This window comes from Algoriphagus pacificus, from assembly GCF_017254845.1.
GTDB classification, from domain to species: domain Bacteria; phylum Bacteroidota; class Bacteroidia; order Cytophagales; family Cyclobacteriaceae; genus Algoriphagus; species Algoriphagus pacificus.
Window position 1 is genome coordinate 115,343 of record NZ_JAFKCU010000006.1, and the last position, 57,671, is coordinate 173,013.

50 protein-coding genes and 1 tRNA gene (1 of these 51 cut by a window edge) are annotated in these 57,671 nt (G+C 38.0%); 32 read left to right on the forward strand and 19 right to left on the reverse strand.

The genetic code is table 11. From position 1 onward, the window contains the following. The 6 genes from J0A69_RS19270 to J0A69_RS19295 all read right to left on the reverse strand — a co-directional run. A protein-coding gene (locus J0A69_RS19270; protein WP_206588258.1) for a UDP-glucose dehydrogenase family protein crosses the window boundary here: on the reverse strand, nucleotides 1-1,054 show its 5' portion. Its footprint begins 266 nt before the window's first position; the window shows 1,054 of its 1,320 coding nt (coding positions 1-1,054); the start codon lies at nucleotides 1,052-1,054; its stop codon lies beyond the left edge, outside the window. A 19-nt stretch (nucleotides 1,055-1,073) separates the two neighbouring features. Next, nucleotides 1,074-3,668, reverse strand: coding sequence for an SLBB domain-containing protein (locus J0A69_RS19275; RefSeq protein ID WP_449500908.1), 2,595 nt, complete (start codon nucleotides 3,666-3,668; stop codon nucleotides 1,074-1,076). A 165-nt stretch (nucleotides 3,669-3,833) separates the two neighbouring features. Then, a complete protein-coding gene (locus J0A69_RS19280) occupies nucleotides 3,834-4,352 on the reverse strand; it encodes a DeoR family transcriptional regulator (protein ID WP_206588260.1) in 519 nt (172 codons plus the stop codon). Between the two features lie 113 nt (nucleotides 4,353-4,465). Further along, on the reverse strand, nucleotides 4,466-4,837 hold the full coding sequence (locus J0A69_RS19285; protein WP_206588261.1) for a hypothetical protein: 372 nt from the start codon (nucleotides 4,835-4,837) through the stop codon (nucleotides 4,466-4,468). 5 nt (nucleotides 4,838-4,842) lie between these two features. After that, the gene (locus tag J0A69_RS19290; RefSeq protein ID WP_206588262.1) at nucleotides 4,843-7,257 is read right to left on the reverse strand and encodes a penicillin acylase family protein; all 2,415 of its coding nucleotides are present in this window, start codon (nucleotides 7,255-7,257) and stop codon (nucleotides 4,843-4,845) included. A 185-nt stretch (nucleotides 7,258-7,442) separates the two neighbouring features. Then, nucleotides 7,443-8,012, reverse strand: a complete 570-nt coding sequence (locus J0A69_RS19295) for a DUF2911 domain-containing protein (RefSeq protein ID WP_206588263.1) — start codon at nucleotides 8,010-8,012, stop codon at nucleotides 7,443-7,445. 244 nt (nucleotides 8,013-8,256) lie between these two features. Here J0A69_RS19295 and J0A69_RS19300 point away from each other — a divergent pair, with 244 nt between their 5' ends. Then, nucleotides 8,257-9,300 carry an endonuclease/exonuclease/phosphatase family protein gene (locus J0A69_RS19300; RefSeq protein WP_206588264.1) on the forward strand — a complete coding sequence of 348 codons (1,044 nt, stop codon included), beginning with the start codon at nucleotides 8,257-8,259 and terminating at the stop codon, nucleotides 9,298-9,300. Here J0A69_RS19300 and J0A69_RS19305 read toward each other — a convergent pair. Next, nucleotides 9,289-11,520 (reverse strand): efflux RND transporter permease subunit, encoded by a 2,232-nt coding sequence (locus tag J0A69_RS19305; protein ID WP_236033021.1) that lies wholly within the window; start codon nucleotides 11,518-11,520, stop codon nucleotides 9,289-9,291. The genes J0A69_RS19300 and J0A69_RS19305 overlap by 12 nt on opposite strands. A gap of 169 nt (nucleotides 11,521-11,689) precedes the next feature. Here J0A69_RS19305 and J0A69_RS19310 point away from each other — a divergent pair, with 169 nt between their 5' ends. After that, nucleotides 11,690-12,484, forward strand: coding sequence for a thymidylate synthase (locus J0A69_RS19310; protein WP_206588266.1), 795 nt, complete (start codon nucleotides 11,690-11,692; stop codon nucleotides 12,482-12,484). 36 nt (nucleotides 12,485-12,520) lie between these two features. Here J0A69_RS19310 and J0A69_RS19315 read toward each other — a convergent pair whose 3' ends face one another. From J0A69_RS19315 to J0A69_RS19325, 3 genes are all read right to left on the reverse strand, one after another. Then, nucleotides 12,521-15,334 (reverse strand): S9 family peptidase, encoded by a 2,814-nt coding sequence (locus J0A69_RS19315; RefSeq protein WP_206588267.1) that lies wholly within the window; start codon nucleotides 15,332-15,334, stop codon nucleotides 12,521-12,523. A gap of 9 nt (nucleotides 15,335-15,343) precedes the next feature. Then, nucleotides 15,344-17,260 (reverse strand): M14 family metallopeptidase, encoded by a 1,917-nt coding sequence (locus J0A69_RS19320; protein WP_206588268.1) that lies wholly within the window; start codon nucleotides 17,258-17,260, stop codon nucleotides 15,344-15,346. Between the two features lie 87 nt (nucleotides 17,261-17,347). Further along, a complete protein-coding gene (locus J0A69_RS19325; protein WP_206588269.1) occupies nucleotides 17,348-17,884 on the reverse strand; it encodes a hypothetical protein in 537 nt (178 codons plus the stop codon). A gap of 374 nt (nucleotides 17,885-18,258) precedes the next feature. On the opposite strand from J0A69_RS19325, the gene J0A69_RS19330 reads away from it, so the two are divergent. The 10 genes from J0A69_RS19330 to J0A69_RS19375 all read left to right on the forward strand — a co-directional run bounded on the left by J0A69_RS19330 (nucleotide 18,259) and on the right by J0A69_RS19375 (nucleotide 26,895). Then, nucleotides 18,259-18,732, forward strand: a complete 474-nt coding sequence (locus tag J0A69_RS19330) for an Lrp/AsnC ligand binding domain-containing protein (protein WP_074224734.1) — start codon at nucleotides 18,259-18,261, stop codon at nucleotides 18,730-18,732. A gap of 241 nt (nucleotides 18,733-18,973) precedes the next feature. Further along, a complete protein-coding gene (gene sufB / locus J0A69_RS19335) occupies nucleotides 18,974-20,419 on the forward strand; it encodes a Fe-S cluster assembly protein SufB (protein WP_206588270.1) in 1,446 nt (481 codons plus the stop codon). Nucleotides 20,420-20,464: 45 nt separating this feature from the next. Next, on the forward strand, nucleotides 20,465-21,229 hold the full coding sequence (gene sufC / locus J0A69_RS19340) for a Fe-S cluster assembly ATPase SufC (RefSeq protein ID WP_206588271.1): 765 nt from the start codon (nucleotides 20,465-20,467) through the stop codon (nucleotides 21,227-21,229). Nucleotides 21,230-21,251: 22 nt separating this feature from the next. Then, on the forward strand, nucleotides 21,252-22,520 hold the full coding sequence (gene sufD, locus J0A69_RS19345; protein WP_206588272.1) for a Fe-S cluster assembly protein SufD: 1,269 nt from the start codon (nucleotides 21,252-21,254) through the stop codon (nucleotides 22,518-22,520). A 6-nt stretch (nucleotides 22,521-22,526) separates the two neighbouring features. Beyond that, nucleotides 22,527-23,750 carry a cysteine desulfurase gene (locus J0A69_RS19350; protein WP_206588273.1) on the forward strand — a complete coding sequence of 408 codons (1,224 nt, stop codon included), beginning with the start codon at nucleotides 22,527-22,529 and terminating at the stop codon, nucleotides 23,748-23,750. Then, nucleotides 23,747-24,178: a SufE family protein gene (locus J0A69_RS19355; protein WP_206588274.1), complete on the forward strand. Its 432-nt coding sequence runs from the start codon at nucleotides 23,747-23,749 to the stop codon at nucleotides 24,176-24,178. Before J0A69_RS19350 ends, J0A69_RS19355 begins: the two co-directional genes overlap by 4 nt. A gap of 2 nt (nucleotides 24,179-24,180) precedes the next feature. Beyond that, a complete protein-coding gene (locus tag J0A69_RS19360; protein WP_205638228.1) occupies nucleotides 24,181-24,519 on the forward strand; it encodes a DUF59 domain-containing protein in 339 nt (112 codons plus the stop codon). Nucleotides 24,520-24,545: 26 nt separating this feature from the next. Continuing rightward, nucleotides 24,546-24,968 (forward strand): BrxA/BrxB family bacilliredoxin, encoded by a 423-nt coding sequence (locus J0A69_RS19365; protein WP_206588275.1) that lies wholly within the window; start codon nucleotides 24,546-24,548, stop codon nucleotides 24,966-24,968. Nucleotides 24,969-25,211: 243 nt separating this feature from the next. Next, entirely contained in the window at nucleotides 25,212-26,498 is a 1,287-nt protein-coding gene (locus J0A69_RS19370) for a citrate synthase (RefSeq protein ID WP_206588276.1), read from the forward strand. A 121-nt stretch (nucleotides 26,499-26,619) separates the two neighbouring features. Further along, nucleotides 26,620-26,895 (forward strand): acyl-CoA-binding protein, encoded by a 276-nt coding sequence (locus tag J0A69_RS19375; RefSeq protein WP_206588277.1) that lies wholly within the window; start codon nucleotides 26,620-26,622, stop codon nucleotides 26,893-26,895. 26 nt (nucleotides 26,896-26,921) lie between these two features. Here J0A69_RS19375 and J0A69_RS19380 read toward each other — a convergent pair whose 3' ends face one another. Both J0A69_RS19380 and J0A69_RS19385 read right to left on the reverse strand, forming a co-directional pair. Continuing rightward, nucleotides 26,922-27,914: a bile acid:sodium symporter family protein gene (locus tag J0A69_RS19380; protein ID WP_206588278.1), complete on the reverse strand. Its 993-nt coding sequence runs from the start codon at nucleotides 27,912-27,914 to the stop codon at nucleotides 26,922-26,924. After that, on the reverse strand, nucleotides 27,911-28,660 hold the full coding sequence (locus J0A69_RS19385) for a TrmH family RNA methyltransferase (RefSeq protein ID WP_206588279.1): 750 nt from the start codon (nucleotides 28,658-28,660) through the stop codon (nucleotides 27,911-27,913). Before J0A69_RS19385 ends, J0A69_RS19380 begins: the two co-directional genes overlap by 4 nt. 19 nt (nucleotides 28,661-28,679) lie before the next feature. On the opposite strand from J0A69_RS19385, the gene tamL reads away from it, so the two are divergent. From tamL to J0A69_RS19450, 13 genes are all read left to right on the forward strand, one after another. After that, nucleotides 28,680-31,094, forward strand: coding sequence for a translocation and assembly module lipoprotein TamL (gene tamL, locus J0A69_RS19390; RefSeq protein WP_236033023.1), 2,415 nt, complete (start codon nucleotides 28,680-28,682; stop codon nucleotides 31,092-31,094). 10 nt (nucleotides 31,095-31,104) lie between these two features. Continuing rightward, nucleotides 31,105-32,016: an oxygen-dependent coproporphyrinogen oxidase gene (gene hemF / locus J0A69_RS19395; RefSeq protein WP_206588280.1), complete on the forward strand. Its 912-nt coding sequence runs from the start codon at nucleotides 31,105-31,107 to the stop codon at nucleotides 32,014-32,016. Continuing rightward, nucleotides 32,013-32,588, forward strand: a complete 576-nt coding sequence (locus tag J0A69_RS19400; protein WP_206588281.1) for a phosphatase PAP2 family protein — start codon at nucleotides 32,013-32,015, stop codon at nucleotides 32,586-32,588. Before hemF ends, J0A69_RS19400 begins: the two co-directional genes overlap by 4 nt. A gap of 469 nt (nucleotides 32,589-33,057) precedes the next feature. Continuing rightward, on the forward strand, nucleotides 33,058-34,221 hold the full coding sequence (locus J0A69_RS19405; RefSeq protein ID WP_206588282.1) for a hypothetical protein: 1,164 nt from the start codon (nucleotides 33,058-33,060) through the stop codon (nucleotides 34,219-34,221). Nucleotides 34,222-34,225: 4 nt separating this feature from the next. Continuing rightward, nucleotides 34,226-36,547, forward strand: a complete 2,322-nt coding sequence (locus J0A69_RS19410; protein WP_206588283.1) for an OmpA family protein — start codon at nucleotides 34,226-34,228, stop codon at nucleotides 36,545-36,547. 38 nt (nucleotides 36,548-36,585) lie between these two features. After that, a complete protein-coding gene (locus tag J0A69_RS19415; protein WP_206588284.1) occupies nucleotides 36,586-37,248 on the forward strand; it encodes an outer membrane beta-barrel protein in 663 nt (220 codons plus the stop codon). 101 nt (nucleotides 37,249-37,349) lie between these two features. Further along, nucleotides 37,350-38,588, forward strand: a complete 1,239-nt coding sequence (locus tag J0A69_RS19420) for an OprO/OprP family phosphate-selective porin (protein WP_206588285.1) — start codon at nucleotides 37,350-37,352, stop codon at nucleotides 38,586-38,588. After that, the gene (locus J0A69_RS19425; RefSeq protein WP_206588286.1) at nucleotides 38,588-39,787 is read left to right on the forward strand and encodes a BamA/TamA family outer membrane protein; all 1,200 of its coding nucleotides are present in this window, start codon (nucleotides 38,588-38,590) and stop codon (nucleotides 39,785-39,787) included. Before J0A69_RS19420 ends, J0A69_RS19425 begins: the two co-directional genes overlap by 1 nt. Before the next feature lie 136 nt (nucleotides 39,788-39,923). Then, on the forward strand, nucleotides 39,924-40,400 hold the full coding sequence (locus J0A69_RS19430) for a hypothetical protein (protein WP_206588287.1): 477 nt from the start codon (nucleotides 39,924-39,926) through the stop codon (nucleotides 40,398-40,400). 12 nt (nucleotides 40,401-40,412) lie between these two features. Then, on the forward strand, nucleotides 40,413-41,060 hold the full coding sequence (locus tag J0A69_RS19435) for a DUF4136 domain-containing protein (protein WP_206588288.1): 648 nt from the start codon (nucleotides 40,413-40,415) through the stop codon (nucleotides 41,058-41,060). Between the two features lie 2 nt (nucleotides 41,061-41,062). After that, nucleotides 41,063-41,653: an outer membrane beta-barrel protein gene (locus tag J0A69_RS19440; RefSeq protein WP_206588289.1), complete on the forward strand. Its 591-nt coding sequence runs from the start codon at nucleotides 41,063-41,065 to the stop codon at nucleotides 41,651-41,653. Between the two features lie 151 nt (nucleotides 41,654-41,804). After that, nucleotides 41,805-42,347 carry a DUF4136 domain-containing protein gene (locus tag J0A69_RS19445; protein ID WP_206588290.1) on the forward strand — a complete coding sequence of 181 codons (543 nt, stop codon included), beginning with the start codon at nucleotides 41,805-41,807 and terminating at the stop codon, nucleotides 42,345-42,347. A gap of 22 nt (nucleotides 42,348-42,369) precedes the next feature. Beyond that, nucleotides 42,370-43,011: a hypothetical protein gene (locus J0A69_RS19450; protein WP_206588291.1), complete on the forward strand. Its 642-nt coding sequence runs from the start codon at nucleotides 42,370-42,372 to the stop codon at nucleotides 43,009-43,011. 66 nt (nucleotides 43,012-43,077) lie between these two features. On the opposite strand, the gene J0A69_RS19455 is transcribed toward J0A69_RS19450, so the two are convergent. Further along, complete coding sequence (locus J0A69_RS19455; RefSeq protein ID WP_206588292.1) at nucleotides 43,078-45,612, reverse strand: phosphoenolpyruvate carboxylase; 2,535 nt, start codon at nucleotides 45,610-45,612, stop codon at nucleotides 43,078-43,080. 171 nt (nucleotides 45,613-45,783) lie between these two features. Between J0A69_RS19455 and J0A69_RS19460 the strand changes: the two genes are divergently transcribed. Continuing rightward, nucleotides 45,784-46,923, forward strand: coding sequence for a lactonase family protein (locus J0A69_RS19460; RefSeq protein ID WP_206588293.1), 1,140 nt, complete (start codon nucleotides 45,784-45,786; stop codon nucleotides 46,921-46,923). On the opposite strand, the gene J0A69_RS19465 is transcribed toward J0A69_RS19460, so the two are convergent. Then, nucleotides 46,920-48,002: an o-succinylbenzoate synthase gene (locus tag J0A69_RS19465; protein WP_206588294.1), complete on the reverse strand. Its 1,083-nt coding sequence runs from the start codon at nucleotides 48,000-48,002 to the stop codon at nucleotides 46,920-46,922. The genes J0A69_RS19460 and J0A69_RS19465 overlap by 4 nt on opposite strands. 36 nt (nucleotides 48,003-48,038) lie before the next feature. Between J0A69_RS19465 and J0A69_RS19470 the strand changes: the two genes are divergently transcribed. Continuing rightward, nucleotides 48,039-49,286: an S-adenosylmethionine:tRNA ribosyltransferase-isomerase gene (locus J0A69_RS19470; RefSeq protein ID WP_394369896.1), complete on the forward strand. Its 1,248-nt coding sequence runs from the start codon at nucleotides 48,039-48,041 to the stop codon at nucleotides 49,284-49,286. On the opposite strand, the gene J0A69_RS19475 is transcribed toward J0A69_RS19470, so the two are convergent. Beyond that, nucleotides 49,287-49,697: a LytR/AlgR family response regulator transcription factor gene (locus J0A69_RS19475; protein WP_206588295.1), complete on the reverse strand. Its 411-nt coding sequence runs from the start codon at nucleotides 49,695-49,697 to the stop codon at nucleotides 49,287-49,289. Between the two features lie 142 nt (nucleotides 49,698-49,839). Between J0A69_RS19475 and J0A69_RS19480 the strand changes: the two genes are divergently transcribed. Next, complete coding sequence (locus tag J0A69_RS19480) at nucleotides 49,840-51,369, forward strand: hypothetical protein (protein WP_206588296.1); 1,530 nt, start codon at nucleotides 49,840-49,842, stop codon at nucleotides 51,367-51,369. Here the strand turns inward: J0A69_RS19480 and J0A69_RS19485 are convergent. Both J0A69_RS19485 and J0A69_RS19490 read right to left on the reverse strand, forming a co-directional pair. Then, complete coding sequence (locus J0A69_RS19485; RefSeq protein ID WP_206588297.1) at nucleotides 51,366-52,616, reverse strand: sensor histidine kinase; 1,251 nt, start codon at nucleotides 52,614-52,616, stop codon at nucleotides 51,366-51,368. The two genes, J0A69_RS19480 and J0A69_RS19485, sit on opposite strands and share 4 nt — an antisense overlap. Before the next feature lie 265 nt (nucleotides 52,617-52,881). Then, nucleotides 52,882-53,136, reverse strand: coding sequence for a hypothetical protein (locus J0A69_RS19490; protein ID WP_206588298.1), 255 nt, complete (start codon nucleotides 53,134-53,136; stop codon nucleotides 52,882-52,884). A 408-nt stretch (nucleotides 53,137-53,544) separates the two neighbouring features. Between J0A69_RS19490 and J0A69_RS19495 the strand changes: the two genes are divergently transcribed. Beyond that, nucleotides 53,545-53,633: transfer RNA gene (locus J0A69_RS19495), tRNA-Ser, on the forward strand. 238 nt (nucleotides 53,634-53,871) lie between these two features. On the opposite strand, the gene J0A69_RS19500 is transcribed toward J0A69_RS19495, so the two are convergent. After that, complete coding sequence (locus J0A69_RS19500) at nucleotides 53,872-54,186, reverse strand: hypothetical protein (protein WP_206588299.1); 315 nt, start codon at nucleotides 54,184-54,186, stop codon at nucleotides 53,872-53,874. Between the two features lie 84 nt (nucleotides 54,187-54,270). On the opposite strand from J0A69_RS19500, the gene J0A69_RS19505 reads away from it, so the two are divergent. Beyond that, the gene (locus tag J0A69_RS19505; RefSeq protein WP_206588300.1) at nucleotides 54,271-54,699 is read left to right on the forward strand and encodes a toprim domain-containing protein; all 429 of its coding nucleotides are present in this window, start codon (nucleotides 54,271-54,273) and stop codon (nucleotides 54,697-54,699) included. An 88-nt stretch (nucleotides 54,700-54,787) separates the two neighbouring features. Here J0A69_RS19505 and J0A69_RS19510 read toward each other — a convergent pair whose 3' ends face one another. Beyond that, a complete protein-coding gene (locus J0A69_RS19510; protein WP_206588301.1) occupies nucleotides 54,788-55,642 on the reverse strand; it encodes a helix-turn-helix domain-containing protein in 855 nt (284 codons plus the stop codon). Nucleotides 55,643-55,743: 101 nt separating this feature from the next. Between J0A69_RS19510 and J0A69_RS19515 the strand changes: the two genes are divergently transcribed. Both J0A69_RS19515 and J0A69_RS19520 read left to right on the forward strand, forming a co-directional pair. Continuing rightward, nucleotides 55,744-57,129, forward strand: coding sequence for a DUF1593 domain-containing protein (locus J0A69_RS19515; protein WP_206588302.1), 1,386 nt, complete (start codon nucleotides 55,744-55,746; stop codon nucleotides 57,127-57,129). Between the two features lie 115 nt (nucleotides 57,130-57,244). Next, on the forward strand, nucleotides 57,245-57,565 hold the full coding sequence (locus tag J0A69_RS19520; protein WP_206588303.1) for a hypothetical protein: 321 nt from the start codon (nucleotides 57,245-57,247) through the stop codon (nucleotides 57,563-57,565). Nucleotides 57,566-57,671 lie beyond the last annotated feature (106 nt).

Consider the following 57,671-nt stretch of genomic DNA (forward strand, 5'->3'; position numbering starts at 1 on the left):
CTGTTGCCCCAGCTGCTCTTAATTCATCTATAATTACAGCTGCGGGTGCTTCACGCATATCATCTGTGTTTGGTTTAAAGCTAAGTCCCCACATGGCAAAAGTCTTTCCTGAAAGATCTTCACCAAAATGAGCTTTTACCTTATTAGCCAGAACATGTTTTTGATCATCGTTTACATCCTCTACAGCTTGAAGAACCCGAAGGTCATAGCCATACTGTTTGGCTGTCTTAATGATGGCTTTTACATCCTTTGGAAAACAAGATCCTCCATAGCCTACACCTGGGTAAATAAATTTGTTTCCGATTCTAGGATCTGACCCGATTCCTTTTCTGACCATATTTGCATCAGCACCTACTTTTTCGCATAGGTTGGCAATATCATTCATAAAAGAAATTTTGGTTGCCAGCATTGCATTTGCAGCATACTTAGTCATCTCAGCTGATGGAATATCCATGTAAATGATTCTTTCACCACTCAATTGGAAAGGCTTATACAATCTTTTCATGATTTCTTCTGCACGGGAATCATCAATTCCGATTACAATTCTATCTGGCTTCAAGAAGTCTTCAACTGCAGCTCCTTCTTTTAAAAATTCAGGGTTTGAAGCTACAGCAAATGGAAGGTCTGAACCTCTTTTTTCCAATGCAGATTTGATGGCTCCTCTTACTTTCTCACCTGTGGTAACCGGAACAGTACTTTTGGTAGCAACCACGATGTAATCAGTCATTTTCTGACCGATTTCATCTGCCACTGCCAAAACATATTTTAAGTCTGCAGAACCATCTTCACCTGGAGGTGTACCTACAGCGATAAAGGCCACAGAAGCTCCCTGAATTGCTTCTCCTAAATCGGTGCTGAAATGTAGTCTTCCACTTTTGTAATTTCGAACTACGATTTCCTCTAATCCCGGTTCATAAATCGGCATGATGCCGTTTTTTAATTTTTCGATCTTTTTTTGGTCAATGTCCACACAGGTAACCTCTATACCCACATCTGCAAAACATGCTCCCGATACCAACCCAACGTAGCCGGTACCTACTACTGCGATTTTCATAAAATAATGGTATTAAATATTATTGTAATAAACGATCAACTAGGATCCCTAGAGTTGCTAAACTAGAAGCTAGGCCTATCCAACCAGCTGCTGAGAGCCTATTTCTCTGAGGTTTTTTGGGCACTACAATTTCTGCTCCGGGTTCCAATTCAGGGTAAAAATTCAAACCTAAAATACTGTGTGTACGTTTGGCATCACCATTTGCATAAACCACATAAGTCTTGGATTTTCTTGCCTCTTCAGTGAATCCCCCGGCTTTTGAAATATAATTTTTAAGACTGTTTTTTCGATTGAACCTCGTCGTTGTTGGAAGTAAAACCTCTCCCACCATTCGAACGGTTTGTAATTCCTTTGGAATTTGAATAATGTCCCCCTCTAGAAGAAATAAATCATCATCTGAACCAGGATTTGCCATGATTTTTTCTAAATCTATACCAACCAAATCCTGCTCCGAAATTCTAATTTTATTTAAGGTAGAATCCTGAAACAAAGTATCTTTCATCCCTGTGGACTCAAAAATTCTGATTCTTTCTTGCTCCTGCTCTTTAATTAATCGCTCCTGCTCTTTTTGAGCTAGTTTTGTGTCAATTCGCTCGTATAATAGCTCTTCAGCCTCGTTGATATTTCGATTCTTTTCAGGGTCCAGATTTTTTCTTACATCCCTGAGTGTTGCCTCTTTCAGCTCTTCCTCTGTAGGACCTTTGAAATAAACAGTTCGTCTTATCAAGCTGGCACCTTTTGGATAAGCATACTGAGTTAATCCTCCAGCTCTTTTGATTACATCAGATATTCTTTCATTCGCCCCTGCTATTGCAAATTCACCTGGATAGACTACCTCTCCTTGTATAGTAATCAATTGTTCCCGCTCAAAACCAGGACTTCTTCTAATAAAAACATGATCAAATGGCTGAAGGGGAAGGTTCCTTTCTTCTTCACTCAATTGTAAATTTGGATTGATAGAAAGCGTTTTGATTTCAGCAATTTTTCCAGAATTGGCATCTCTTACTCTTCTGGCAATTTCAATTGATGAATTACTAGCTGACTCTAACAATCCTCCTGACCTTAGAATCAAATCCCCAACAGTCATGGAAGCAGCAAATGGGTATGAACCAGGGAAATTTATTTCGCCTGATATTTTTACATAATATTCCTCCTGAATATCATATCGGCTAGGGATAAATAATAAGTCCTCATTCTCCAGGGTCACATCTTCTTTGGTCCCATCCAAAATCCCTTTGAGATCTAAAGTTTCAGAAGCTAAGGTTAAATTTGAACTTGTTCTATACAAAGTTGCCCTATTTGTAAATGCTTCAGGCTTTAATCCTTGAGCTTTTTCGATAAGGCCTTTTACCGTGAGTTGCCCCTCGTCAAATGAATATTCACCTGGACGATTAACCGAACCCGAAACCTGAACTCTATTCACAAATCTGTCTAAGGCTTCCCCAATCAAAATCTCGTCTCCATCTTCCAAAGAAAACTCATCAAATTGATCAGAAGGTACATCGATTACTTTCCTCTGATTGTTTTCAATTCTTCTAACTGTAACTCTGTCTCTATAAGCTAAACTCGAAAACCCTCCAGTATAGATGTAAATATCATCCAAATGCTCTGAAGGTTTCACTTCAAAAAATCCCTCTCTTCTCACTGGACCAATTACTTCCACTCTGGCCTGAACAGGTGGCACAATGATGACATCATTGTCTTGTAATGTAATATTTGAACCTTGCTCTCCTTTGGATAGGAATTCATAGATATCCACAGTGGCTACCAATCGATTATCACGGTACACTTGAACATTTCTAAAAGCTCCATTTTCATTTGGCCCACCTGCAGCATAAAGTCCATTAAATACCGTGGCAAATGAAGGAAGCGTATAAGTTCCTGGTTTGGTCAATTCGCCCACCATAGAAACTTTGATTGAACGGATATTACCCAGCCTTAGCTGAATAAAGGTATTTGGATTTAATCCATTCAGCCCTGAATAAATTCTCCCCAAAGCTGATTTAATTCTTACCGTCGCTGCCTCAATTGTGGATCCACCCACCTGAATTGGCCCAATATTGGGCAAATATATTCTTCCTTCAGGACTGACTTCTAAATCGAGAGACTGCTGTGAAGCTCCATAGACATCTACTAAAAGCTGATCTCCTGATCCGATTACGTAGGATTGTGGGGTAGGAAGATTCAGGCTTGGACTGAAATCCAATTCTCTGTTATGGAACAATTTGTACCCAAATATTTTTTTCTGAAATGGTGTCAAATCGTAGTATGGATCCGATTTTCGAAGGGAATCAAAAAGGTCTGGACCTTGCATTCCGTTTACAGATCTGCCTGATAAATTTGGCATTGCTCCATTTTCAGGAGATACAGCCATTTGAAGTTCATTTATTCTTTGTCGAAGTTTTGATGCTTCAAGAGCAGGCATGCCTCTTTCCCGAGCCAAGGCTTCCAATTGATTGACTGTTAAGCCACTAGCCTCGGCCCTTTTCAGCAATTGCTCAAGCTGGGCATTAGATAAATCATCTACCTTTAGGTTTTGAATATCAGATAAGCTTTGAGCTTGAGCCAGGATAGCTAAGAGAAAAAACAGGCAGGTAAAAAATACCGATCTCAGGTGATTCAATCGCAATATAGTTTTCAATGGATGGGTTATGATTTGATCTTTGGTAGAAATCATAAAGTAATTTGCAATAAAATTTTCAATTTCAATGGAATCCGGGCACAGCTTCGCCCTTTCAGTCACATCTTGTGCCTAGCGAAGCAGTAATTTTCGATTAAATTATACTCCCGCTTCCTTATCAAATAGAACCAGCCCAGGAGAAGTAATCCTCTCTCCAAGCAAGGTAAATACCACTTTTCTATCAATCAGATCCTCCACTCTTGTGGTCAGGTGATTGATGTAATCACTATTTAAGCTTTCGCCAGAAACCAAAACATCTATTTTACCTGAATCGATTCCTTTGGCAATATCTCCTACTAAAACAACCTGATGCACCTCACCCATACGCTCTAAAATCTGTTCTAGCAACTTGTCCAGTCCCAAATACTTTCGAATAATGTCTTGGATGTTTTTAAAGAAGGGATGCTGAACATTCGCTTGATACTCTATTTTATTCTTATCTGTGTGGCGCTCAAGGATTCCTGCCTGAGTCAGGTTATTTAATTCTTTCCGGATGGCATTAGTAGATTCACCAAATTCATCTGCCAATCCTCTCAAATGGCTATGCGTTTTTGAATTGACAAAAAACTTGACCAACAGTCTTAATCTGGTCTTCGATGTAATTAATGATTCAAGCATAAAAAATCCACTTTTATAGTGAGTAACAAAGGTACTCATTCGTCTGAACTGAAAAAATAAACTGTAATTTTTAAAGGATAATTTAGACCTAAATTAAGAGTTTTTTAGTTTGTTTAGCCTCGGTAGATATTTTCTGGTTTCTTTTTGAATAATCTTCGGAAGTAGCTCCCGGTCATTCCGCTAAATCCTCCCAACAAAAAACCAAGAACTCCTGTAATGGCTATTAAAACCATTCCTGAACCCAAGCCCATGATTTCTCCCATTTGATATGGAAGTTGGGAACCTGTTGAAAAATCCAGAAAAATAGTTTGTCCAAGCCATGCCAAGCCCATTCCAAGTCCAGTCGCAAGAAATGAAGAAGCGCCTTTTGCGCCAACTAAAGCTGAGGAGATCCCAAGAAGTATCATTATGATCCAAAAGGGAGCTATTGGGTTGATAAAAACCACGATTAAAACTGACAAAATCAGTAGTGAAATGAATTTCATATCGATTATTTTAAAGTGGTTTGGAATAGAATACCTTCGGAGTCATCGACATTTCTCAGGTTAAAATTTAGATACTTTCCTTCTGCCCAAATAGGGATGAAGTTTCCATAATATTTACTACCTGGATTACCAGATTGTCCCCCTGGATAAACCCCAAAAGCAATTGGTTGATCTGCCAATTCCACGACCATTCTCCAGCTAGCACCATGTCTTCCGCTAGTTGCGTTGACGATACCGCCTCCACCACCCGTGTAGACATTGGCAACCGAAAATGCTTTGAATTGTGGAACTAGGTGTTGGATTGTAGTCCTTTTATAATTTGCCCATGTAAAATCTCCTTCTTTTTCCTCCCATTCTTTCATTTCCTCAAGCATCATTTCAAAAGCTTTTCTGACATGAGTGGAAGCTGTTTCAGATGATGGAGTTTTCCCAAGGTCAAAGACTGATCCTTCCGGCTCATTTTTAAGGAATTGGATTGTCTGGAAACTATTTGGCTTGACCACAGGAACTCCAAAATCTTCCCATTCTTGCCAGATTTGATCATATAATTTTCCCCACCAGATATAATATAAGGTTGGAGCCTTTTGATTTGGATCTGCATAGAAATCCCAATCGGAAAGCAGTTTTAAATAGACTTGCGCTTTTTCATCAGAAGAATCAACAGTTCCCAAAAGATTTATCATGAGTGGTAAAGCTTCAGAGGCCTGCGTATAATAATCGTCAAACTGCAAGGTTTTCATATCCTCCACAGTTATCTGATCCATTTGTCTAAGCTTGCCATTAATCCTTCTATTTCGGTAGTGTTCATAACTATTATCGAAAACATAATAAGGATAAGAAGGGTCTACTGGATGCTGGTTTGCAGAAGCCACAAATCCTCTCTCTGGATTCAGAGTACTAGGATTTTGATCATTTGGAATGAAACCTTGCCATTCCATTTTTGGATCGGCTCCGTCCATGAAAAACTTTCCTTGTTCAGGCCATTTCAAGGCAAATTTCCCTTGAATCCGCATCGCTATATCCCCTGACTTAGAGGCAAAAACAAAGTTTTGAGCTGGAGCTGTGAAGTTATCTAGAGCCTCATTATAATCAGCATGGTTCTTTGCCTTATTTAGCTTAAGGAAAGTTTTCTGTTCATTGGAGCCCATATGAACTGTCCATTTCAAAGCAAAATTCACATCCTGTCTTTCTGCTCTGAAACTTTTATCATACACTACAGGCCCATAATGAGTATAAACCACAGTATCTAAATAAGCTTCTTTGCCTTTGATTTTGATTTCTTCTATTCTAAAAGTGGTTTCCCTCCAAGCTTCTCCGTATTTGTATGCTTTTCTGCTATCATCTTGAAAAGTGATTTTATACCAGTCTCTTGCATCTTTGGTGGCATTTGTCACACCCCAGGCGATATTTTGGTTAAATCCAGAAATCACACCCAAAGCACCGGGAAGAGAGGCTCCTTTAACAGAATAAGCGGGAGTAGTCAATTGAATAGCGTACCACAAAGAAGGCAGGTTTAAACTGAGGTGAGGATCATTTGCCAAAATCGGATTCCCATTTTTGGTTTTTGAGCCCGATACTGCCCAGTTATTTGAGCCAGTTCCTTTCTCTGGTTGAGGCAGTGGTTCGATTACCAAATCATCATTTGGAAAATTAGTACTATCAGGTTTTTGCACTTCTATTGGAGTAAAGTCCCAAACTTTTTCAGCTTCAATTACAGGATCATTTTCAACTGGAAAATCTGGATAAAGCTTATTCAAAAGCTCCTCACCGAGGACTTTCCTAAGATTAGAATATTCCAAATCCCTGTCTCCTACAAGCATATCAGACATGTATTTCAGTAAAAGGAGAGATTTGTAAGCCGTCCAGGTTTCAGGCTTATAATTTAAAATCTTGTATTCAACTGGGGTCTGGGCTGGAGTTAATGTATTGATATACTGATTCACTCCATTGGCATAGGCCTCTAAAAATGAAAGGGTTTCTGGATCATTCTTTTGTAAAAACTCCAATCCAAGTTCGGCACCATAACCTAGGCCCTTGCGACGGGTCATTCTATCTAACTCAAGAGCTACATCCCCAACTATTTCTGAAATCCTTCCTGCGGCGGCACGGGTTTGAAATTCCATTTGCCAAAGTCTATGTTTAGCAGTGATGTATCCCTGAGCTGTATATAAATCCAAGTCATTTTCAGCAAAAATATGAGGAATCAAATTTTCATCATAAACGACCTGAACAGGAGCAGTCAGTCCCTCTAGAATCAATTCAGATTCAGCTAGTTCGTCTTCGCTATACATGTTTTGCCAAAACCCATGGTATGGATCTATCAATGGAGCGATAGGTGGAACCGGACCAATTGGATTGGAAATCACCCAAGCCAGAGCTACGGTAAGGATTAAAACAAAAATAAAGGAGAAGTATTTCATAGTCTCAGCAGAGAAAATAGAATTTTAAAGTCTATTCAAGGATTGATTCAGTAGTTTGTTTCCTAGACAATCCAGCGAATTTAACGCTTTCTACAAGAAAAATACTGCAGCTAAAAAGGAATTGACAAGAATCAAAAAAGCCTTCAGTTCTAGAAACTGAAGGCTTTCTTTAAGGTCTTTTAAAACTATTGAATTGTAATAGGAAGTTTCAATTTCTCCCATCTGATTACCAAACCAGGATTTTCCAAATCAATGGCTAATCTTTCTTGAGACGATTCTTCCCAAACTGGGGTCACTTCTACTCTCAGTACATCATTTTTATCATCGTATTGAAAGTGTCCATGCTCTAAATCCCACTCTGAATTAAAGATAACCGTCCAAGTTCCAGTTTCTTTAGGAATGGTGAAAAGCGAATATTTACCGGCTGGAAGATTTTGTCCTTCTACAGTCATATCGGATGCTAATTCCACGTAAGTAGCCTCATTGGCACCGGTTCTCCAGACTACGTTATAAGGAACCAAATCTCCCCATAAGGTTCTTCCTTTCACCGCAGGTGAGCCATAATGCACTTTAAATGCCTTTCCAGATATTTGTCCATCTTTTACTTCCAAAGGACTAGGTCTGCTTTCGGCTTCATCAGCCACTTCTGTAGTATCCTCATTCATTGAGCTCTCTATGGACTCTGATGATTTCGGGTCACAGGCATAAAAAGTGGCAGCAACTAGAGACCCCCAGATTAAGTAATGTGTTTTCATTGTGTTGAGATTTCCCTTTCAAATATCTAATTAACAGCTTTTATACAAAATTCCGGCCTATATTGATTTAAAGGATGATATTTAATGCAAAAAGGCAGATTTGTTAAATATTCTAACTCATTCTATTGATTCTCGTAATAGAGACGAAATAGGCCGGAATTTTGTTGAATCTGCTCAAAAATTATTCAAGGGGTACAAGAAAACGAAATGGACCAGTTTACTTTGGGACAACTAATCTTATCACATGAAATACCTGACCGGAATCATATTCTTTTTATCTCTTATTTTATTTTTTAGTGTCTACGTTTCTCCGGAGTACTTCCCATATGTGGGGCTTTTGCCTTTCTTTATCCCGATCATTTGGTTAGTTAATCTTTTCCTACTCTTTATCCTTACATTGAGTTGGAAGCGAAGTGCTTTATTTCCATTGGCCGCACTCCTAATAGGTTATAAGTTCGCATTGATAACCGTGCAGTTCAATCCTGCCAATGAATCCGCTGAAGGTCTAAAGGTTTTGACTTACAACGCACATCTATTTGATTACAAAAGAAAAACAGAAGGGAAATTTGATCCAAATGTCTACAGTTGGTTGCAGGAACACCCAGCAGACATCAAAGTTTTTCAGGAGTTTTATCAGGATTACACCACTGCTTCCAGAAATTCAGTAAAGCTACTTGGTAAAGACATGGGCTTTGAAACTTCCTATCAGGTAATCGAAGGCAATCCCCAGAAAAGATCCTATGGGCTAGCTATTTTCAGCCGCTATCCGATTATTAATGAGGGAAAGGTTTTTGATAAAAACGGAACCAATGGAGCAATTTTCGCTGATATTTTAGTGAATCAGGATACGATCCGAATCTATAATGCTCACCTTGAGTCTATGAAAATAAACTCTGACGGATTGGAAAATCTGGAAGGAGTTAAAGAAAATTACAGGCAGACTTTGGGCAAATTACATAGAGGTAGTTTGGAGCGAAGTAAGCAGCTTAAAGTTTTGGTAGAGCATATGCAAAATAGTTCACACCCATTGATTCTGATGGGTGATTTAAATGAAATCCCCTATTCCTATACCTATTTTAAACTGGGTGAATTCTGGCAAAATGCCTTTGAAACTGCCGGAAGGGGATTTGGTTTCACCTATAATAAGATCCTTTTCTTTTTGAGAATTGATCATATTTTTTCGAGTAAGGAATTAAAAGCGATTCAGTTCAAAACCCATCGAGAAGTTGACTATTCGGATCACTACCCTGTTTCTGCAACATTTGATTTAAGTGGATTAGGAGAGTAATTTTCGTTTTTTCTTTTCCCAAACCTGCTTCATCGGTAGAAGCAAAAGAGGCAACAGGAATAAATCAGCCAGTAAAGCAAAAATCAGTGCCGCAGCTATTAATAATCCAGTGTAATGAGTTACCCCAAATTGGCTAAAAATCAATAGGCCAAAGCCAAGAACAAGAATCAACGAGGTAAGGATAATCGCTCTTCCCGTTTCCAAAAAAGTTCTTTTAATCGCATAAACCAGACTTGATCCTTTCCCTAATTCAAACCTAAGTCTAGTCATAAAATGGATACTATCATCCACTGCAATCCCAAAAGCAACTGTAAATAGAATTGCGGTAGTCAACTTAAATTCAATCCCTAGTAAATACATAAGACCCAACATCCAGATCAAGGGAATCACATTTGGAATGAGCAGGATAAAAGAAATTCTCCAGGATTTAAAGAGTATACCTGCAATAATCCCAACCACCAAAAATGCAAACCCAAGCCCTTTGGCCATTTGGAAGGTAACAGATTCATGGCCTTTGTCAATGAGAAAGGCTGTACCTGTCCACCTGACCTGAATTAAATCCTGATTAATTTCTTGGGAAACAAATTCATTCAAATCTTTTCTGATTTGGGACATTTTCAATGTTCCTAAATCGGGAGCTCTGGAACTGATCCTTCCCATTTCCCTGTTTTTTGAAATCACTTTGATTCCTAATTCTCCCAGATCTCTGCTGAGGTACTTTTCAAGTCTTTTATATTGACCTGGTGTTGGTAGAGAAAACGCTTTAGGATTCCCTTGATTTTGTGCTTGGTTTAAACTTTTCACCAAAGTCAAAGGAGAGGCAAAATGAGAAGAACCTGTCAGTTCTTTGAGCTTTTGCTCTAATTTGTCAATTTCTTGGAGGACTTCATAGTCCAAAAGTGATCTCCCCTTCTCCCCAGTTTCAAGGAATAATTCCAATGGATTTGACCCCCCAAACTGCTCATCAAAATACTGGAAATCCAATAAAATGGGATGGTTTTGGGGAAGGTTATCAAGCAAGTATCCGTTGATATCATTTTTGGAACCCAAATACAGGCCTGATAAACTGATTGTGGCAAAAGAGATCAAAACCAGTTTTCGACTGGAAATCAAGAATCCCAAACAGGATTGTAAAAAACTTGTAGAGATAAACTGAAGCGCCTTTTTCCTTTGCTTTATGCTGATCAGATATAGTAGTCCGGGACTAATTGAAATGACAGCCAAAAACATGAGGATTATTCCGATACCTGTGCTAAAGCCAAAGGATTTTAAGGCTGGGATAGAAGTGAAATAAAGCGAAACAAATCCCAAAGAAGTGGTAATTATCGTCAGCCAAACAGGCATTAGCAGTTCCGAGAATACCTGTTGAATAGCTTGGTCTTTCGGGATCCCAGCATTGATTTTAGAGATAAGGTGCGTGAAAAAATGAATCAATGCACTCAATCCAACGATCAGAAAAATAGTGGGCTGCATAGTGGACATGACATCCAAAGGTTTTCCAAAGTAAAGCATGGAAGCAAAAGACCATAAAGTCCCTAAAACCAAAATGAGCAAAGGAATCCAAACTGCCCAAAATGCTCTAAAAATAAGCCACAGCATGGTAATAATAAGAAGCAATGAAAAACTGAAAAACATTCCAAACTCCTGTTGCATCAAATTGATAAAATCACCTTGGGCTTGAATTTTCCCTGCAACAGCTTTGGGGATAATCTGATGCTCCTCCAAAACTTTGTTAATTTCCTGATAGAGTAAATCTCCATCCTCTTTGGATATATTCTGACTGTTTTTTATCCAAAGCAAAAGCGCTTTTCCATCTTTGGAAATCAAATTGGAGGAATAGTTTTCCAAGTCATCCTCAGAAGTCTTTACTTCCCCATCTTCGTCCCATTCCAATATTTTTTGCCATCGCACACCAAAAACTCCAATTATCGGCTGGCGAAGAGTTAAAATAGAAAGGACTGTATCGACTTGGTTTAAAGCTTCTATTTCTTGTTGGACTTCCAGGCTTTTTTCTAAAAAATCAGCTTTTAGCAAGGGGCCTTTTGGGTTTTCCAAGGCGATTAATAAATAGTCATTGTCATTTTCAAAGTCCTTTCTGTATTGCTGATAAAATTCAAGATCCTCATTATCCTGTGGGAAAAACTGTTCAAAATCATAGTTGAATTGAGGTACTGGAGGAAAAATTAGAAGCAGTAGAGAAACCAAAAAGGCGAATCCCATTAATAAAAAAGCGGAAGATTTTTTAAACATCTGCAAAGCCTGTGGCAATCTCTATGTTGAAAATTTTTATATTCAAGTATACAAGTTATCTGGCAGCTTTGTTCTTTTCCGGTTCCATTTCTTAACCGAACTGACTAACTTGCCAAGCAAGAAAAAGAATTAAAATCCCATGAAGCAATATCACGATCTAATGAGGAAAATCCTCGATGAAGGAGTTCAAAAAGGAGACAGAACCGGAACCGGCACGATCAGTATTTTTGGACATCAAATGCGTTTTGATCTTTCGGAAGGATTTCCGTTGGTTACCACCAAAAAACTTCATTTAAGGTCAATCATCGTGGAATTGCTTTGGTTTTTGAGAGGGGACTCAAACATTGGATACCTCAAAGAGAATAAAGTTTCAATCTGGGATGAATGGGCAGATGAAAACGGAGATTTAGGTCCAGTATATGGCTATCAATGGAGACATTGGCCTGATGGCAAGGGTGGAGAAATTGATCAGATCAAAAACTTAATTCACCAGATCAAAACCAAGCCAGACAGTAGAAGACATATAGTGAGTGCCTGGAATGTCGCCGATGTAGATCAAATGGCTTTACCTCCATGTCACACGATTTTCCAGTTCTATGTGGCAGAAGGAAAACTTTCTTGCCAATTGTATCAGAGAAGTGCTGATGTGTTTTTGGGAGTTCCTTTCAACATAGCTTCCTATGCTTTGTTTACGATGATGATTGCACAGGTTTGCGATCTAGAATTAGGAGATTTTGTACATACGTTTGGAGATGCACATTTATATTCTAATCACTTGGAACAAGCCGAACTTCAATTGAGTAGAGATTTGAGACCATTACCAAAAATGAAAATAAATCCAGCTGTCAAAGATATTTTCGAATTCAAGCTGGAAGATTTTGAATTAGTGGATTACGATCCGCATCCTCACATAAAAGCTGCTGTAGCTGTATAAAAAAAATGGCCTGGAATTTACTCCAGGCCATTTTTTTTAATTATCGCTGAGTTCATATTTCAACGTCTTTCCTTTTTCCACTGCAGGAAGACCTTCCGTCATCCAAAGCGGAGCTGGCGCACCTTTTAGATAATGGTCGAAGAACTGACTCAAACGCATGGACAAATCCTTTCTATTTCTTCTTTGAACCAAGTTATGATCTTCACCATTGTACTGAAGCAACCAAGCTGGCTTACTTAGTCTCTTTAAAGCCATAAACATCTCAATACCTTGGTACCATGGCACTGCGCCATCTTCATCGTTATGCATGATCAAAACCGGAGTATTTACACGATCCATGAAAAACAAAGGTGAATTTTCGATGTAATAAACAGGCTTTTCCCAAAGGGTTCCTCCAATTCTGGATTGGGTCTGCTCGTATTGAAACATTCGGCTCATTCCTGTACCCCAACGAATACCACCATAAGCAGATGTCATATTTACAACAGGAGCACCGGCACCTGCAGCTTTAAACAAATTTGTCTGTGTGATCAAATAAGCAACTTGGTAACCTCCCCAGCTTTGGCCTTGAATAGCCATATTATCTGCATCAACAAAGCCTTTTGCCACCACTGCTTGCACACCTGGGATGATACAATTAAATGCACTTGGTCCTGGAAGCCCTAATTCATATTTGATATCCGGAACAAAAACCAAGTATTCATTACTTACAAAATATGGAATATTGATAGTAGAGGCACTTGGCGCTGGGCTTCTGTAGGAATAAAGTCCATCACTGCTTCTTTCATAGAAATACACCATCATTGGGTATTTCTTATTTGGGTCGAAATTTTCCGGCTTAAACAATATCCCTTGTAAAGGATCTCCATCTGTCGTGGTATAAGAAACCAATTCAGCTGTTCCCCAATTGATATTTGCTTGCTGTGGGTTAAGATCAGAAGCTTTTGTCAAACTCTTGAAAGTCAGATCTGTCAAATACAAGTCTGGGTTTTCTATATAAGTAGATCTTCTTACCGTTACTTCATCTGAATTCTTTGCCTTATTCAATCCATAATATCTATTGGCTGTAAAGATCAATTTCTTTGGAGCAGTTTTGGAATCAACCATGGTTGAGTAATAACCAGATTCTTTAGTCAATTCATTGAACGCATTTAGAATCAAAGTTTCCTTTGGATTAATACTCAAAACTTCTCGATCTAAATTCTCAACTCTGAAAACTGTTTCTGATTTTCTTCCTTCACCCAGAGTAACCATCGTGGCGGTAGCAGGATTTTTAGGATTAATTTTCCAGATGTCAAAACGATCGTTGATCAAAAATGCTGCATCATTATCCAACCAACCAGCGGTTCCATAGCTTCCCGGCAAGGAAGGAGAATCATGTATTTCATCATAAAAAGCAACTGGCAATTGCTTGGTAAGATTAATTTTCTTCTCAGCTGCTATATCGTAGGCTACCCAAGAACTGTCCTTGCTATCGTACCAATACACGTATTTACTTCCAGGTGAAATACTAGGAAAACCTGACATGTTTTTCTCGATAAGCTTTCTTGAGCCGTCATTGAAATTCACTAAATAAACATCTCTACCAATCTGAATATCCCAGCTATAGCTTCTTCTATAAGGTGCATTGGTTGTCCCTAAACCAAACTCTCTTTTGATCTTATTTTCCAAACTCACATCTTCAAGATCTGGGGTTTCGAGTTGGGCAATTTTACCAGTGCCAAGATCAACAGTCGCTAAATAGGCTCTTCTTTCCTCTCTCGACTTTTGTCTTAGTTGCATCGGTTGGATATCATTATCCATCCAACCCCAAATATCTAGTCGAGGTCTTTCATCATCCAAAATAGTGCTATCCGACTCGTATGGATAATCTACGTATTCTGGAGCTGTTCCGAAAAACAAGCGACTTTCATCTTCTGAAAATCTTAAAGAACCATTTTCACTGATTCTTCCCTCTGCTAAAATTCCTGCTGTTTTTTCATCAGCTATCTGTTTTAGCTCACCACCTTTTAGATCATAAAGCTGCAATTGGTAATAAGGCTTTTTTGCTTTGGTGGAATCATCGGAAGTAAGAAATGCCAAATATTTCGATTGAGGAGAGAAACGATTCATCGTGTAAGAAGTCATTCCCTCATGAACCATCTTAGCCTCTCCTGTAGCCAAATTCAATACATGAATTGCGGCATTATCTAAGGTATCTTCCTCTGCTAATTCGAAATGAAGGTAATCTCCATTTGGAGCAAAACCGAAAGACTTCACTCTTTCAAATTCAAATGATTTGCTTCCATCCAAAGTTCTCACCAATAGTTTTGTACCATCTGTTTTCTTTGGTTTTTCTGTCTTGGTGGAATCAGAAGGATCTTTTTTTGCAGGTTTTTCCTTTTCAAAATGGATGGCAATCCAGCTTCCTTTTTCCGAAGGAATATCGAAGGATTTCACTTTTGGAAATTTTTCCAACTTACCAGAACTCATTTGATAGATAAAAAGACTATCCGAAGGCATGTCATCCTTTTTGGTCTTTTTTACTTTCAAAAGATGAACAGTATCCTCTTGTGGAAGGATTTTCCCTACAGCAAAAGCATCATCTGCAGAGAAATCAAAACCTGATGCCCGAGGAATAATGAACTTTGAAGAAGGATTTTTATAAGAAAAAACCTCAACTCTTCCATCTCCCTCTTGAGGTGAGATTTGGTATCCAACCCAAACACCGTCTTTGGTAAGTTTTTCTGACCTCAAGCTCTCCCAGCCATCATAGTCATCGTGAGTAAGTGATCTCTTTTGCTGCCCTTCAACTGTTGAAAATGCGAAAAGCAGGCAAACGAAATACACAAGAGTAAAATTCTTAAGCATTTGTATCGATTATTTTAATGTAAATTCTTTTTCAAAAAAGCCTCCTCGAGTAGAAGAGAGTCGGATTTTACCTTTGACTTCTTCATCAGTAGTCACTTTAACTTTGAAGGTGGCGGATTTCTTTTCGCCGACTCCAGTGTATCCAGCATAAATGGTCTTATCAAACAAGTCCGGATCCAGTATTTGTACTTTTGCATCCTCGAAACCTTTGGTCAACTCACGATCAAAATTGAGCGAAACACGATCTTCCTGTACGATCTTAACCAATTTGGCTTGCTCAAGTGCTACTGGAAGTTCACCTGAATTAGTCCATTCCAATGAAATCTCAAACTCACCCGATTTCAACTTGTTTACTTTTAAATCAGTAATTGTCAACTGAGGAAGCTTTTTGGCCATCGCTAGGTTAAACAATGCCTGCTTTTTTGCCCAGTTTTCCAATTGCCAAGTTGGTCCATTCTGGCCAAAGAATTTAGGATGAAAACCTCCTATTTCTACTTCTCCCAGTACAGGATGTTGAAATGTTGTCCAGGATTTAAAGCCTTTTCCTTCATTGGCTTCCTCATCCCATCTCAGGCCATCAAAATCATCATAGATACCATCTCCATTATAATCTTTCATGGCGCCATTGTTCCATAGTTCATCCCCATACCAAATACTTCCATAATAGAAATACCCGAAATCAGGTCCATGTCCAAAAAGTGGAGTAGGCTTTAAAGGATCTCCCGTCATGGAGTTCACTTTGTATCGGGTAGCATAGGTTTCATAAACATCCCCAGCCCAAGGATAGGCTGTAAAAGAAAGTCCCAACTGGTCCATTTTCTTGTAAATCGCTAAATCTGAAGGATACATACGTTCCTCTGCTTTGGAAGTAGAAGGTGCCCGTAAGTGCATTGGAACTCGTGTATCCATAGAGTTGACCACTGAAATATTTGGGTGAGTCAGCATCCACATAACTGTATATCGAGACTCTACTTCACTCATGGGGAATTCTCCAGCTCCATTTTGGGTATAACCTCTACCTGTCAAATCACCACCTGTATCGGGTCTCCAGTTTTCTGGGTAATTTCTATGAAGGTCTAAACCACCAATTCCATCTTCATTGTAAGAACCATCTCCGTCATTATCATATCCCTCGGTGTAAACCAAATAATCACCTTTTCCGGCAAAAACTCTTTTCATCAGTTTTTTGCTTGGGTCTTCCGGGTCGACGATAAAGTTTGCCTTCTCCTTTTCTTCTGGAGTTACAGCTTTCTTTCTCATTTGATAGATGACGCCATCCCCATCTAAATCTTCTTCTGGATCTTCATCCAACAAACCATCTCGATCATTATCATGAGGTTTAACAGTACTTCTGTTGCGCTGCTCCGTTCTCAGGTATAGGTTGGAGCCGTCCGGGTTATTTTGAGGACGGAGGTAAACAGCTTTAGTATCCACCAAAGCAGTGATTTCAGGATCTTTACCGTAATTCTCTAAAATGTGTTGGGTAAGCCATAAGATAGATTCACTTGAAGTGATTTCTCCTGAATGTCTTCCTCCTTCAAAATATGCGGCAGGCTTGTCTGTGTCCTTTCCTGTTTTTTTATTGGTGATGGTCATTTGAATAATGGGTCTTCCCTCAAATGATTTTCCAACTTCATACAGGTCTACAATTTCAGGATACTTTTCTGCCCATACTTTGTACCAGTGATACATCACTTCTACCGTATGGTAATGTTCAAAATTCAAAACTTCTCCTGGAGAATACTCCACTTCAGGAAAATTGAATTTCTTAAAAAAAGACGGTCCATGTCTTTCTCCTGAAACTGTGTAAAACTTTAATTTTTGATTATCCTCTGGAAAGACCTCTTGCGGAGTGAATGGTTTTACTTGCGAAATAGCAAGACCAGAGCTCAAAGTTAAAAGAGTTAGTAAAAAAGACTTTTTCATGTGTGTTGGTGGTTTTGACTCAAATTAAGTAGAGTCAAAGTTTTCCTCCCAACCGCTCAAAAAAAAAGCCGGTCAAACCGGCTATTATTATTTTCTGATGACTAATTCGAATATTTCTGGGCTGTAAACTTCATAGCCAGGAACCGGTTTGCAATCCGGTAGCTTTCTAAGCATATGGTCTAGTCTTTCTTTCAATCCATTATCTATCTCCCCTACTACTTCGAAACCACTTAATCTTCCTTTTGCATTTACTTGCAATAAAACTTTAACCTCGTCCAAAGAAGCTGATTTTTTGGTACGGAATAAAAATGGCGAATAACTATCGATCATATCCAAAGTATATTCTGGCCAAGTCCAATGAGAGTTTAAATTTCTGGCAACATTTTCTTCAACAATGGTCAAAGGTGCCATTTTTAAATCTTCAGCTTCAGAGCCCTCAACTGGCAGGTCTTGATCAACAATATGTCTAAGACTAAGCTTATTATAATTAATAGAATTGATTCGGCTTTCAGGAATCTCTCCGGAAATTTGTGCTTTCACTTCTCCACTTACCACTGGAAATAGACTTGCTACGGCAAAAACGCCCAAAAAGGAAAGAATACGAAAAATAGTTCTTGGCTTCATAAGTAACATTGTATTCAACAAAAATACATTAATAAAACTTTCAAATGCAATTTTTTGCATTTTAAATTATGAAAAGTAAACAAAAAAGTCCTGCCATAAGCAAGACCCTTTTCAGAATATAAACCCAAATATAACTTTAGAGATTAAAAGTTTCGAAGAAATTAAGTTCAAAAATTTGGCCAAAACAATAGAAGCCAATTAAAATTTGAACTTTTTAGATAAACACCAAATATTTGACTGGTCATCTATCTTGAGTCCAAAGTAAATAGATTTTACTTTTAATTACAAATTGAAAAAAAAATTTTGCAATATTTTGAAGAACCTCTAATTTACAGGCACATTCATTAACAATCATCTAAATCCAATAACCGAAAATGGATAAAATTTTAGATATCGACAACATAGACCTAAAAATCATCTCCCTATTAAATGAAGATGCGAAGACTCCTTACACTGAAATTGCTAAGAAGGTTTTTGTCTCTTCTGGTACTGTTCACGTGAGGATGAAGAAGTTGGAAGACATGGGTATCGTGAAAAGTGCAACTTTGAATATTGACTTTTCCAAATTAGGATATGACATCTCCGCTTTCTTGGGTATTTATTTAGAGAAAAGCTCCTTATATGATAATGTCATTGAAAAGCTAAAAACAATTTCCGAGGTGGTCAGCGCCTATTATACCACGGGTAATTATTCCATTTTTGCCAAAATCATCTGTAGAGATACCAATCACTTAAGGCTAGTTTTGGATAATATTCAAAAGGTGGAAGGAATTGATAGAACAGAAACTTTGATCGTCTTAGAAGAAAGCATCAATCGTCCTATTCAGTTTTTCGATAAAGAGAAATAACTCTATTTGGATTAAATCTAAATAAATAAAAATCAGGGTTTTTAGAAATTCCTCAAAAATTTAAGTGCTGAAGATTCAGCACTTTTTTTTGTTTAAAACCCATCAAAACGCAATGAAATCAAGGTTTTGATTGAATAATTATATCAATCATAGATTTTTCGAATGAATGTGAACATAATATTTTCATTATATGTTGTACCTTCGCAGTTAAAATGTAATTAGTCTAAATAACTTAGCTAATATGAGCAAAGACAATCAGATTTTAGAAGAATTAACCTCCAAAGAGTACGAACACGGGTGGTCTGTCAATTTTGAGGCAGATGAAGCTCCAATCGGGCTCAATGAAGAAATCATTAGATGGATTTCTGCAAAAAAAGAAGAGCCAGAATGGTTACTTGAGTGGAGATTAAAAGCTTTCAAAACCTGGCAATCGATGACTGAGCCTACTTGGGCAAATGTCACCTACCCAAAAATCGATTTACAAAGCCTAAGATATTATTCAGCACCTAAGCAAAATAATAAACCAAAATCATTGGATGAGGTAGATCCTGAATTGCTTCAAATCTATGAGCGTTTGGGCATCAATCTTAATGAGCAGAAAAAGCTTCAAGGGATTGCTGTAGATGCAGTTCTGGATTCAGTTTCAGTTGCAACCACATTCAAAGGGACACTTTCCAAACTTGGAATCGTATTCTGTTCTTTCAGTGAAGCTGTAAAAGAACATCCTGAGTTGGTGAAAAAGTATCTTGGTTCGGTGGTTCCTATGACGGACAACTATTACGCAGCTTTGAACTCTGCTGTATTCTCCGATGGATCCTTCTGCTATATTCCAAAAGGCGTGAGATGCCCAATGGAGCTTTCTACCTACTTTAGAATCAATGCTGCCAATACAGGTCAGTTTGAAAGAACTTTGATCGTGGCTGAGGATGAAGCGTACGTTTCTTATCTAGAAGGATGTACAGCTCCTCAAAGAGATGAAAATCAACTTCACGCTGCAGTGGTAGAAATTTATGCTGCCAAGAATGCTGAAGTAAAATATTCAACTGTTCAAAACTGGTTCCCTGGTGATAAGAACGGTAAAGGTGGTATCTACAACTTCGTAACTAAAAGAGGAATCTGTGCTGGGGATCATTCCAAGATATCTTGGACTCAAGTAGAAACCGGATCTGCAGTGACCTGGAAATATCCTTCTTGTATCCTTAAAGGAGATCACTCTATTGGAGAGTTTTATTCTGTAGCTGTGACCAATAACTATCAGCAAGCAGATACCGGAACGAAAATGATTCACATTGGTAAAAACACCAAATCCAGAATTGTATCTAAAGGTATCTCAGCTGGAAAGTCGCAAAATTCCTACAGAGGACAAGTTCAGGTAATGAAGCGTGCAGATAATGCAAGAAACTTCTCCCAGTGCGATTCACTTTTGATGGGTGATCGTTGTGGTGCACATACCTTCCCTTACATTGATATCAACAATTCTTCTGCTAAAGTTGAGCATGAAGCAACTACCTCTAAAATTGGAGAAGATCAGTTGTTCTATTGTAATCAGCGAGGCATTTCCACTGAAGATGCCGTTGCTTTGATTGTAAACGGCTATGCCAAGGAAGTTTTAAACCAACTTCCAATGGAATTTGCTGTAGAAGCACAGAAGTTATTGGCACTTACTCTGGAAGGATCTGTTGGGTAATCCCAATTGAAAAATTGGAAAATTAAAAATTGAAAAATTAGTATCATGCTAACAATAAAAAATCTACACGCTTCAATTGAAGGAACACCGATTCTTAGAGGAATCAATTTGGAAGTCAAAGCCGGTGAGGTTCATGCTATCATGGGACCAAATGGTTCTGGTAAATCCACATTAGCTTCAGTATTGGCTGGAAGAGAAGAATATGAAGTTACTGAAGGTGAAGTAACTTTCAAAGGAAAAGATCTTTTGGATTTGGCACCTGAAGATAGAGCAAGAGAAGGTGTTTTCTTGGCATTTCAGTACCCTGTAGAAATCCCTGGAGTTAGTTCTACCAATTTCCTAAGAACTGCAATAAATCAAGTGAGAGAGTATCGTGGATTGGAAGCTTTGGATGCTGTGAAATTCCTAACGATGATGAAAGAGAAGATGAAATTGGTTGAAATAGATCAAAAACTTCTCAGCAGATCTCTAAATGAAGGTTTTTCCGGAGGAGAAAAGAAAAGAAATGAGATTTTCCAAATGGCAATGCTTGAGCCTACGCTATCCATCCTTGACGAAACCGATTCAGGTTTGGATATCGATGCTTTGAGAATTGTATCCAATGGAGTAAATCAGTTGAAATCTAAAGACAATGCAACGATTGTAGTTACCCACTACCAGAGATTGTTGGATTACATTGTTCCTGATTATGTCCATGTCCTTTACAAAGGAAGAATCGTAAAATCCGGTACAAAAGAACTGGCTTTGGAGCTAGAAGAAAAAGGATACGACTGGATAAAAGAAGCCATCGATTCAGAGGCAACTGTCTGATTTTCGCATCAACCCCAAAAACATGAGTACGCTGACTAAGCAAAATCTATTTGAAGGTTTTCTGGAGACTTCTTTTGCTGGATTTGAATCCGCAAGAGAGGAAGGAAAGACAAGTTTCCTGAACCAAGGTTTACCGACCCTCAAATCAGAAGAATATAAATTCACAGCCATCACAAAGAAATTAGAGCAATCACTCCAAAATGTGGGTGCCGCTAAATCCTTTGAGGTAAGTGAAGCTGAGGTAAAAGCTGCAATTCCTGCAGGTTATGAAGGTGCCGTATTGGTATTTACCAACGGATTCCTACAAAAAGAAAGATGCCTCAAAGTGGGTTCTTTGGAATTTTCTCCACTTTCTGAAAAAACAGAAACTCCTATAGGAAGTATTGCCAAAGCAGCCAAAGACCCTTTTGCTGCATTGAACCAAGCATCTTTTCAGGATGGGATATTTATTCAGATTCCAAAGAAAGCTGTCATTGATGAGCCTATTCTGTTGTTGTCTTTTAATAAGGCAAATGAAGGACAGGTAATTCAACCTAGAACTTGGATTGAAGTAGGTGACTTTTCAGAGGTTACGTTTATCACTTTGAATGTCAATTTGAGTGAAGCTCCTTTCTTTGTCAATAAAGTGGTTGAAATCAAAGGAGGACTAAATTCCCAAATTAGATATTATCGAATCCAAAATGATGGCAAATTTGCCATTGAAGTTAGTAACATAGAAACAAACCTTTTGAAGGATTCTAGATTTACTTCTGTGAATATTTCACTATCTGGTGAAATGGTTCGGAATAACCTAAGCTTGAATCTTTTAGGAAGCAATTCTGAAGGAAACATGTATGGGATTTATTTGTTGAATGGAAAATCACATGTGGACAATCACACCAATGTGGATCACACCATTCCTCATGCAGAATCCAACGAATTGTATAAAGGGATTTTGGCAGATCAGTCTAGAGGGGTTTTCAATGGAAAAATCTTTGTAAGACAGGATGCTCAAAAAACTAATGCCTTTCAGCAAAACAACAACATCCTCCTTTCCGAAAATGCTATTGTCAATACCAAACCACAGTTGGAAATCTGGGCAGATGATGTAAAATGCTCCCACGGGTGTACAACTGGCCAGTTGGATGAAGAAGCTTTATTTTATCTTCAGGCTAGAGGAATAGACAAAACCCAGGCAAAAGGTTTACTTCTTTTTGCTTTTGCAGGAGAGGTATTAGAGCATATCAAGAATGACAGCTTCCGTGAGTACTGTACACAACTTGTACAGGAAAGATTGGGAAGCAAATTCTAAATCCCAATGAGTTTCCCAATAGATCAAATCAGAAAAGAGTTTCCTATTCTTCATCAAGAAGTCCATGGGAAGCCTCTGATTTATTTTGATAATGCTGCCACAACTCAGAAACCAAAGTCGGTAATTGAAGCTTTGGAAGGTTATTATTTGCATGATAATGCGAATATTCACAGAGGGGCACATGCATTGGCAGACAGATCGACTCGATATTATGAAGAGACACGAGTTGCTGTTCAGGAATTCATTCGGGCAAAGGAGCCTGAAGAAATCATCTTTACCAAAGGGACAACTGAGAGCATCAACTTGGTAGCTTATACTTTTGGAAGGAAATTCATTCAGGCCGGAGATGAAATTATCATTTCTACCTTAGAGCATCATTCCAATATTGTTCCTTGGCAAATGCTTTGCGAGGAAAAAGGTGCCAACTTAAAGGTCATTCCTATCAATGAAGCTGGAGAAATTCTTTTCGAAGAGTTTGAAAAGCTTCTCAGTCCTAAAACCAAGTTGGTCAGCATCGTTCATGCTTCCAACGCTTTGGGCACCATCAATCCCGTAAAAGAAATCATTGCTGCAGCGCATCAAGTTGGGGCAAAAGTTCTTTTGGATGGAGCACAGTCGAGCAGCCATTTGGAGATTGATGTGCAGGATTTAGACTGTGATTTCTTCGCTTTTTCTGCGCACAAACTTTATGGTCCAACTGGATTGGGAGTTTTGTATGGCAAGAGAGAAGTCCTCGAAGCTATGCCCCCTTTTCAAGGAGGTGGCGAAATGATCAAGGAAGTAAGTTTTGAAAAGACTACTTACAATGAAATCCCATTTAAGTTTGAAGCAGGTACTCCAAACATCGGAGATGTAATTGCTTTCAAACATGCCTTGGAATTTATTGGCAGTTATGGCAAAAAAGCCATCAAAGCTCATGAGGATGAATTATTGGCTTATGCCAATGAATTATTACTTCCTGTAAAAGGATTTAACCCCGTTGGTACAGCAGAAAAGAAAGTCAGCGTTTTGTCTTTTAATATCAATGGAATGCATCCGTTTGATGTGGGAGTGATGCTAGATGCCAAAGGGATCGCAGTAAGGACGGGACATCACTGTACCCAACCCTTGATGAAAAGACTGGGACTTGAGGGAACTGTTAGAGCCTCATTTGCTGTTTACAATTCCAAATCAGAAATAGAAAAATTGGCTGAAGGCGTGACGCAATTAGCCAGAATAAAAAATAAATGAGTAGCATTCAAGAAGTTCAGAACGAAATCATCAGCGAATTTGAAATCCTAGGGGATGATAAAGAAAGCACCATTTTCTATATCATGGAATTGGGAAATGGACTGGAAAAATTTCCTGAAGAAGAACAGATTGAAGCAAATATTATCAAAGGATGTCAATCCAAAGTTTGGTTGATCGCCGATGAAAAAGATGGAAAAGTCCATTATCAAGCCGATTCCAATACGGATATCACCAAAGGTCTCATATCTTTGCTGATCCGAGTATTAAATGACAGAACTCCTCAGGAAATCATTTCTGCAGAACTTGATTTTATTCATAAAATCGGAATGGGAGGAATAATCGGTAGTCAAAGATCCAATGGATTGGCGGCTATGATCAAGCAAATGAAATTATATGCCTTGGCATTTCAAGCCAAGCAAAACGCCTGAGAATGGAAACTGAAAACAACACCACTGTGGGACAAATTACAGATTTAAAGGAAAAAGTAGTCACTGCTATCAAGCAGGTTTATGATCCTGAAATACCTGTAGATGTTTACGAATTGGGACTGATTTACGAAATCACAGTTTATCCAGTCAATAATGTCTTTGTTCTTATGACTTTGACATCTCCTAATTGTCCTTCAGCAGAATTCATTCCGTCAGAAGTGAAAGATAAGATTCAGCAAATTCAAGGCATCAGCAATGTAGAGGTAGAAGTAACATTTGACCCACCCTACTCTCAGGACATGATGTCTGAGGCAGCTAAATTAGAATTAGGATTTCTTTAAACAGTAATATATAAATAGTAATAAATATGTATCCAGAAGAATTAATTGCTCCCATGAGGGCAGAGCTTTCTAATGAAGGATTTGAAGAGTTCAGAACAGCTGAAGTTGTAGCTGAAAAACTTGGTCCAGATCAAAAAGGAACCACATTTGTGGTAGTGAATTCTGTTTGCGGATGTGCTGCAGGAGCTGCAAGACCAGGAGTAAAATACGCTTTGGACCATGCTAAAGTTAAGCCAGATGTTCTGGGAACCGTATTTGCAGGAAATGACAAAGAGGCTGTAGCTAAATTCAGAGAACTGGTTCTTCCTTATCCTCCATCTTCTCCAGCAATGGCATTGTTCAAAGATGGTGAATTGGTACATTTCATCGAGCGTCACCACATCGAAGGTAGAAATGCGAAGATGATCGGGGATCATTTGGTAGAAGTATTCGAGCACTTTTGTGCTTAAAAAGAAAAGCCCTCAGGGGCTTTTTTTATTCCTTTAAAATAAGTTTAGCTGATTAATTATCGTTAAAGCCAGTTTTTTATTAGAATTGTACCAAAACCTTTCTTCAGCAAAGACTGTTTATCAATTAATCGAAGAATTATAACTCCCTTCATACAATTATCATCCAAAAAACAAGCTGCTTTTATTAACTTAAGCCCGAAATTCTAAGTTTTTTCTTAAGAGCAATCCAAACAAACCTGTTATATGTCTGAATCCGCTAAGTTGTCCTTCAAGGGACAAGAGTATGAATTCCCGGTAATTACCGGCACAGAAAACGAATCTGCAATTGATATTGCAAAGCTCCGCGGAGCATCCGGTTTAATCACCCTTGATCCGGGATTTAAAAACACTGGTTCTACAACTAGTGCAATTACATTTTTAGATGGAGAAGAAGGTATTCTTCGCTACAGAGGTTATAGAATCGAAGATCTTGCTGAAAAATCTTCATTTCTTGAAGTTGCCTATTTATTGATCTATGGTGAATTGCCAAGCCAAAAAGAGTATGAAAATTTCTCTAAAGAAATCACGCATCATACCTTGGTTCATGAGGATATCAAAAAGATCCTAGAAGGTTTCCCTTCCAATGCGCACCCAATGGGCGTGCTTTCTTCATTGATCTGTTCACTTACTGCATTTTATCCTGATTCCTTAAATCCTAACAGGACTGAGGAAGAAGTAAACATGAGCATCATCCGACTATTGGCTAAAATGCCAACTTTCGCAGCATGGGCTTATAAAAATGAAGTAGGTCATCCAGTTAATTACCCTGACAATTCTTTGGATTACTGCTCAAACTTCTTGAAAATGATGTTTGCGCTTCCTGCAGAGAAATATGATGTGGATCCGGTAGTAGCGGCTGCTTTGGACAAGCTTTTGATTCTTCATGCAGACCACGAGCAAAACTGCTCAACCTCTACTGTTAGAATTGTAGGTTCTTCTCAAGCGAGCATTTATGCTTCCATTTCTGCAGGTATCAATGCACTTTGGGGACCACTTCACGGAGGAGCAAATCAGTCAGTAATCGAGATGCTTGAAGCTATCAAAGCTGACGGTGGAGATGCTAAAAAATACCTGGACAAAGCAAAGGACAAAAACGATCCATTTAGATTAATGGGCTTTGGACATAGAGTTTATAAAAACTTTGACCCAAGAGCGAAAATAATTAAGAAAGCAGCTGATGATGTGTTGGACAAGTTGGGTGTGAATGACCCAGTATTAGACATCGCAAAAGAACTTGAGCATGCTGCTTTAAATGATCAGTATTTCATTGACAGAAAGCTTTATCCAAATGTAGATTTCTACTCTGGAATTATTTACAGAGCCCTAGGAATTCCTACTGACATGTTTACTGTCATGTTTGCTTTGGGTAGACTTCCAGGCTGGATCGCCCAATGGAAAGAAATGAGAGAGAATAATGAGCCAATTGGTCGTCCAAGGCAAGTTTATGTTGGAGCCAATGAGCGTGATTATGTCTCTATGAACAAGAGATAATCTCACTCTTATAAATTACTAAAAGCCAACTGTTAAAAGTTGGCTTTTTTTGTTTGCATCTAGTTTAATCCGCAAAATGGTATCATATTTGGAAACTCAAAATACCAAATTGAGTTTATTTATGAAACCTGAAAACTTAGACCAAGCAATAGCTTTAACAGAAAAATTTACTAGCAGACCTTCCAACGAGGAATTGCTAAAACTATATGGGCTTTACAAGCAAGCTACTGAAGGAGACAACGAAGGAGAACGTCCAGGAGGATTCGATTTTAAAGCCGCCGCTAAATACAACAGTTGGTTGTCTTACAAAGGAAAATCAAAAGCTGAAGCTGAGGCAGAATACATCAAACTGGTAGAAGAATTAGCTAGTAAGCATCTAGAAAATACACAGGCCTGAAATGGCCTTTTTTTATATCTATACTTTTAAATTCTTGACTTCCTTGCCATGCTAGAAGCGATGATAGAACCGGCTATAAGCTGCTGAATGTGATACAACATCACTGGCAATAAAACCAAAGCCAGCATTGCTGGATCGGGAAATATTACTTTACCCATCACGACACCCTGAACCAGAGATTTTTTTGAGCCGCAAAAAAGAGAGGTAATTCTATCTTCTCTTGAAAACTTCAACACTCTACTTAAGATTTCTATAATTCCCCAAATCAGAAGGAACAGCAATAGCATCGTAACACTAATTTCCACCAAGGTTGTGATTTTGTATGGGGCAAATACTCCCTGAGAAAAAGACTGGGCAAAAGAAGTGTATACAATGATCATAATAACCGTTTGGTCTAGGTATTTCACTTTTCCAATCTTGCTCTTGATCAATGGAAATAGCCAACGGTGAGAAAATATCCCCAAGAATACAGGCAGAAGAACTTTCAAAGAAAGCTCTCCTAGAGTAGGCAAAAAGTCCATCTGAAGATCTGTACCATCCACTAAAAATCCCAACCAAGCAGGTGTAATAACTACTCCTAATAAACTAGAAATACTTGCATTAAAGATTGCTCCTGGAAGGTTCCCTCCTGCTATCGAGACCATGACTACTGATGCACTCACAGTAGAAGGAAGTATAGACAGATAAGTAACACCAAGCTTAAAGTCCTCATTTAAAAATGGAAAAACTGAAAAGACCAACAATACCAGACTAGGGAAAATCAGGTACGTTGATATTTGAATCAGGACATGCAGTTTCCAATTACTGAGACCCGCTTTGAGCTGGACAGGATCCAATTTTACTCCATAAAAGAAAAACACCAATGCAATACCAACATTAATTATAGGCTTCCAAGGCACTATGGATGCATCAGATCCAAAATCAGGAATCAGATACCCCAAAAATATTGCTGCAAAGATTCCCAGCAAGAATCCATTGATCCCCACCTTGTTTAGAGTCTTTCCTAATTTTTGAATCATAATCCTGAGAGCCTCTTAAAATTATCACAGAGTATCGCGGTAGCTATGGCAACATTCAAGGACTCAGTTTCTCCATAAGCAGGGATGGTCACTTTTTCTGAAACGATCATTTTTAATTCCTCAGATATTCCGTTTGACTCGTTTCCCATCAACAAAACTCCTGGCTCGATGGATTTGAGATTATGAACATTCTGTCCATCTAAAAACGCACCATAAACAGGTACTTTCCATTGCTTTAAAACATCGCTTAATTCACAATAATAGAAATTCACACGGGTAAAAGATCCCATGCTAGCCTGAATTACTTTGGGATTATAGAAATCTGCAGTTTGAGATGAAAAAAGTAAATTTTTGATCCCGTACCAGTCCGCCACTCGAATGATTGTTCCAAGATTTCCTGGATCTCTCACATCATCCAAGGCAATTACAAAGTTTGAGGTAGGGAATTCAAAATATTGATTTGCTTTCATTTTCACGACTGCAAGTGCCGCATCATTACTTTGAAATTGACCAACAGATTCCAGTTGGTTTTGGGTAACTTCTATGAATTCAGCTTTTGATTTTCGGATGATGCTGGCATGATTCTCAGAAAAAGCCGGAGTGGCTAAAAGCATATCCACTTCGAAATCAGAATTTAATACCTCTAAAACTGATTTTTCGCCCTCCACAAAGAACTTTTGCTCTTGGTTTCGGTATTTCTTTTGATGTAAGGTTTTTATAAACTTAACTGTATTTTTGCTAAGCATTCCGATCTATTCTCCCATTTTGAAATTCATCAAATATATACTTTTTATCTGTGTCCTAGGTGGGATGGCGGCCTGTTCTATTACTAAAAACGTCCCTGAAGGGAAATATGTCTTATTTGAAAATAATCTCGAGGGGCTAGACAAAGTAAACGAGGAAGATATCAGTCCTTTGATCAAGCAGGAGCCAAATACTTTTATCCCCTTGTTGAATTATTCTCTTGGAGTAAATATCTATCGATTTGGTGAGGCATTTTATGATAGTGCCGAAGTTGCTGAAAAACTACAGGAAAAGAGAGAAGAGCTTAGGGAAGTAAGCACTCAACGTGGGGAAGATTCTGACAATAGAAAACTGATCAAAAAACAGGACAAGCTTGAGAGTAAAGTAAATAGTCTTGAAAAAAAGGCAGAATTCGGAAATTTCTTGATGAGAACCGGAAATCCTGCTACAATTTTAGATAGCAGCCAAACGAAAATCTCCGTCACTGAGATTGACAATTACCTGTACAACAAAGGCTTCATGGATGCCAATGTGGGTTTTGAGGTAGAAACCAAAAAGAAAAAGGCTTTTGTCACTTACAAGATTGATGAAAAACAGCCCTACCTAATCGATTCCATCTATATCAGAACTGAAAATCAGGAAATCCTCAAACTGATTAAAAGTTCTGAAAGTGAGTTGAAAGTCAAGGAAAACTACGATCAGGATAAGATAGTTGCTGAGAGGAATAGATTGGAGGAGTTGTTGAAAAACAACGGCTTTTTCATGTTTTCAAAATCCTTTATTGAATACAATGTTTTTCAGGACACCAGCAAAAAAACTGTTGTCATTGAAGAGTTAATCCGAAAACCGACTTTCACAGATATCCACGAAGTCTACACGATAGATTCGATCTATTTCAGGGTTAATCCTCCAAGCAATGAGTTTATCGATCAAAAGATCACAGCAGAATACCGAGACATAGATTTCTCATTTTATAGAGATCGGTATTCTGAAAAGATCTTTTCTTCAAGGGTATTTTTAAATACAGGTGATCGGTACAATCGCCTTGAAGTGCTAGAATCCCAAAGGCAACTGAGCAATCTGGATTTATTCAGATTTGTGAATATTTCTTTTGACACGGTTGGAACATCTCTTACTGCGAAAATCATCACCCAACCGAATCAAAAATATCAGTTAACCAATCAGTTGGGTCTCAGTATAACGGAGCAATTGCCCGGTCCATTTTTCTCGGCCTCACTTCGAAACAGGAACTTCTTCAGGGCAGGAGAAATACTCGAATTCAACTTTCGTGCAGGCCTTGAAGGAGTTGCGTCTGCAACAGATCAGGGGGTTTACCAAAGTAGGGAATTAGGGACATCGGCCTCCATTATTTTCCCTAGGTTTTTGATTCCTTTCTTCCCGACTAGCTTAGAAAAATACGGTCGTTATAATCCCAATACGCGTACTTTGATCGGTTTTAATTATACCAATAGACCCGAATACACCAGAAGTGGTCTCAATGCACTACTTTCCTATACTTGGGCCACTCGGAATAACCGTCAGCAGTTCACGTTCAACTTGATGGATTTGAACTATATCCGAACTCCTAGCATCACCCCTGATTTTCTTGATGTTTTGACAAATCTCGCAAACCAAGGGAATAATTTGATTTGGTCTTTCCTACCTTCTATCGTAAGCAGTGTGTCGGGCCAAACCATCATCAACTTCAATCGCTATGGGGAATTTGATTCAAATCGATCCTCCCTTCTCAAACTATTTGCAGAAAGCGGCGGAACAACCTTAAACCTGATTGATGCTGTAAGTAATAATGAAGCAACAGATTTTGCCCGTTTTCAATGGCTGAAATTTCAGGCAGATTTCAGAAGGTATTTTCCGATTGACAAGAAACAAACGGTGGCTTATCGCTTGAACTTTGGGATTGCAAAACCATATGGTTTGAGTAGCGGGATTTTACCTTACGAAAAATACTTTTTTGCAGGTGGTGGAACCAGTATTCGAGCTTGGCAAGCCAGAAGATTAGGTCCTGGAAGCTATACCCCTCCCCTGACTGAAGAGGGTTATTTCGACTACCGATTTGAGCAGCCCGCTGAAATGATATTGGAATCCATGTTGGAATACAGAAGGAACTTGGTCGGCTATTTCGATATGGCATTATTTATTGATGCCGGTAACTCTTGGAACATCGGTTATGAACCATCCCGTCCTGGTTCAGATTTTAGATACGATAGATTTTACAAAGAAATTGCAGTAGGTACAGGCATAGGACTTAGGATGGACTTCGACTTTTTGATTATTCGTTTGGATATGGCTACTAAAGCTATTGATCCGGCGAGACCAGAGGGGGAAAGATGGATTCTCGATAATTTGAGTTTTAAGAGACCTTTGGGTGAAAAAGGCCAAACTGTGTTTAACTTTGGGATCGGTTACCCTTTTTAAAATATTGCTAATGCCTAGAAAAAGTAAAGAAGAAATCTCCACTATCTACCAAGGAATCCAAGACCACATTTGCGCAGCACTTGAAAAAGGTGATGGTCAGGGCAAATTCATGGAGGACAAGTGGCAAAGAGAAGCAGGCGGAGGAGGTAGAACGAGAATTTTCCAAAACGGCAAAATCATTGATAAAGGCGGAGTGGCATTTTCAGCTGTTCATGGTCCTACCCCTGATAAAATACTTCAGAAGTTGGGTCTTGAGAAAGCTGATTTTTATGCAACGGGAGTATCCATTGTACTACATCCTAAGAGTCCAATGGTCCCGATCATTCATATGAATATCAGGTATTTTGAAATGGACAATGGGGTTCATTGGTTTGGTGGCGGAATAGATTTAACTCCCCACTACATTGATCCAGATGATGCCAAATATTTCCATTCAGCAGTCAAAAACGTGTGTGATGCCTATGATCCTTTGGCATACGAAAAATATAAAAAGTGGGCGGATGATTATTTCTTCATCAAACATAGGAATGAAACGAGGGGAATTGGCGGCATCTTTTATGATCATTTGAAAGCACAATCAGATGAAGAATTTGATAAAATCCTTAATTTCAGTTTAAGTATCGGTAGATTATTCCCCGAAGTCTATAATTACTTTATGGCTAAAAACAGCCAGTTACCATTTGGAGATCAGGAAAAATCCTGGCAAAACCTAAGAAGAGGCAGGTATGTGGAATTTAATTTAGTTTGGGATGCCGGGACAAAATTTGGTCTAGACACCAATGGAAGAACAGAAAGTATTTTGATGAGTATGCCTCCTCAAGCCAATTGGGAGTATATGCATCAACCAGAAATCGGAAGTAGGGAAAGCTTTACTCTGGAAAATCTCAAAAAAGGAATCGACTGGTTAAATTTTGTGCCATGATAGAAAATTTAAAAAAGTGGGATGAAGAGTTATTTATTTTTCTGAATTCACTCCATGCAGATTGGTTGGATCCTATCATGTTTCAGATTTCCCAAACCATCACTTGGATCCCATTTTATGCCATTTTGATCTATTTCATTTATAAAGCTGACCCAAAAATCAGTTGGTGGGTTTTTGGTGGAGCTGCCTTGGCTATTTTGATTGCAGATCAAACAACTTCCGGTTTTATGAAACCCTTCTTTGAAAGGCTGAGACCTTGTCATGATGAGCGCTGGGAAGGCATTATTCACAATTATGAGAGATGCGGCGGCTTATATGGGTTTGCTTCCTCCCATGCTGCAAATACATTTGCTATTGCTACATTTTTGAATCTCAAAGTTGGAAAACAAATCAAATACCTAAAATGGCTCTTTTTATGGGCTGCATTTATTTCTTATACCAGAATTTATCTAGGCGTTCATTATCCTGTAGATGTTTTTATTGGAGCATTTATTGGATGTTTGGCCGGATGTGTGAGCTGGTTTCTGATAGTTTTTATCAAGAGAGAAATCCTAAAATCTTTATTAAAATAATCTCTTACTTTTAAATTTTTGACCTTAGAAAATTTTGATCCTTCTCTAAGAAACTTAAGTTATTTCTAAACCTAATTCCAACATTTGTTCAATTATTCAAATTTGAATTTGTAAATTCATAGAAGATATTCTCCATATTTTAACTTTTAAAAGAATGAATTTCAAAAACACATTAGTAAAAGGAGGAAAACTGATTTTTTATTTAGGAATGCTTTTATTTCTATTTGTTCCTACTAAAAATCTAGGCAACCCTTTTAAAAAATCAACTACTCACTAATTGTGAATGGGGCTTAATTGAAGAAAATAAACACTTCCCGGTTTAGTTTGTTTTCTGATTATATGTTTCGAATAGGGCTTATTTCAATTATTTGACTCCCTATTTTTTCCCGTTAGTTTCGGGATTGAGAGAAAATCTCAAAATGATTAAAGCATAGATTTCAAAGTTAGTTTTCATCCTTATTTGAATCTTATGAATAAATTTTTACTCAGTTTAGTTGGAATACTGTTTTTCATATTCCCGCTCTTTGGTCAGGTCGAAACTGTTGATCTTGACCTTCTCCAAAACAAATTAAATGGAGGAAATCCATTACCCGCAGAACAGGCATTTTATGTAAGAGGGGCTATTCCTGAGAAAATAGAAATGGTTAAACTCACCATTTACCCTGCAAAAAAGACCATTAATGCAGGCTACTCCTATTTCTGGAAGTCACCATTTGGGTACAAGGATATCTCCTATTCCGTTTTGGTTTCAGACCCACTTCGTTCCAATGAAGATTATTATGTAGAGATAGGATTTTACCAAAAAGCAGGTGCAGAACAGATTGAGGAGGTAAGAGCATTAATCAGCCAAAACATCAAAACATACCTTAGCACGATCACTACAATTAAACGAGGTGGAATTCATTTTTCAGAATCAGATATCGTCATTCTCAACAATCTGAAAAGAATTGTAGAGCAAGGGGCTTATTATTTTGAATTGCCAAACGGTGAAGCTTTTCCAGGATTCAGTGATATTACCCAATCAAAGTTAGAGCAGCGGGAAAAACTTAAAATGGGCAAAGCTAAATTCAATGCAACTGGTTTAAGTGAAAACGATAATGCAAGAGCAGTCTATGCAGCCCAATATCTGGAAGAATTGAATGCCATTATTTCCTCTGAAATCAGTCAATATTTAAGCCCGAATATGTTGGTTCGCGTGGATGAAAAAGTCTTTGAAAACTACCCAACTGAAAAGACTTCCAATGCCCTTCCAATTAATGTTGGTTATGGCGGAATTTCTCTAACTAATGGATTGCCTAATCAGGAATTTGTCCATGGTCCATATGTAGGCTTGTCATTCCCACTTGGAAATAGAACTTTCGCCAGATTCATGAACAACATGTCTATTTCTGCTGGCGCCTTTATTTCCGGTAAAATGGAAAACAGTCTGAATGAAAGAATCTCAGGACCAGTCATAGAAAGGCCAGTTTATATTGGCTTGGGATATAACTTTTTTAGGGTGATCAGGCTAAATGCCGGCGGTACATTTATTACCACAGAGCAACTTTCAGGTAATGATGTCAATAGCTTCCAACCATTTATTGGTGTAAGTGCAGAGTTTAAACTGTGGTTAGGTTTCGGAAATAAAAAGTAAAAAAATGAAGAAGCTACTCACGTTTTTATTTCTGCTATCCATTGTATCGACAACTTATGCCCAATTGCATGGAAATAAGTGGAGAATAGGATTCAGCGCTGGACCGACCAATTACTTTGGAGATATCAGGCCTTTGGAAGTAAATAATTTTCAGAATTTTACGAAGCTTTATAACCGGTATAAGAATTATTCGGAGCAACTCTCCTATCAGTTTTCCCTGGAATATGCCTTAGGGAATTCAGTAGGATTAATGCTTTCTGCAGGTAGCTATCAATTTGGATCTGGCGACCGGTTCCTAAAAAATGATGGCACTCTATATACTGAAAGTCCGACTTTTGACCGAGCTCTCAACTTTCAGACTGATTTATACGATGCTGGATTATCTTTTGTCATCAAACCGGATAATGACTGGCTTTTGTCAGGGAAATCCATTTTTGCGCCTTATTTGACGGTTGGATTGGGGATCCAGACCTTTAATGTCTATGGGGACCTTTTAAATGAAAATGGAAACAGGTATGACTATACCAACCTTTCTACGATTCCTGATGGAACTTTTGAAACCAAACTTTCTGACCTCAACACTGAAAATCCTAATGGCTATAGAAATGCTACGCTATATGCCAATTTAGGCTTGGGCTTTAGAATCAGAATCAGCAATTCTTTAGAACTATTTGCACAAACGGATTTTAAAAGAGCGGCAACGGATTATTTGGATGATATTTCAGGAGTATATCGAAACAGTTACGACAATGATTTCCAAGCTTATGCAGCAAAACCTGGGACCAATCTAGTCACTGCTGACGATCCTTACAGAGGATTTGAAAATGGACATAAGGACTGGTACATCTACCATGGTATGGGAATCAAATTCAGCTTTGGGGCCAACAAAGAGTCATTTAGGCCCCCTGTAATAACCCAGCGATATACTTATGTGCCCACAGAACTCTCGCAAAGACAATTGGCAGAAGAGGAAGCCGAATTAAATCCGAGTGCTCATGGAACTACCAACAATTATTTTACGGTCATTCAGCTTCCATCTAATTCCAAAGATTCAAAGATGGGATTTGTAGCTGATTCCCTTCAATTACTTGAAATCCAAAATGATTTGGATTCGCTCGAATTGATGCAAAGTCAATTGACAAATGAAATGGATTCAGTGCAGACAGAAATTCTGGGATTCGATCAAGCAATAGCTTTAGCGGAGCGTGACAGTACCGTTTCTGCCAATATCAGGGAAACACGGATCAGCAATTTTGAGAATGAAAAGTCTGTTGTCGTTGGAAAGATGACCAGCCTTAATGGAATATCTAGTCAAAATCAGTTTAAAATTGATTCTTTAAGAGCTATTCAAACCAGCAGTTCTCCTGATCAATTGGCTTTGGATTCGGCATCCATGATGCGAGAATTGATTATTTATCCTGGGCAAGTAAGTCGAATCTTGTATTCAGAAGGAAATCCAACTGTACTTCAACTTGATTCAGCTCAACAAACTGCAGCAATTCAAAAATCAGAGGCAGAAGGCATGATGACAAGAGAGCAATTTGATGATGAAATGGAGAAGTTCCGCTCTGAAATGCTTCAAGCTCAAGCCAAAAGAGATTCTGCGATGATGATGGCATTTGCTTCGAAAATACCTGTCGCCGAAGAAGATGATTCTAAGAAAGTAGCAGAAGCTGAGCCTCAGGAAATCCAAATAAATACTGAGGCAATGGATGACAAAACAGCTAAAAAACTGGAAAAGAATAGAAAAAAACAGGAGAAGCTGGAGAAGAAAAATAATGATTTGCTAAAAGATGTTTTGCTAGTAGGCGGTACAGCAGCTACCACCGCAGCTATTGCCAACAGTGGCGAAAAGAAAGAGGCTGAACAACAAGCTGCCTATGATTCTGCTTTACTGGCGAGAATAGCTTTGGACTCAATGCTGATAGATAGCTTAAGTAATATCCCACGACAAATTGATACAGTTGAAATTGAAAAAAATGTACCGCAACTCTTACATGCAAGTAAGATTGAAGTTTACTTCGATGTCAACAAAACTACTTTGGCGGAGCAGGAATTGTCAAAGCTTAGTCCGATTGTGGATTATTTAAAGGAAAATCCGGATGTAATGGTAGAATTGATTGGTTATGCAGATAATACTGGATCTGTGGCCTATAATCTTCAGATTTCAGAGAAACGGGTAAATGAAGTAGCCCGACTACTTCAAGAGGATTATGGCATATCACCTGATCGCATAGATAAAAGCAATGGAGGAATGATCATACGAGGAAGAGAAAAAGGATCAGTTGAAAATGATCGAAGAGTAGAAATCAGGGTATTGTATTAAACTATTTATTACATTTCATAAGACACAACTTTAATCAAATGAGAAAATTACTCTTTTTACTCTCAATTTTATTTCTCTCAGGGGCTGTAATGGCACAGGAACTCAGAGTAAATACCTATGCAGGTTACATTTTCAAGGACAAGGTAGATTCCTATTTTTCAAGTAGTTCTTATTTCGAAGGACAAATCCAAGATGGACTACGCTGGGGTGCAGGCCTCGAATACCATATTCCTAATAGAGGTGCGATAGAAATCCAGTATTTAAGACAGGACACCAATGCCCCAACGATCTATCAAGATGGAGGCTTTCTGGGTGGAGCTCTTCAAAGCACCAATTTTGATATGGCGATTAATTGGATCATGTTGAATGCAACTCGCTATTTTCCAGTGAATGAAACGGTAGAGCCATTCGCGGGAATAGGTGTTGGAATGGGGATTTTTAATATTGGAAATCCTGACAATGGTAGAGAAAACTCTGCAACAAAATTTGGATATAATATCCGTGGTGGATCAAATTTCTGGCTTGCTGAAAACGTTGCTTTGCGAATTCAAGCCAGCTTATTTTCAGCCACTCAAGCAGTTGGTGGTGGACTGTATTTTGGCACTGGAGGAGTTGGTGGTGGACTTTCCAGCTACAGCAGCCTTTACCAATTCGGGCTAGAAGGAGGCCTTGTTTTCAGGTTGCCACAAGCATCAAAGTAAACCTATCCTGAAATATTTATAATAAAGCACTGGGAAAATTCTAATTTTTCTCAGTGCTTTTTACGTTCTTTGCACCCATTCTCTCACCAATAAGTACCTAAATGAGTTTCTTCAGGGTCACCCTAATCAAAAGCATCAAACTAGTTCCATTATTAACCCTCTTGGTAATCAGTAGCTTAGTAGCACAAGAAAATAAGGATAGCACCGCCGTTGATCCCATTATCAAAGAAAAACCCATCAGGCATACCTCCAAAGGTTTTGTATTTACAACAGCCGATGAAAAGTATGAGCTACAGATAGCAAGTAGGTTGCAATTCCGATTTGCAGTACCGGATGACCAAGATCCGATCACCTTTAATGACTTTAGGAATCAAGACGTTAAGTTATTTAAAATCAACAGAGCGCGACTAAAAATTGGAGGACACGCTTATCAACCTTGGTTGAAATATTACTTCGAATACGAACTGGGACAAAGCATCTTGCTGGATTTTAGATTCATGGTAGAAAAGTGGCCTTGGTTGAAATTCAAAGCTGGTCAATGGAAAGTAGAATATACCAGAGAACGATTTATCAGCAGTGGAAATCAGCAACTTGTGGATAGATCTCTTCTGAACAGGATTTTCACAGTAGACAGACAACAGGGTATGTCTATTTATGGAAATTTAGATGGAGGTGGAGCAGCTAACTTTAACTATTGGTTGGGAGTATTTACAGGAACTGGAAGAGGTTCACGCTTTAACGATGACTCCAAACTGATGTATTTCGGTAGATTCCAATGGAACTTATTAGGTAGAGAAGTGCCATTTTCTGGAGGTGATGTAGGTATTTCAGAAAAACCTGCAGCTCTAATAGCTTTGGCTGGAATTACCAATACCAGTCCATACACGCGTTTTTCAAGTTCTGGTGGAGGTAATCTAGCTGGGTTTGAGGGGACAAATGATGGACAGTATACTATCAAGCAATACAACATCGAAACAGCTTTTAATTACAAGGGATTTTCATGGGCAAGTGAATTCCACAGAAAAAACATAGTGGATAATTTTGAGGATAGTGGTAGTACAGATCTGGGAGGCTATTACATGACAGCTGGTTATTTCCCTTATCAAATTTTCAACTTTTGGCCAAAGCCTCTGGAGATTGCAGTTCGATATGCTGAAATTCGACCGGATTTAACCATTGCAAAAAATAAGCAAAAAGAATTAGCTTTAGCCTTCAACTGGTTTTTTGTGGGGCACCTAAATAAGCTGACCACAGAAATCACTAAATTCACTTTTGAAGATCAGGCACTTCCTCAAAGTGATGAATTGAGATTCAGACTTCAATACGATATTTCCTTCTAATGAAAAAGCTACTGACTATATTACTGGTTTTGATTTTCTCTCAAGTTGGTTATAGTCAGGAGCAAGAAACTTATAAACCAAACCAGATAAGGGACTTCAAATTAGTCCCATTGCCTGCCATCGGTTCGAATCCAGCGAACGGATGGCTTTTTGGTTTAGCCCCCTCTGCTACCTGGAGAATGGGAAATCCCGAAACTACTCACCTTTCTAATCTAGTTGGCAATTTTTTATACACGACAAAGAAACAGTGGATTTTCAGTTCCAGATCAAATGTCTTTCTTTCAGAGGATAAGTGGATTTTAGTAGGTGACTGGCGTTATTTTATTACTTCCCAACCCACCTATGGACTTGGTGCCTCTACACCTAATGAGCCTTCTGAGAACCCTAATCAACAAGGAGTTTTATGGGGAGAGCAGCAAATGAATTATTCTTGGGTAAGATTTTATGAAACCGTCCTGAAGAGAATAGGCTTCTCAAAATTCTATTTAGGAATGGGCTATCATTTGGATGTCTTTTCAAAAGTTGAAAACTTCTTGGACACAGAGCTCCCTCCTTCTGAGTTGAATTTCGCCCATAACTTTTACAATACCCAATTGGGCTTTGACCAAGATAAATACACGCTTTCCGGAATTACTTTAAATGGAGTAATGGAGAATAGAGATGTTGCCGTATCGCCTTATGAAAATAATTTTGCACTGGTTTCATTCAAAGTCAATCCAAGTTTCTTAGGCTCAGATAAGAGTTCCTCTACCCTACTCCTCGATTACAGGCATTATTTCAATTTAAGTGAAAAGAGAAAGCGCCATTTGATAGGACTTTGGGGACTAGGAAACTTTTTGGTTTCTGGAGATTTGCCTTATATGAATTTACCATCTATTGGATATGACATGTTTGGAAGATCAGGAAGAGGCTATGCTCAAGGTAGGTTTCGAGGTGAGTCCATGCTCTATTCCGAGGCTGAATACAGATTTCCTCTACAGAAAAACAAAGAGACTTTTGGAGGAACTGTATTTTTTAACGCATCATCATTTGGCAGCAAAATGACCAATGAAAAACTCCTTGAAAAAATCAATGCTGCCTATGGTATTGGATTCAGAGTGATGATCAATAAGGAAAACAGGACAACCATATCGGCCGATTATGGATTTGGAAGTAAAGGTAATTCAGGATTTTATTTGAATGTAAACGAGTCATTCTAATCGATAGATCAGTTATTTTTTTGTAAACATTCGTCCATTCTTTTCGGTTTGAATGTTATTTTACAATTGAATTATACTATTTGGATTCAAGACTTTTTAAATTCAGGTATGTTTTAATTACCTAATTAATATTGTTATGAAAACTTGGATTTTTACAATAGCTATCTTTTTGGCTATTCCAGTTACAAAAGCTATTTCACAAACGATGACAATCGATGATGAAATAACACTTATTCAAGCTGCTTTTGGAAGTGATAAAAAAATGTTGGTTGAGGCCTATATGGATCTCCCAGAGGCTGTAGCTCCGGGATTTTGGACTATTTATCAAGCTTACGAAAGTGAAAGACAGGCTCTTTCACGGGAGCGGATGAAAATCATCAATGACTACTTGGACGAGTATCAAACTCTAAACAACGATCAAGCAGATCTATTGGCAAAAAGAACCTTGGCAAATGATCAGGCGCTTTCAAAACTTCATTCGAAGTATTATAAAAAATTCAAGAAAGTAACCTCTCCTATCGACGCTGCAAAATTCCTTCAAATTGATACTTATATCCACAATACCATCAGAAATGCCATGCAGCAAGAATTACCTTTTATAGATGAAAATTAAACCTTTTAAAACATGATGAGAAAAATTTACCAACTATTATTTAGCGTGCTGATTGCGTCAAGCATCCTAGCTTGTAAGCCTGACGGTGCAGAGTATGTAGACGAACTGGATATCGTTTATACTAACTATGATGCAGGCTTTGATTTCCAATCAAAAGGAACCTATGCAATTCCTGATAATGTCATTAAAATAACAGATCAATTTATCGATTTCAATCCAGGAGACGAGCCTGAATATGTAGATCAAGTTTATGCGGTTACAATCCTAAACTCAATCAAGAGCAATATGGATGGACTTGGATATAGACAGGTTGATCCAAGTGCAAACCCTGATCTGATTTTACTTCCATCTGTGACACAGACAGATCAGGTATTTTTCTATTATGATTGGTGGTATTGGAACTGGTTTTATCCAGGATGGGGTCCAGGATGGGGTTGGTATTATCCGGGATATTATCCTCCGCAAGTAAGCAGAGTAAGAACTGGCACATTGATGATTCAAATGACTTCGCCAAATGACCTAGACGCTACAGATAAAATCCCTGTTGTCTGGACAGGTGTCATCAATGGATTACTTGAAGGAAATACGAACAGTATCAGCAAAAGAGTGAATGATAGTATCAATCAGTCTTTTAGTCAATCACCCTATCTAAAGAAATAAAAATGAAAAATATACTACTCACATTTATTCTGCTTGTGGGAATCACTTCCCTATCCAAAGCGCAAAACTCCTTGTTTTCATTTAATTACGCAGTGACCGTCCCGATGGGAAATACCTCTGATTTTATCGATCAGGCATCAGGAAGAGGATTTGTTTTTGAATATCAGAAATTCATTAATCCCCATGTAACGCTGGGATTAGAGGCAGGTCATACAACCCTTTACAAAAGAGAAGATGAAAAAGTGTATACAGAAGGCACTGCTTCTCTTTCTGGTGTCCAATACAGATATCAATACAGCTGGCCAATCTTGGCTACGGTAAATTACTATGCTTTAAGAACAGAATTGTTTAGACCTTATGCAGGTTTTGGCATAGGAACCATGGCTAGCCACAGAAAAATTGATATGGGCATTTTTTCATCAGACAAAACACATTGGCAGCTCGCGATCAAACCTGAAATCGGCACACTGATCCAACCAAATCCAAATATGGCTTTTCGTATAGGAATTAAATATCTGATGGGTTTTGAAAGCAATGATTTGGCTGGTCAGTCAAATCTCAACTTTAATTTCGGGATTGTATTTATAAACTGATTTCAATTTGGATGACTAGCAGGGTTAAAATACAGGCAAATTATAGATAACTCACTCTAAAACTAAACTCAATTTAGATTCTTAAAAGTAACATTCATAAATATTTATCAATCAAATTTTAAGTTTATCTTTAATCTAAACTCAGAAAGCTATGAATGCCTATAAGTTAATTCTTGGATCATTTTTGTTGCTAGCTTTTAGCTGCACCTCTTCTTTGGTCACTATAGAAGATAATGCCTATCAAGATTTTGAATTATCAAATTATAAGAGTTTTGACTTTTTAGAAATTGATAATACGAACCCTGAAAATCCAAACTTTGAAAAGGCCATTGCTTTATTGATGAAAGATGTAGAAGAGGAAATGGTTAAGAGAGGTCTACAAAAATCCTCCAATCCGGATCTTAAAGTTAATTTGGGTTTGGTAGTAGAAGAAAAAGTGCAAACCAGAACTACCAGCCTTGCCACTGACCCATTTATGTACACAGGTCAGAGACGCTATACTTGGCAAAGTCAAGAAGTACCTGTAAATACTTACAAAGAAGGGAGTTTAACCCTGCATTTGGTAGATAGCAAAAGTAATCAGGCTGTTTGGGTTGGCTCGATTGATCGGGTTGTTCCTAAAAAAGATGAGAAAAAAGCAGAAGCAATAGATTTTGCTGTGACCGAGCTTTTTAATGAAATAGACAAAAAATAAAAATTCTCAATTCAATCTAATCATGAAAAAACGTAATCTAATTTTCACCTTTTTGATCTTGGCAATAGCAGTAAGTTGCTCTCCAAGCACAAAAATCCTGGGCTCTTGGACTGGTCCAAATACACCATCTGAGCCTTATTCCAATGTCTTTGTAACTGCAATTACTGAAAATCTTGTTGCCAGACAGACCATTGAAAATGATATTGATACTTATATGTCTGCAAAAGGCGTAAATGCGGTAAGTAGCTTCGACATCATTCCTCCAGGCTTCAAAGCTTCTGAAGAAAATAAAGCTGCAACTGTAAAAGCAATTCTTGATGGTGGAAGTGATGCAATTTTGACCATCGCTTTGCTTGACCAAACTTCAGAAACCCGTTATGTCCCTGGAACAACCATGTATTCTCCTATGATGTATGGTGGCTATTATGGTAGATTCTACGGTTATTATTCTTATTATAATCCAGTAATGTATGATCCTGGATATTATGCTACGGATAAGAATTATTACTTGGAAATGAATCTCTATGATGCAAAATCCGAACAATTGGTTTGGTCTGCACAATCAGAAACTACAAACCCTTCTTCAATTGAGACTTTTTCCAGAAGCTTCTCTGAATTAGTTGTAAATCAATTGATCAAAGATGGTCTGATTTCTGGCAAATAATTCAAAAACTACTCAACAAAAAAGCCCCGGAATTCCGGGGCTTTTTTGTTTTAGAACCTTGCTGGATTAAGCCGCATTTCTCGCTGCATTGATAATTCCAAACATACTTCGAAGAATCAATTTTTCTAGGAGCTCAGAACTTTTTCCTGTTTCCAACATAGTCTGAATAGCATATTGCTGGATTGTAATCAAAGGCAATACAATTCGCTCTCTAATGGCAATAGATCTTTTGCTGACTTGGTTATCCCCCATCAGCTCATCCATATCAGACACGATTTTTAGCTTTTCAATTGACTTATTGTACTCCTGGAACATGATTTCCCAGAAAGGGCCATAACTCTCATTATCTTTCAAATAAGAAGTAGCTGGGTAGAAACATTTGTTCAAAGACTGCATGGAATTACCAAGCAGCGTTCTGAAGAACAAACTGTTCTGATATAAAGCCTTTACTTCATCGAGTCTCCCTTCTTTTTCAAGCTTTTCAATTGCTGTGCCTACCCCATAAAATCCGGGAATATTCTGTTTCATCTGAGCCCAGCTTCCTACAAATGGGATGGCGCGAAGATCTTCAAATTTCAGTCCTCCACCTTTTCCTCTTTTCAAAGGTCTTGAACCTATGTTTGTCATTCCAAAATATTTCAATGGAGTCACATGCTCCAAATAAGGTACGAATTTGGGATGGCTCTTGAAATCTTTGTAGGATTCATAGGCTTCACTTGCAAGCTCCTCGATCAAAGCTCTTTGCTCTGGATTTAGATTGTTTTCGGAATCAGAATAAAGGTGGTTTTCCAAACCAGCACTTAGCAATTGTTCAAAGTTGTAAGTACAAGAGGCCTGCTTTCCATAATTTGCTGAGATAGTCTGTCCCTGAATGGTCACTTGGATTTCAGAGTTTTCCACTTTCTCTCCTAAGGAAGCATAGAAATTATGCATGTTTCCTCCACCTCTTGCTGGAGGTCCACCACGACCATCAAAGAAGACTACTTCTATGTCATTCTCACGGGAAACTCTCGTCAATTCTTCTTTAGCCCGCAAAATTGACCAATTCGCTTGTAGATAACCACCATCTTTGGTTCCATCTGAGAAACCTAACATGATGGTCTGTTTATTTCCTCTACTTGCCAAATGAGCTCTGTATTCCGGCAGATTATAAAGACTCGTCATAATCTCAGGAGCCTCAGCCAAATCATCAATCGTCTCAAACAATGGAACGATATCCAGAGGAAGCAAATCTTTCCCTTCTCCTACCGTGAGCTTGGCTAGTTTATAAACTTCCAATAAATGCTTTCTCGATTGGCAATTGGAGATAATATATCTATGTAGCGCTTCTTCACCGTTGGATGTCTGAACCTGGCTGATTACACCAAAAGTCTGAAGCATCTCTCTATGAAACTCGTCTTGGATTTCAGTTAATTCTGGTAAACTATCAATTCCAAGAATCTGCTTGATTTGATCCTCTTCAGTAGAAGCCCATTCGATTCCTTTGATAGCAAAAATTTCCTCCCAAAGGCTATCATGTTTTCTGCTGTCCTGTCGGGCATCCATGTAGGCAAAATGGAATCCGAAAATTTTGACTTTCAAGATAAATTGATCCAAAAGATCCAAAAACATTCCATTATGGTATTGAATCAATGATTCTCTGACTTCGAAGAGATCATTCAACAATTGGTCTTTGGAAGTATAAACTGCCTGGTCTTCAAATAAGGTTGAAAAGATTGCTCTTTCGATGTGTAGGACTTTATCCTCTACATTTTTGAAAGTCAGTCTTCTTTTGAGTCTTCTGAGGTCTCTGTAGTAGCATCGCAAAATCCATTTCTGAAGTCTCTCAGCAACTTTCACCGTGGTATCGTGCGTCACGAAAGGGTTCCCGTCTCTATCTCCTCCTGGCCAGAATCCTATTTTCAATAATCCTGGATTTTCCCAAGTATGGAGAGGAATCTCTAAGGTTGAAAGCAATCTGATGGTGATATCAGAAATACTTTGGTAAAATACATTTTCCAGATACCAGATCAAGCTGACAGCTTCTTCGTATGGACTTGGTTTTTCGCGATTGATAAAACCTGTTTTTCCCAACTGCTTCAGCAATTGGTTGATTTGTCCGATATCATCAGTACGGATGGCATTTTCTAGATCAGTTATGATCCCCAAAACACTACCTGGATAAAATTGAGTTGGGTGGGCAGTAAGTGTCAATCTTACAGAGAAGTTTTTCAACTTTTCAATTAACATTTCACGTTTATGGTCATTATCAGCTCTATTGATCAGAGCTTTAATAGAACCTTTTCCACTGAGATCATTGATTTTTTCATAGGCAGCATCCTCGATAGAATCAAACAAAACCACTTGTCTTTCCACATATTGGATCATTTTAAAAAGCAGATTGTTTTGCTCGGTCTCCGTATTGCCTGCCATCATTTCATCAAAAAAACCTTTGATGATGGCTTTAGGTGTTAATCCGGATTGGAAGCCTTTTTGGCAAGCTGACCCCAGAATAGGTAATAATGTACCCGTCCGGTAAATGTCATCGAAAGGAAGATCTAAAAATAAGCTGTTGTAAATTGTAAATCGCTTCGCGACTTCGGTATCATAGGTTTTATGCATCAGGGTCTGGTTTAATAAGCTTACTAAATTAATTAAAATTCTATATTTTACCCAATTATTTACTTATTCAATAACAAAAAAGCCATATCATTTAATTTTTTGTAGATTTTTATCAGAAAAACAACATTTGAGAAAAATCACTTAGATTCGGGAATTCCCTATCTTTCATTCATGAAACAACTCCTCTATCTCTCTTTAGTAACACTTTTTGTTGCTGCCTGTTCTAATCCTTCTGCAATTCAAATGCCTCAAGAAACCCAAACTTATTCCTTCCTTGTAGGGACTTATACAGATACTGTTGACCAAGGAATCAATTTTTTGAAATTTAATCCTGAGGAAAATCTCTTCGAAGTCCAGTTGTTGGCTCCGGATGTCCAAAACCCTTCTTATGTAATAGCCAGTAAAAATTCAAAGCTGGTTTTTGCTTTGGAAGAGTCTGCAGGAGTCAGTGGAGGGGATGTTTTGAGTTTCAATTTGAATCTAGCTAAGGACTCTCTTGAATTGATAGCTAAACAATCTTCCTATGGTAATCATCCTTGTTATTTGGCTTTGTCTCCTGACGAAAGCCTATTGACAGTTGGGAATTATTCTGGAGGGAATCTTAGCATATACAGTGTACAAGAGGATGGAAATTTCACCTATTTACAAACTGTTCAACATGAAGGAAAAAGTGTCAATGAAGCGAGACAAGAAGGCCCACATGTACATAGCACAGTATTTAATCCAAAAGGAGACCGACTTCTAGTTGCAGATTTAGGCACAGATAAAATCTACAATTATAAGGTTTCAGGAAATGAAGCGGAACCTTTGAGCTTGCTGGCAGAATTCCCAGTAACTCCAGGTGATGGCCCAAGACACATGAAGTTTTCAGAAGATGGCGAATCAGTTTTTGTGGTTCAGGAAATGAGTGCCACGCTGGAGATTTATAGCTTCATGGAAGACAAATTGGAGCTAAAGCAACGTTTGTCATTACTTGATGAAGGTTTTACGGGTCAAGTTGGTGCCGCAGAAGTAAGATTATCCTCAGATGGCAAAAACGTTTATGTTTCGAATCGTGGTGAAGCAAACACAATCTCTGTTTTCTCAAAAAATGAAAGTGGGGAGTTTGAAAGAATTCAAAACATAAGCTCTGGCGGAGTCATGCCGAGGAATTTTATTGTAACAAAGGATGGAAAGTATTTGCTAGCTGCACATCAATCGAGTAATGATATCGTGGTTTTTGAAAGGAACCCAGAAACTGGAGAATTGACCATTACCGATTGGAAGGTCACCTTAAATAAACCAGTTTATTTATTTCAGTTAACCGATTAAGATGGCTCTTCCCAAGCTTTTTTGGGATCGTAAATAATTTCTCCCTTTCTGACAGTCAGCGGAGAACCTAAGTTATTTTCAAATAGCTTGCCTGTACCCAAGCCTTGCGGTATCTCAGGGGAATACTGGCTTGTCAATTGACAAATCGCATTTAAACCAATATTACTTTCAAGAGCAGAAGTCATCCACCAGCCAATTCCATGTTTCTCGGCTACTGAAATCCACTCTCTTGTTTCTTTGATTCCTCCCAATAAACAGGGCTTTAAAATAATGAATTGAGGAGCAATCTTTTTTAATAAAGACTCCTTCTCTTCTACTCCAATCAATTCCTCATCCAAGGCAATTGGAAGCGGTGAAATCTCACAGAGCTTTCTCATTTCCTCAGGTTGACCCGCTCTAATTGGTTGCTCAATGCTATGAATGGAAAGCTCCGCTAATCGAGTTAATTTCTCCAGGGCTTCTTCTGGAGAAAATGCGCCATTAGCATCAACCCGTAAAGTGATTTGATCAGCAGAATATTGAGACCGGATGTAAGAAAGGAGCTCCAGTTCTTTTTCAAAACTAATTGCTCCAATTTTCATCTTTATGCAGTCAAATCCTTCCTCAAGCTTTTGATCAATTTGGTCTTTCATAAATTGAACCTCACCCATCCATATCAACCCATTGATTGGCATAGGTTGATATTGATCCCGAAAGTCATTCTGAAGAATCTGTTTATTTCCTCCATTCATCAAATCCAAAACAGCCACTTCCACCCCAAATCGAATGCTGGGAAAATCAAAGGGAATAGTTTCTGAAACCTGATCTAATACTTTCTCCTCACTCATTTCCCAATCGAGCTGGGAAAGTTTTACCAGAAAATCTTCAAGTTTAGATTCAAAATCAGGTCTGTCATCAGGGCTGAGTTTTACCAAAGGAGCTGCCTCTCCCCAACCAATCACGGTTGGGTTTTCAGCAGAACTCGCTTTAATCCAAAAGACTTCTTTGGTTTTTAAAATTCCGCGGGAAGTTCCGGCATCAAAGCGGAAAACCAACTTTCTTTTAATGTAGCTGAAACTGATCCTTTTATAGTTTGACATAGAATAAGCTAAGGTTGAATCAGGATTTCTTTGGACATGAACTATATTTGCGCTCGAATCAGTAAAAAGTTCATGGATATCCCTACGATTGATTTAAAGGCTTACGAATATACATTACCAGAGGAAAGAATAGCGAAATTCCCCCTTGAAAAGCGGGATTCCTCGAAACTTTTACATTTCAAAAATCATAAAATCGAGCATTTGCATTTTTATGATATTCCAAAATTACTTCCTTCCGATAGTTTACTGGTTTACAACAATACCAAAGTAATCCCTGCCCGACTGATTTTTCAAAGAGAAACCGGTGCGAGAATAGAGATTTTTTTATTGCAACCAATCGCTCCCACCACAGTGATTCCTGAAATTATGCTGGCTAAGCATCCAGTAACTTGGGAAACCATGATTGGAAATGCGAAAAAGTGGAAAGATGGAGAAATCCTGAAAGGCAAGATCCCCTACCAAAGGAAAGAAATTATTTTATCTGCAAAACTGATTGACAGGGAATCAAAACAGGTGGAATTTTCATGGAATGACGCTGATGTTGCCTTTGTAGATGTGGTGGAAGCAAGCGGAGAGGTTCCTCTTCCTCCCTATCTAAACAGGAAACCTGTGGAAGAGGATAAAACCCGATATCAAACAGTTTATTCAGAAAAAGAAGGTGCCGTAGCAGCTCCTACTGCGGGGCTTCATTTTACGGATGAAATCTTAAAGCAATTAAAAGATAATGGGGTTAAGCAAGAACAAGTGACTCTACATGTAAGCGCTGGGACTTTTCAGCCAATAAAAGCAGAAAAAATCACCGACCACCCCATGCATCGAGAGCAAATCCATGTGAGCAAGAAAGCAATCCAAAATTTCATCGCCCATGAAGGAAAGATCGTAGCTGTAGGAACAACCTCTATAAGATCTTTGGAAAGTCTCTATTGGTTTGGAGTAAGATTGATCAGAAAAGAAACTGAGGAATTCTTTGTCCCAAAATTGTATCCCTACGAAAACACACAAAACTTACCTACTGTCAATTCATCCTTTGAAGCCATTTTATCCTTTATGGAAGAAATTGACAAGGATGTATTAGTGGGTTCGACCGAGATTTTTATTTTCCCAGGATATCAATATAAAGCAGTAAAAGGTTTGATCACCAATTTTCACCAGCCAGGATCGACTTTGGTATTATTGATTGCTACCATCCTAGGTGAGGAATGGAAGAAAGTTTACGAGGAAGCTTTGGCGAAAGAATATCGGTTTTTAAGCTACGGCGATAGTAGCCTGCTTTGGATTAGTTAATTATTCCGATCCGGAACCTAATTTTTGTATCCCATTCAGAAGCATTTGATAGTAAGTCCTACCCACAGGAACTGGATCTTTTCCTACAATTACTTCTTTCATATTTATGGAATTGATTTCATCGATTCTGACGATATAACTTTTATGAATTCGAACGAATTGATCCGAAGGAAGGCTTTTTTCAAAATCCTTTAAAATATTCCTGACGATTAAGGTTCCGGTTTTTAAAACGATATTGGTGTAATTCCCCTCACCTTTCATCCAAAGCATCTCATTGAATTTAACCTTCACCAATGACCCTTCGTGCCTTACGAAAATTGCATCTTTGATTAAAAACTCCGGTTTTTGGTCGTCTATTGTATCAGGTAATTTTATTCCATTCTTAACTTTACCTTTATCTATAATTTCCATCCTTTTTCTCGCTTTCTATTTCAACCCACAGGTTACCAGATTGTTTATAAGAATTAATTTTCCTTGGATTTCAATATTGAAAAAGGACCGATACTTAAATAATAGTTTAATTTTAAGAGTCTCGAAAGGAATTCCCCAACTTATGCAGAAAGCAATTCTTTTACTTTTTACTATTAGCATTCTACTACTCTCTTGTAAAGAGAAGGAAAAGCCTAGGGAGGGATTTGGGAAAGTGTTTGTTACGGGAATTGATCTCACAAAAGACCTACAAAATCCTGGAGCAAGAACCCTTGCAAAAGGCTGGAACCACGTGTTTGATTCGCCTTTAAATTTATCCTTTGAGAATCAAAATGGAGAGACTTTTTCTCTGCAAATTGATCCCAATCTCATAGATCAAAGTGTTTCGATAGAATTACCTTTTGGTAGCTATTCCTACGTTGGCACCCAACAAAGAGAAGAAACCAGCAATACCTTGGCAGTTTGGGCTAATGGATCATTCAATCTAGATTCTGAAGAAAAGGAGTTGATCCTAGCAACTGGGACTGATGAAGGATTAATTACAATCAATGAAAATCTTCTCTCCAATGCAGAAATCCTACTACCAGAGTCAAAACCACTTGAAAAAAGTCAAGGCGAATTTTATACCTATGCGAAAAGCGGTACTGATTTAACGCTTGAGCTAAGTACTAAATCGCCTGAAAATATTTTTAGAATCAAAAATCAAATTTCAAATTTTGAGCATTTAGCTATCCAGGTTCAAACCCAAGGAGAAATCGAAGAATTTCAGGAAAGTGACTTTGATCTAGTCAAGAAGAAAATCATTCTCGATGCTTCTAATCAGCCGCTGAACTTTTTCCCCTTCATCTCTACAAATCTTGTGGCGGAAGCAAATGAAAGTTCAGGAATTGCGTACATCCAAGGTCGTTTGTTTTCTATCAATGACAGCGATAATTCTCCAAAGATTCAGGAACTCAATCCCGAATCAGGGTCCTTGATCCGTGAAATTGAAGTTCAGAATGCAACTAATATTGATTGGGAAGACCTCGCCCAAAGTGAAACCCATCTGTTTATAGGAGATTTTGGGAATAATCTTGGAAAACGGCAAAATTTGGCCATTTACAAAATTGCCATTTCGGATCTATTAAATGCGAACCAAGTACTTGCTGAAAAAATCAATTTTTCCTTTTCGGACCAAACTGACTTTTCAGGAACTGTAAGTAACCATAATTTTGATTGTGAAGCTTTCTTTTATTTAAATTCTGAACTCCATCTCTTTTCTAAAAACAAAGGAGATAAACGATCCAAACATTATACACTGAATATCTCCGAATCAAACCAAACGGCATCACTAAGAGAATCTTTAGATGCGCAAGGTTTAATCACCAGTGCTACTATTTCCGAAGACGGGAAAAACATAGTTCTTCTAGGTTATGAAGATCAAGGAATTAGCTCCCAGTCTTTTGTTTGGGCTATTTCTGGGTTTTCAGGAAATGATTTTTTTAATGGAAAAAAGAGAAGAATCACTCTTGGAAGCCCATCAGTCCTCTCCCAAACAGAAGGAATTACCTTTACAAAAAATCTAGAGGTATTAATCGCCGGAGAAGGTTTTAGCTTTGCCGGATTCGAAATTAAGTCTACGCTTTCAGAAATGGACTTAACCGGACTTTTCTAATCGAAAATGCTCATTTTTTTGGCATTTGTCCGGATCACATCATCCAACTCCTTAGCCAAAGGCTTGAGATAAGAGAAATACTTTTGATTTTCTTTATCCAATTGGCGTGGATCAATAAGGTCCAATAAACCCAACATGGATGACAAAGGTGATCTCAATATGTGGGATGGTTTCAAAGCTAGTTCTTTCAATTGCTGGTTTTCAGATTGAAGTTCCATCAACTTTTTACCCCAAGCAGAAATGTCAATAGCCTGAATTAAAACAGCAATTCGCTCACCATTGGAATTTTTAATTGGGCGAATATTCATTTTCCAAAAGCCAAATTCCGTTGGACTGACCTTTACTCTTAATTCAACTTCAGCAGGATTCCCAGAGTTGACGCAGTCCTTCACTTTATCCAGAAGTGTAGTAAATCGGTTGCTTTGATGATTAAAACTAAAAAGCGATCCTTCTTTAAATGGTTTCCCCTTCCATGCATTAGATAAGACACTTCCAGAATTATTCTGTTGCAACAGGCGCAGTTCTTGGTCTACAATCCAAATTGACCCTGGGAAATTTGACAATTGATTTTCAGTAAATGGCTTAACCAAAGCATCCATGCTTGACTTTGTGTTTTTTGGAAGTATAAACAGATGAAATTCAAGATTGGTCGAAACCAACAGCCCAGCAAACTGCTGGCAATTCTCAGGGTTCTTAAGCAAAAGGCAACAAGAAACTCGGTCTTGTTTAAATCGATCTATTTTTTGTTGGTTCTCCGAATCGGCAGGCACTAAAAGTGTTTCAAAGATATTGTTGCCTTTACTGCCTCGAGTATTCAACCCAATTTTAGATACGGATGCATTTAGGGAATCTAATAATTCGAAATCAGGAGAAAGTTTGATCTTAGAGAAACCAAGTACATCACTGAGGTTTTCCCAAGGAAATTCATTTTTAAGGAATTGGAATTCTATTCCTACTCCCATCACTCCTAAAAAATCCATTTCTGGAGAGGTAATGACCGAAAATTCCCACCATACTTTCGTGGCCTGATTCTTTCCTTCAAAATCCAATAGTAAATGCCTTTTTTGTTTAGGAGAAGAAAGCATTTCATCTATTGTCTGAGTGAAATCGTCTCCTGATTTAGCGGACAAATAGAGAGATAGAGCTGACTCAGAGGAGCTCTTGGTTAGTTCCTGAAAGATTTTATTGGAGTTCAAGACATTCCCTTCTACATCCAGAAGGATGAGGTAGAAATGGTCGGAATCCATTAAAATCTCCGGAATAAGATTTTCTATTTTCTCTGCACTAATCACAATAAAAAGAAGAAATAGGTGATAACTTCTAGGTTCTTGGATTCGAAATATTGAGAAAAATATTCAATAAAAAAACTAGCGATTTTTAAAATTATCTATGCAAAACAGCTAATAATCAGACGATTATTCTTTAGCTGACAATAAAAAGTAATACCCTAAACAAAAAATGCTTTTCATCACTGAAAAGCATTTTAATTTTTTTTTAAGTTTTTTTAAAATATTATGAGTTCACATACGTTTCCTGTCCAAAATCAGAGTATTCTATCTCTTTGACCATCAAAATAAGGGCATTTGCAAATTCCTGTTTGCATGCTAAAACCTGAAAAGGAAATTGCTGCTCAATAGAAAACTGGACATTTGATGATCCAAAAAATCGTTGTAGCTCCTCTTTTGAATCTGCTTTGATTTTGACGCAATCTGATTTTCCCAGATTCTTCTCAATCAAAAAATTTGCTTTGCTGGTTTGAATTAACATATTGGTAAAAGTTTATACCCAAAATTAGATAAGCATCTAATAAATCGAAATACCCAGTACTGGGTATTTTTCTAAGAATAGGACTGTAGCACAAAGAAAATTATTTCTTTTGATTACCAGTAATTTATCTAAAAAGATTTTTGAAATTAATTTCTAAGCAGCTTTAGTTTGTAATAATCTTAGCAATTGATTTATATTTGCAACGCCTTAGGAATTCGCAGCAAGGGTTTAAAGATTGTTTAGATTTTAAGCTTGCTATTTATTTCAAATTGGCCTTTCTAAAGTTCGGTGAACAGCTTCTCTGAGATAATTGTTTACCAAAGTAATTTAGAGAGTTGGGTGAGTGGCTTATCCACGATCCCGATAATTATCGGGGACTATCGGGACAGCAGTTTGCCAAAAGAAAATAGAGAGTTGGGTGAGTGGCTTAAACCAGCAGTTTGCTAAACTGTCGTACGGGTCAAACCGTACCGGGGGTTCGAATCCCCCACTCTCTGCATATACGAACCCTAATTCATTAAATATCAATGAGTTAGGGCTTTATTTTTTAATGTAGTAGCGAAACCAGTAGCGATTCCATCAGTTTCTTGCATCAAAAATTTCAATTCGACTTATCACTGTTTAAAAACATTTTAATGTTTCGTACACTTCGTACGGTACGAGATGTACGAGCCGTACGAAGTGTACGATATTTGGAATATTTGTTTAAGGTATATTTTCACTCCTATATATATACTAGGGAATCAGTGATTTCCTAAAAATTTTCAATACTTCGTTTCTAGTGTAACACATTAGAAATGGCCAAGATCCTGGAAGCTTCACTACATACATCCCGACAAGCATTCTATAGCTACTTCCTCTCCCACTTGAATACTTCTCGCCAGTGTAGAGAGTTAACCAGTTTGGCTGAGTCTCATCGGCGACAAAGTGATTGCTTACATCCACTCCAATTTCTAAACACCAGTCACGAAGATCTTCCCAGCTTGCCTCATATCTCCTCCATAGGAATTTAGGCACCCTTACCCCCAAAAAATCTACATATTGCATCATTGTTAATTTACTTGACAAATTCATGATTAATTGATAGACAATAAGATTTAAGGAAACAATTCAGAGTCTTTATTTTGACAGGAAATGAGTAAAAGTTTTGAAGGCTGGTTTGATTTCCTCAGTTATCTAAAGCTTTCTGGCACTAAAAATTTTAAGTCAATCATCTTGGACAGCACTGCTAATCTCAGCTTTCGGTTGATAATGGATATTTTAAAAGAGAGCAAGAATATCGACCTCTACCTAGATAATGATGCAACTGGTAAAAAGTACACCACTTCCGTTATAAAAATAGCTCAGCTGTATCGCTATTGCCAAGAAAATGGACTAACGACAAATTGGGATTTAAATGGCTTGAAAGGTAGTAGGAACAAAATAGGAAAGCTGATCAATAACCTTGGAATTAAGCCCTTCGAAGCAAAGGGTATTTTTAAAATCAAATCAGACGTTTCGGATCAAAGAATTCATTTTAGAGAATTTGAAGACTTGAATGACAATCTAATAGTCAACTTTTAAAGTTGAATCCTTTTGAATGGATTTCAAGCTTCTAAGAAACCCATAATTTCCTTACGAAACGAGCCGTACTTATGGTACGAATCAGAATTCAATTTTGAGACGAAAGGAATAAACTATTACTTTTTCTAAAATCTCGGGGAGTGCAACCAGTGATCTTCAAAAAAGTGGCGTTAAACCGACTAATCGATTGAAAGCCACAATTGAATGCCAGCTGGGTGATCGAAAGATCCGAAGTAAGTAATAACCGCTGTGCATGTGAAATGCGCTCTTCGGTAATGTACTCACTTAAGGTTGTTCCAAAAGTTTTTTTAAAGATAGTATTCGCATGGTCCGGATGCAATTCTACGGCTTTTCCTATATCAGATACTTTGATGGGTTCTGTATAATGTTGAGCAATAAACATGGCAATTTTTTCCACTTGGTTGGCTTCTTTGTTTTGTGAAGTGGAAATACTTTTGGAAGTGCTTGGAATATATTCATAGGCCATTCTATTGACACGCCCCTGAACTTCCAACAAGGCAATTTTAGGATTTTTCTTTTCCTGAAAATCATTAAACCAACGTTTGAAGTTGGTTTCATCTACAGAAGAATAAATAGGATTGGTCTCAGAAATAATTTCTCCGTTCAAAATTTTTTCAACAAAGCTTGCCGGTAATTTCCATTCCAAGAAAACTGAAAAGGGAACAGTACAAACGTAATATGGAAGTCCGGCTTCGAAATCTACTATTTGATGAGGTGTCAGGGCCCAAAATAAAGTGAATCTATTAGCTGGAATTTCTATTTTCTTTCCTTGAAATAGATAGGTAATCCCTTCTTCAGGGAAAAAATTAATTTCTATTTCATTATGGCGATCAGGTCTGTGCATTAGATTAGGCAACCACATTTCACAGGAAAAACCATAAGGTTTAAAAACACTTCTCTTCTCGTCAAAACGTCTTATCATCTCGGAATTCGATAGGTTTTTAGTCAAATTTAGGTAGTTTTTGTTTAATGACGAGTATATGTTTGCAACATTCAATACCCCAGAATAAATCAGCTTAAATCATGAAGAGAATAATTGCCCTTTTGTTTGTTGTTTTTCTTTCACTTCCTGTGCTATCACAACAAAATAAGAAGACCTCTTTGAAACCCAGAATAGTAATACTTACAGATGTGTCCACTTGGGAAACAGACGATAGTGAATCTCTCGTTCGATTGATGGCACATGCAGATCTCTTTGAGATTGAAGCCTTGATTTTTACTACGGGTTGGAGTTTGGATAAAACTCGAGAGGATTTTATGGATCTTATTCATTCAGCTATCGATGCGTATGAGAAGGATTTGCCCAATCTTCAAAAACGCTCTAATCAAGTACAATTCAATTCTGATGAATCTCGTCAGGCCATCGGGTATTGGCCAAGTCCAAAATACCTGAGGAGTGTCACCATGTTTGGAAGTGAAAACCGTGGATTAAAATTTATAGGAGAAGGCAATGAATCTTCAGGAAGTGATTTTATTATCCATCTAGCTGACGAAAAAGATGATAGACCACTTTGGATTACGGTTTGGGGTGGTGGAAACACACTGGCCCAAGCAATTTGGGATGTGAAACAAACTCGTTCTGAAGCTGAACTGGAGGGCTTTCTTCACAAAATACCAACCTATGCGATTACAGATCAGGACCGGGATCAAAAAACGCCATATGATATTAGTTCTCATCACTGGATGAGAAAAGAATTTTCTGATGACCTTTTATTTATATGGGATGAATCTGCCTGGAGATTTCAAAATGGAACAGGTAGGAGAAATTGGGAAGCCTATGCTGAGCATATTCAAAGCCATGGGGCTTTGGGTGCGGTCTATCCCAAATACAAATATGGAGTAGAAGGAGACACACCAGCATTTTTGTATTTGCTGCCAAATGGTTTGAGCGACCCTATGCAACCTAGTCAGGTGAGTTGGGGTGGATATTCTACTTTCCAGCTCAGTGAAGATGCTGAAACCATGGCATATACAAACTTTAAAACGCCTGAATATGATATATCAAATAAGTATTTGGAGCATTTCTACCCTGCCACTTTCAACAATTTCGCTGCTCGAATGAATTGGGCAAAAGAAGGTACTGGAAATCGGAATCCAAATGTGGTGATCAATAAAAATGAAGGAATTGAAATCATCAAACAAAAAGTTAAACCAGGAAGGAAAGTTTCTTGGGATGCTTCGAAGTCCTCCGACCCAGAAGGGGATGCTTTAACTTTCAGTTGGTGGACAATTCCTGAAGCCGGAACTTACAAAGGAGACGTCATCCTTAAAGGAAATGATTCCAGAAAAGCAAGTTTAACCGTTCCAGATGATTTTGCGGGAAAGACCTTACATATCATCTGTGAGGTAACAGATTCTGGATCACCAAAGTTGACCAGTTATCGCAGAATTATAATCGAAGGTAGATGAACCAATAAATATCTCTTTATATAAAAACATCTTTACTCATTTACACCTTTAAACCCAACAACTTTGAATCCTACCCGTAAATGAGTAAATTAGATATTCACTAAACCATCTGATTATGTGGTCAGTAATAAAATTTTTAGGAACAGTTTTTATCAGCTTTTTTGCCATGATTGGTGCTTTGGGAGCAGAAAATCCATTTCCTCTTTTTGCTGTGGCATGGGGAATATGGATTATTTATATCGTCAGCCTGCGATCAAAAAGAAAAAAAGAGATAGACAAAGAGCGTCTAATTCGGGAAATTTTGGATAAGCTCTATAATCCAAAAAGGAACTTCAGAGATGCGAAAGATCCTAGCATAAAAAAACAAAAGGCCCCAAAACTGACCAATCGAAAACACATTGTCGAAAGAAAAGGCTTTTTCATATGTGCTTCTTGAATTAGGGATAGCAAGAAACCGAGCCCTAGAAAAAAAGTAACAATTAGTAAGGATTCCATCATTTAAGATCTAACGGTTTTTAATAATCACAGTTCAACCTACAAAA

Excerpts from the sequence above, each read along its gene's own strand:
- J0A69_RS19440 (WP_206588289.1), top strand. The coding sequence starts at position 41,063 with ATGAAAAATATACTACTCACATTTATTCTGCTTGTGGGAATCACTTCC.
- J0A69_RS19430 (WP_206588287.1), top strand. The coding sequence starts at position 39,924 with ATGAAAACTTGGATTTTTACAATAGCTATCTTTTTGGCTATTCCAGTT.
- J0A69_RS19375 (WP_206588277.1), top strand. The coding sequence starts at position 26,620 with ATGAAACCTGAAAACTTAGACCAAGCAATAGCTTTAACAGAAAAATTT.
- J0A69_RS19505 (WP_206588300.1), top strand. The coding sequence starts at position 54,271 with ATGAGTAAAAGTTTTGAAGGCTGGTTTGATTTCCTCAGTTATCTAAAG.
- J0A69_RS19415 (WP_206588284.1), top strand. The coding sequence starts at position 36,586 with ATGAGAAAATTACTCTTTTTACTCTCAATTTTATTTCTCTCAGGGGCT.
- J0A69_RS19285 (WP_206588261.1), bottom strand. The coding sequence starts at position 4,837 with ATGAAATTCATTTCACTACTGATTTTGTCAGTTTTAATCGTGGTTTTT.
- J0A69_RS19470 (WP_394369896.1), top strand. The coding sequence starts at position 48,039 with ATGAACTATATTTGCGCTCGAATCAGTAAAAAGTTCATGGATATCCCT.
- J0A69_RS19515 (WP_206588302.1), top strand. The coding sequence starts at position 55,744 with ATGAAGAGAATAATTGCCCTTTTGTTTGTTGTTTTTCTTTCACTTCCT.
- J0A69_RS19320 (WP_206588268.1), bottom strand. The coding sequence starts at position 17,260 with ATGAAAAAGTCTTTTTTACTAACTCTTTTAACTTTGAGCTCTGGTCTT.
- J0A69_RS19400 (WP_206588281.1), top strand. The coding sequence starts at position 32,013 with ATGATAGAAAATTTAAAAAAGTGGGATGAAGAGTTATTTATTTTTCTG.
- J0A69_RS19295 (WP_206588263.1), bottom strand. The coding sequence starts at position 8,012 with ATGAAAACACATTACTTAATCTGGGGGTCTCTAGTTGCTGCCACTTTT.
- hemF (WP_206588280.1), top strand. The coding sequence starts at position 31,105 with ATGCCTAGAAAAAGTAAAGAAGAAATCTCCACTATCTACCAAGGAATC.
- J0A69_RS19325 (WP_206588269.1), bottom strand. The coding sequence starts at position 17,884 with ATGAAGCCAAGAACTATTTTTCGTATTCTTTCCTTTTTGGGCGTTTTT.
- J0A69_RS19475 (WP_206588295.1), bottom strand. The coding sequence starts at position 49,697 with ATGGAAATTATAGATAAAGGTAAAGTTAAGAATGGAATAAAATTACCT.
- J0A69_RS19310 (WP_206588266.1), top strand. The coding sequence starts at position 11,690 with ATGAAGCAATATCACGATCTAATGAGGAAAATCCTCGATGAAGGAGTT.
- J0A69_RS19410 (WP_206588283.1), top strand. The coding sequence starts at position 34,226 with ATGAAGAAGCTACTCACGTTTTTATTTCTGCTATCCATTGTATCGACA.
- J0A69_RS19480 (WP_206588296.1), top strand. The coding sequence starts at position 49,840 with ATGCAGAAAGCAATTCTTTTACTTTTTACTATTAGCATTCTACTACTC.
- J0A69_RS19290 (WP_206588262.1), bottom strand. The coding sequence starts at position 7,257 with ATGAAATACTTCTCCTTTATTTTTGTTTTAATCCTTACCGTAGCTCTG.
- J0A69_RS19330 (WP_074224734.1), top strand. The coding sequence starts at position 18,259 with ATGGATAAAATTTTAGATATCGACAACATAGACCTAAAAATCATCTCC.
- J0A69_RS19520 (WP_206588303.1), top strand. The coding sequence starts at position 57,245 with ATGTGGTCAGTAATAAAATTTTTAGGAACAGTTTTTATCAGCTTTTTT.
- J0A69_RS19280 (WP_206588260.1), bottom strand. The coding sequence starts at position 4,352 with ATGCTTGAATCATTAATTACATCGAAGACCAGATTAAGACTGTTGGTC.
- J0A69_RS19500 (WP_206588299.1), bottom strand. The coding sequence starts at position 54,186 with ATGATGCAATATGTAGATTTTTTGGGGGTAAGGGTGCCTAAATTCCTA.
- J0A69_RS19370 (WP_206588276.1), top strand. The coding sequence starts at position 25,212 with ATGTCTGAATCCGCTAAGTTGTCCTTCAAGGGACAAGAGTATGAATTC.
- J0A69_RS19315 (WP_206588267.1), bottom strand. The coding sequence starts at position 15,334 with ATGCTTAAGAATTTTACTCTTGTGTATTTCGTTTGCCTGCTTTTCGCA.
- J0A69_RS19510 (WP_206588301.1), bottom strand. The coding sequence starts at position 55,642 with ATGATAAGACGTTTTGACGAGAAGAGAAGTGTTTTTAAACCTTATGGT.
- J0A69_RS19350 (WP_206588273.1), top strand. The coding sequence starts at position 22,527 with ATGAGTTTCCCAATAGATCAAATCAGAAAAGAGTTTCCTATTCTTCAT.
- J0A69_RS19305 (WP_236033021.1), bottom strand. The coding sequence starts at position 11,520 with ATGGGATTCGCCTTTTTGGTTTCTCTACTGCTTCTAATTTTTCCTCCA.
- J0A69_RS19300 (WP_206588264.1), top strand. The coding sequence starts at position 8,257 with ATGAAATACCTGACCGGAATCATATTCTTTTTATCTCTTATTTTATTT.
- sufD (WP_206588272.1), top strand. The coding sequence starts at position 21,252 with ATGAGTACGCTGACTAAGCAAAATCTATTTGAAGGTTTTCTGGAGACT.
- J0A69_RS19365 (WP_206588275.1), top strand. The coding sequence starts at position 24,546 with ATGTATCCAGAAGAATTAATTGCTCCCATGAGGGCAGAGCTTTCTAAT.
- J0A69_RS19420 (WP_206588285.1), top strand. The coding sequence starts at position 37,350 with ATGAGTTTCTTCAGGGTCACCCTAATCAAAAGCATCAAACTAGTTCCA.
- J0A69_RS19490 (WP_206588298.1), bottom strand. The coding sequence starts at position 53,136 with ATGTTAATTCAAACCAGCAAAGCAAATTTTTTGATTGAGAAGAATCTG.
- J0A69_RS19445 (WP_206588290.1), top strand. The coding sequence starts at position 41,805 with ATGAATGCCTATAAGTTAATTCTTGGATCATTTTTGTTGCTAGCTTTT.
- sufC (WP_206588271.1), top strand. The coding sequence starts at position 20,465 with ATGCTAACAATAAAAAATCTACACGCTTCAATTGAAGGAACACCGATT.
- J0A69_RS19355 (WP_206588274.1), top strand. The coding sequence starts at position 23,747 with ATGAGTAGCATTCAAGAAGTTCAGAACGAAATCATCAGCGAATTTGAA.
- J0A69_RS19465 (WP_206588294.1), bottom strand. The coding sequence starts at position 48,002 with ATGTCAAACTATAAAAGGATCAGTTTCAGCTACATTAAAAGAAAGTTG.
- J0A69_RS19435 (WP_206588288.1), top strand. The coding sequence starts at position 40,413 with ATGATGAGAAAAATTTACCAACTATTATTTAGCGTGCTGATTGCGTCA.
- sufB (WP_206588270.1), top strand. The coding sequence starts at position 18,974 with ATGAGCAAAGACAATCAGATTTTAGAAGAATTAACCTCCAAAGAGTAC.
- J0A69_RS19450 (WP_206588291.1), top strand. The coding sequence starts at position 42,370 with ATGAAAAAACGTAATCTAATTTTCACCTTTTTGATCTTGGCAATAGCA.
- J0A69_RS19360 (WP_205638228.1), top strand. The coding sequence starts at position 24,181 with ATGGAAACTGAAAACAACACCACTGTGGGACAAATTACAGATTTAAAG.
- J0A69_RS19385 (WP_206588279.1), bottom strand. The coding sequence starts at position 28,660 with ATGCTTAGCAAAAATACAGTTAAGTTTATAAAAACCTTACATCAAAAG.
- J0A69_RS19405 (WP_206588282.1), top strand. The coding sequence starts at position 33,058 with ATGAATAAATTTTTACTCAGTTTAGTTGGAATACTGTTTTTCATATTC.
- J0A69_RS19425 (WP_206588286.1), top strand. The coding sequence starts at position 38,588 with ATGAAAAAGCTACTGACTATATTACTGGTTTTGATTTTCTCTCAAGTT.
- J0A69_RS19380 (WP_206588278.1), bottom strand. The coding sequence starts at position 27,914 with ATGATTCAAAAATTAGGAAAGACTCTAAACAAGGTGGGGATCAATGGA.
- J0A69_RS19460 (WP_206588293.1), top strand. The coding sequence starts at position 45,784 with ATGAAACAACTCCTCTATCTCTCTTTAGTAACACTTTTTGTTGCTGCC.
- J0A69_RS19485 (WP_206588297.1), bottom strand. The coding sequence starts at position 52,616 with ATGGATTCCGACCATTTCTACCTCATCCTTCTGGATGTAGAAGGGAAT.
- J0A69_RS19455 (WP_206588292.1), bottom strand. The coding sequence starts at position 45,612 with ATGCATAAAACCTATGATACCGAAGTCGCGAAGCGATTTACAATTTAC.